Origin of the sequence: Hymenobacter sp. 15J16-1T3B, from assembly GCF_020711235.1 — a bacterium.
Taxonomy (GTDB): domain Bacteria; phylum Bacteroidota; class Bacteroidia; order Cytophagales; family Hymenobacteraceae; genus Solirubrum.
This window is the reverse complement of sequence record NZ_JAJFAV010000007.1, coordinates 285,727-328,851: the sequence shown is the minus strand read 5'-3', so window position 1 is coordinate 328,851 and position 43,125 is coordinate 285,727. Positions and strand designations below refer to the sequence as shown.

The following is a 43,125-nucleotide window of genomic DNA, read 5'->3' as shown; positions in this document are numbered from 1 at the left end:
CTAATCTGCACGGCGGCAGCGGTGATAGTGGCACTCATGGCGTGGTAAGAAGGAAAAGGGTGAAGCTGCGGGAAAGCGCGCGCGGGCAGTTACCCGCCCGCACGCCGGCAAATGAGCCGGTAAAGCCGCCGGGCCCTACTCGTCGCGGTGGGTCAGCAGCTTGTGGGTAATCAGCCAGCGGCCGTCGACCAGGTGAAAGGAGAGCAGGTCGTAGTAGTGGAAGGCGTACATGTGCACGCGCACCTGGGCCACCGCAATGGAGTTGATGACCTCGATGTGCTGGATTTCCGTCGCGAAGGGCTGGCCCGACGCGGCCGGGCTCACGCGCTGGGCCACGCCGTCGAGGTACTCGGCCAGGATCTTGGCGTAGGGCCGGCCGTTGATGTCGCCGAACAGTTGGGTGCTGGGGTGGAATACCTGCGCGAGCAGGGCCACGTCGCCGGTGCGGAGGCCGGGGAAGTAGTAGTCGTTCAGCGCTTGCGCAATGGCCGCGCGGGCCTCGGTCGGCGTCTGCATGGGTTGGGCTGATTGGGCTTGGGTGCCCGACTGGGGCCGGGCGCCCAAGCGTAGGGAAATCAGGCGGGCCTAGCTCAGGTGGTGCCCCGCGCCCATGCCGCCGTCGACGTTGATGATGGCGCCGGTCACGAAGCGGTTGGTGGCCAGCGTGTAGGCCATCTGGGCTACTTCGTCCACTTCGCCGATGCGGCCGAGCAGGTGCAGGCCGGCCGCGGCGTCGGCTTGGTCGCCGTGCATGGGCGTGCGGATGATGCCGCAGGCAATGGTGTTGACGCGGATGTTGGCCGGGCCAAACTCGGCGGCCAGCTGCAGGGTCAGCGCGTGGATGGCGCCCTTGCTGGCCATGGGCGCCGTGGAGGGGCTGCCGCCCAGCGCGTGGCCCACCAGCGGCGAGCCGATGTTAATCACGGCGCCGTCGCGCTGCCGGATCATCTGCGGCAGCACGGCCTGGGTAGTGAAGAACGTGCCCTTGAGGTTGGTGCGCAGGAAGCGGTCCAGGTAGGCTTCGTCGACTTCCAGAAACGGCTTGTTCTCGTAGATGCCGGCGTTGTTGATCAGCACATCGACCGAGCCGAAGCGCTCCAGCGCCGTCTGCACCAGCCGTTCGCCGGTGGCCTTGTCGCTCACGTCGCCCGCGACGGTGGCCAGGCGCGGGCCGCCGCCCAGCTCGCGGGCGGCCTCTTCCAGCTTGGTGGCTGTGGCGGAGTTGATGACCACGTTGGCGCCGCGGTCGAGGAAGTAAGCAGCTATGGCTTTGCCAATGCCCGACGAAGCGCCGGTGACAATGGCGGTTAGGGTGTTCATGGCCGACCTCGCGTTAGTGTTTTTCGGCCGTGATGCCGCGGGCCCGCAACGCGGAGGTTTGCTCGCCGGCGTAGCCCCAATCGTCCAGCTCCACTTCCTGAATGACCACGTGGATCAGGTGCGGGTCCTTATTGAGCACCGATTCCAGCAGCTCCGTGACGCCCTTAATCAGGGCTTGCTTTTGCTCCCGCGTCACGCCCTCGCGGGTCGTTTCGATTTTCACGTACGGCATGGTCGTAGGGTTTAGGCGTGCACGGCGGGTACGGCCACCGCTTCGGCGGTGAGGCTGACGGCCAGCTCGAAGTTGTTGTAGATCAAGGTGTCGCCCAGGTTCTGGAAGAAGTTGCCCGAGCGGAACTTCATCCCGTATTTGGTCCGGTCCACCGTGATGTTGCCGACGGCCGCGACTTTGCTGCCGACGCGCACCACCTGGGCCTCAAAGCCAACGGGGTGGGTAATGCCTTTGATGGTCAAGTCCCCCTCGATGTGGGAGGCTTCGTTGGGGCCGGACTGCACGCTGCGAATCTCGAAGTAGGCCTCCGGGTATTGCTCCGAGCTGAAGAAATCATCCGACGCCAGGTGGCCGGCAAACTGGGCGTTGGTGGCCGGGTCGGTCACGTCCAGGATGACGATGGAGCGGGTATCGATGACGAAGCGTCCCGCGGCCAGTTGGTCGTCGTGAAAGACCAATGAGCCGGCCTTGATGTCGATGGTGCCGTTGTGAGCCCCGGTTACTTTGCGGCCCGTCCAATTGATGTGACTCTGGGCGCTGTTGACGACGAAATGTTGAGTTTTCATTTGTGCTTCTTTTGAATGAACAACTCAAAGTTCAGGGGCTTGCCTTGTCGGATAGTGTGATGTACATCACATTCGCAGTCAAGTCATTAAGGATGTGACTTACATCACTTTTCACGACAGGACCTGGTCAGCGGTATGATGACCGAGTCGTTACCTGAGGCGGGTGAAGCACCGAGCAGGCTTTGGGCACTCAGACACGCAAAAGCGCCGGGCGACAGAGTAGCTAGCCCAGATGTTTGGCGACAACAGCTGTGCCAGAAGGCCTCCATGCACCAGAATAGAGGGCCAGCGGCTGCTAATGCGTTTCAACAACCTTGGCGGGCAGCAAAAGCGTGCTACAGTGGCTCCAAGAAGATGTAGCCTCAACTTATTCCCTCCAATAAAATGGAGGCCCGGTACCGCCGATGCTTTGTGCCAACGAAACCTTTGCTTTCTAGCTGCAAGGGTAGATGAGCTTCTCTAAATAAGTGTGGCTTGAAATAGGTGTATTTATTGTAAAATAAATTACATTTATCTAGGAGCTTTGCCCAACTGCCAATCCGTTGGCCTACATGATGCGGATTTGAATGTATCTGCCGCCGAATGGCAGAATGGAAAGGGCACCTCGATGATTGGGTTTCGAGCTGGTACATTCTCCTGATTTTATCTGCTTGCATGCGCTCCGAATGCACGCCACCAGCCATTGTGCCCTGGAAAGCTTACCCAAATGACGTTGGCACAACCAACGGCTGCTGACACTCCCGAGCCACACCAACACCATTGCAACCTTCCCCAACATGTTCACCAGCAACTGGTCCTTACAACCTACTGCGCAACAACGGGTGCTGATTATCGAGCGAGATGTTGCCACAGCGCAGGATTTGCAGCAAATCCTGGAAAAGGCGGGGGGCTATGTCGTCACCCAACTCCATCCCGCGGAAGTATCTGCGTTAGAGCTCTTACTTCAGGAGCGCCCCGACGTGGTACTACTCGATTTGGATCTGAATGGCCCCCGCAAGGGCAACGAGTTGGGGCGACAACTCACCGAGGCGCACATCCCTGTGGTGTACCTAGCAGCTACAGCCGACTCTAGCGAGCGGGATGCCAACAAGTTTAGTCATGCCTATGACTGTCTGACCAAGCCGGTGCGCGAAATAGACGTGCTGGTCGCCCTCAAAATTGCGCAGTACCGCCACCTCCACGGGGAGGAGGAGCGCATCCGCAACGAGCAGGCGCTGCAAATCCGCTTGATCAATGCTTTTTCGTCGGGCGAGGGGTGGTCGAAGCGCTTGTTGGATATAGCGCGTGAGTTCCAGTCGTTCATCCCCTTCGACTACATCATCATGGGGCTTGAGAAAGAGCAGGCGTTGAATGCCTTTCGCTCGTGCAGCTTTTTCCGGGTGGGGCTGGATGAATACCAGACCATCTGGGCCGACGATTTTTTCCGAATGAACAACATCACGCTGCAGCAATATCAACTTATCCGCGCCCAGGCTCCGGCCAACCATTTGGCCTTTTACAACGGGAACGAGTTTAAAGAGCTGTGCCGGACCAATCCGCTAAAACGGTTGATAGCCAAAACCTTTCGGTTGAAATCCAATATGATGCTGCCCTTGCAGACGGCGCATAACGGGGACTTTAACATCTCGTTTTTCAGCCGGCAGGCCAACGGGTTCCAACTGCAGCATTTGCGCCTGGCGCAGCAGCTGCAGCCGTCCCTGACCATTACCGTTGACCGCCTGATGGCGTTTGACCGCATCGAGCAGTTGAGCGAGCAATTGCGTCAGGAAAACAGCTATCTGCTGGAAGAGGTAAAGACCAGTGCCAACTTCGAAGAAATCATCGGCGAAAGTCCGCTGCTGACCAAGGTGTTTGAAGCCCTGAACCAAGTTTCCCCAACCGATTACACCGTGTTGATCCTTGGGGAAACGGGCACCGGCAAAGAACTTATTGCCCGGGCCGTGCATAACCGCTCCAAGCGGCGCACCAAAGCCCTGATCAAAGTGAATTGCGCCGCCTTGCCGCCCCAGCTGATCGAATCGGAGTTGTTCGGCCACGAAAAGGGCAGCTTCACCGGCGCCACGGAAAAACGCATCGGCAAGTTCGAGCTGGCCCACAACGGCACCATCTTCCTCGACGAAATCGGGGAAATGCCGCTGGAGCTGCAAACCAAGTTGCTACGCGTGCTGCAGGAAAAAGAAATTGAGCGCATCGGCGGCAGCGGTACCATTCCCTGCGACGTGCGCATCATCGCGGCCACCAACCGCAACCTGCAGCAGGAAGTAAGCGAAGGCCGGTTCCGGGCCGACTTGTACTACCGCCTGAACGTCTTTCCCATTCACTTGCCCCCGCTGCGCGAGCGGAAAGAAGACCTGCCGGCGCTTATCACCTTTTTCCTGCACAGAATAGCCAAGAAGCTCGGCAAGAAGCTGGCGGGCATTTCCGATGCGTCGCTGCAGCAAATGCAAACCTATCACTGGCCGGGCAACATCCGGGAGCTGGAGCACCTGCTGGAACGGGCGGCCATCATGGCCCCAGGCCCGGTCGTGTCGTTGGTGGAACCGTTGGCAGCGGAGCCCGCGCCAAACGGGCTTTCCGCCGTGGTGACCATTGTCAAGCCGCACAAGCAAGCCGAGCGGGAAAACGTAATGGCCGCGCTGCAGCAAGCCAACTACCGTATTCGCGGCCAAAAAGGAGCGGCCGAACTGCTCAACATCAAGCCGACCACGTTGGAAGCGAAGATTGCCCGATTGGGAATTAGCAGACAGCCATAAACTGGCCGGTGGCTTGGCTGGAAGCCTGGGGTGGTGGGCGGGCTCCAATTTGCGCCCGCCACGCCGAAATAGCGGGGACTTTAGTCGGAGAGCTAGACGACGGGCATAAAAGGGGGGAGGAAATTCCGCCTATCAACCAAGCCCGGGTTGGGGCTATTCTTTCAGGCTACTGAAAAGAGTGTTGAGGGATTCCGCCAGGGTGGGGTGAGCGAATGTGCCGTCCCGCAGGGCGGTGTAAGGCAGTTTGCCCATCATGGCAATCTGAAGCATGGCCATTATTTCGCCGCCTTGCGTGGCCAGCACGGTGGCGCCCAGGATCTGGTTGGTGCTGCGGTCGATAACCGCTTTCATCAAGCCCTTGTCCTGGTCCGTTTCCAGGGCCCGGGCCACGTAGGTCATGGGAATGGAGGCAATTTTTACCGAATACCCCAGGTCCGTGGCTTCCTTTTCATGCAAGCCCACGTGGGCGAGTTGCGGGTCGGTGAAGGCGGTGTAGGGAATCATGCGGCCCGTCGTGGTAGCCTCCGCAGTGCCCAGCAGCTGCGCCAGCACGATGCGGTAATCGTCGTAGGAAATGTGGGTGAACTGCGGGCCGCCCTTCACGTCGCCCAGGGCGTAGATGCCCGGCTGGGTCGTCGCCAACCGTTCATCGACCCGGATGTAGCCGTGCTCATCCGTCTGCACGTTGGCCGCCGACAAGTTCAGGACCGCCGTATCCGGCGCTACGCCTACAGCGACCAGCAGGTGGGTTCCCGTCACCTGCTGGGTCGTGTCGGCGGTTTTCAGGTGCAGCGTGATGTGGCCGGCCGAATCGCGGCTCACTTGCTCCACGTGGGTATCCAAGTGAAAAACAATGCCTTCCGCCGCTAGAATGTTGCGCAGTTCCCCGGCAATTTCCGGGTCTTCGCGGCGCAGGAGTTGCGAGCCGCGCTCCACGATGGTCACCTCGCTGCCCAAGCGGCGAAACAGCTGCCCGAATTCTAAGGCCACGTACCCGCCGCCCAGAATAAGCAGGTGCGGCGGCAGCTCGTCCAGCTCCATCACGGTGGTCGACGTAAGCCACGGCACCGAATCCAGGCCGGGCAGGGGCGGCGTTTGCGGGCGCACCCCGGTGTTGATGAATATTCGGTCGGCCGTGATGGAACGGGTTAGCCCGTCGGCGGCTCGTACGCTCAAAGAACGGGGGGAAGTAAACGACGCCTCGCCCCGCAGCAGCGTCAGGTTTTCGGCCTGGGCAAAGCGGTTGGCAATGCTCTGCCGAAAGGTTTCGACGATGGCACGTTTGCGGGCCTTTACCTCCTGCCAGTGCACCCGCACGTGGTCGAGGCCAATGCCGTACACGCTGGCGCGCCGGGCGGAATAGGCTGCCTCGGCCGACGCAATCAGGGTTTTGGTGGGGGTACAGCCGTAATTGATGCAGGTGCCACCCAGGTAGGCCTTTTCAACGATGGCGGTTTTCCAGCCGTGCTTGGCCAGGGCCAGGGCCAGCGGCTGCCCGGCCTGGCCTACACCGATGATAGCGGCGTCGTACTGCTCCAGTGCTTCCATGGGCGTAATAATAAGGCGGCAGCACCTACTTGCTTCCGACGCCTAGGATTGCTCGCTAAGCGCGTGGACGTACGACTCGCCGTAGGGATGAAACAGCTCCTTGCGGTTTTGCTCCCAGGCGGCTTTGAGGGCGGGCGTGGTAATGTCCCAATCCGGCCGGCATTTCTTGGTTACGGTCCGCAGGTCTTGGCGCAACTCTTCCACCGTGGGGCGGCCGAAAAACCAGTAGCCGTTGTAAATCTTGTAGATGATCAGCCCGGGCTCCAGCACAATCACGTGCGGAATCATGGGGTTGTGCGCCGGATCGGTGTACTCAGCAATGTCAAGATCCTGCTGCACCAGGCGTCTGGCGTCGGAGAGGAAGGGCCAGTGAGCGCCCATGCCGGTGCGGAACTCGTTCGTCTCGACAATGGTGTCGGTGCTGATGGTGACCATGCGACAATAGCCCACCTCCAACTCGCGGTGCAGCTGCACCAGCCCTTCGTGTTGGCGGCGGTCCTTGGGGCAGTAGCCGCCGCGGCTGAGCACGAGCACCAGCGGGTCGGTTCCTTGCAATTCGGAGAGCGTGCGCCGGGTGGCCGTGTGGTCAGTCAGCTTGTAATCGGGGAACCTCGCCCCGGGTATCAGGTCCGCTCGCATGGTACCGTTGCGTTACACTTTCAGGAGTACTTCTTCCATGTGGTGATTCGCGGCGGCGGCGGCGGCTTCCGGGCTGCTTCCTTGCTCCCGCGCGCTCAGGTAGGGCGCGTACCAGTCCCACCACTGATGCTCACCGTGCGCCTTGCCATGCACGTCGTGTTGCTCCGCCGTCTCGCGGAGCAGCGCGGTCAGGGTGGCTACGTCAGCGGTTTGCAGGACCGGCGCCCATTCCCGGCCGGGCAGCCGCGTCTTGACCTCCTGAAGCAGCCAGCCGTTGCCGTCCGGGTCTTGGAAGGAGGCAAAGGTGTAGTAGGGGTGCCCCTGCGGGTCGCGGCCGCTCACGCGCGGCGGGTTGATGGCGTTGTTGAAGGGGCCGCCGGCGTAGTGAAAGACCTCGCTCACGGCCACGCCCCGGGCGACCAACTCCGCACGGGCGGCGTCGATGTCGGCCACGGCGAGTACTAAGCTGTCTACCGCACCGGGCTTGGTGGCGGTAACGTTCTTGCCAAAAATTACGGAAGCTCCCGAGTGGTAGGGCGTCACCTGCACGACGCGGAAGTCCTCGCCCTTCACAAAGTCGGCGTCAAGCCGCCAGCCTAGCTTGGTGTAGAACGCCTTCGCCCGGTCGACGTCGGCCACGCCGATTACCACGACTTCGAGCTTCATGTCAACCGCTTCTGCGGCTGCGCTTTTTGCTGTGTCCATAACATCTCTTCGGTTAAGGTTTTAACAAGCTCTTCAACTGCCTGATGGAGGACGCTCCACGGCTGCAGGCGCTGCTGAAAGGACGAGCAGGTTAGCCGAAGGTGAAGGCGAAAACCTTCACCCCGGCATCTAAAAACTCCACCCCGAATTGGTGGTCCGAGCCTGTTTCGGGTTGTCGAATTAGCTGGTACAGCCTGGGGTAAGTCACGGTGCCGTTTCCCTGGTCATCCACGTCGAGGCCATGACCGGAGCCGGGCGGCTGCCCGTCAAGGCTCACCCGGAACCGCGCCGGCGTGTCGGGCACGGCCGTGCCCATCACGAGGTGCAAATCCCGCGCGTGGAAGCGGAACGAAATGCCTCCGTGGGGCGCATTGAGCTGCGCCGCTCCTGGTTCCATCGTCCACGTACCCGACAGCGCCCAGTGGTTGGGCGCCAGCTGAGCGGGGGCGGTGTAGGGATACGGCTCCCCCAGGTGTTTGCCTTCCGGGGAGGCAAAGCGCTTGGCGTGGCTGTGCCCCACGTAGGTTTCCCAGGACTGCAAGTTGCCCCAATCGGCGGCGGCTTCTATGCCTCGGGCAACCACGGGCAGGGGCTGCTCGACGCTACTGTTGCGCCCCGTCTCCTGGAGAAGCTCCTGGATTTTCGGGCCCAGGCTGTGGTAATTGCCCTCCCCGAATTGCTGGTGGCGAATCCGACCTTGGCCATCCAGCAAATACACTGCGGGCCAATACTGATTATCGAAGGCTCGCCAGATGCCAAAGTCATTATCTATGGCCACGGGGAAATCGACGCCCAACTCCTGAATGGCCCGCTGCACATTACCTAAGTCGTGCTCAAAGGAAAATTCCGGCGCGTGCACGCCCACCAGGACCAATCCTTGCGCCTGGTATTGCCGGTGCCAAGCCCGCAGGTAAGGCAGGGTGCGCAGCCAGTTGATGCAGGTGTAGGTCCAGAAGTCAATCAGGACGACTTTTCCGCGCAAACCGGCTGCAGTCAGCGGGGGCGAATTGAGCCATTCAGAGGCGTTGTCCAGCGCCGTGAGTGCTCCATCCGCGGCCGGCGTGGCCGGGGCAGGAGCGGAAAACAGCGCCAGCAGGTCGGGGAAGCGGAGCTTAGCCGCTGCTACCTTCGGCGCCGCCCCGCTCAGAAAGGGTCTTCGATCATAGTGGAGGTTCATGCCCTTCGTTGTTTGCATTGTCAACGCGCGGCGCCGCCGGGCCATGCTGAGTGCGGGCCAGCCAGCAGCCTCTTATGAAGCTCCATTCCGGCAAGCTGGCTACGCGTGCCCCGACTGATTGCCCGCCGTATTCAGCTGGCTGGCTTGGTGCTGACGGTCGAGCGCAGGCACATGCTTGGCTATTCCCCGTCGATGCGCAGGCTTTGCTCCATGGCGTAGCATTGGTCCCAGATGAAGACGTCATAACCGGCCAGCCTTTTGGACCATTTGGGCGCCAGCGTGTTCATGCACTGGATGACGACCCTGTCGATGTAGTTGTCAAACACCGCCCAAGGATTGGCTTTGTCGTCGGGGGTGAGTCCTTCCCCGGGCTTAGTGGATTGCAAGGCCTGGCGTGCGGCCGCCTTCAGGTCATTCATAAACTCCAGCTGCGTGGCTACATCCGCGTGGGTCCCGATACGCTCGACGTGGCCGGATACCAGCTTGTCCCACTTCATGCCGTTGATTTCCGCGACTTGCGCGAAGTACCCGGGAATATCCTTGGCCAGGGCAAAGCGCCGCCAGGGCATCCAGCCCGGGAAAATAACGTCGACGACCATCAGGGTTTTTTGGGCCGGGGCGTAGACAAATATATTCCCGGGCTCGTGCGCAATGCCGTGGTACGAAAGCTCCAGGGTCTGGCTGCCCGCCTTCAAGGTGTACTTGTCCTTGAACGTCACCGTCGGCACGGGCCGGTTTGGGTCGTTGGCGCGGGCCAGCAAACGCTTGGTCTCTTCGTGGGCAATGATGGTGGCGGATGTAGCGAGGCTCAGGCTCTTGGTGCCGCCGATGTGGTCAATATGATCGTGCGTATACACCACATGCGTTATCGGTTTTTGGGTGACCTCGCCAATGGCTTTCAGAATATGCTGGGCGTAAGGCGGAGGCGCGTCGATTACGACTACCCCCGTTTCGTATTCCAGGAACATGGATTGGTAAGCGTTGTCCGTAACGAGGTACAGGCCCGGGCCGAGCTTCTCCAGTCGGTACCCTTTCGCCGGATCAATGGCCGGGCCCTTGGCCGACTCGCTTACCTCCATGTATTTCCCAATCCGCACCCCGATGGGAGCAATTTCCGGACTGTTCGGATAAGGCTCCCCGGGGGCGCCCGGCTTGGTTGGTTGCGCGCCCGCAATGAGGGAAAGGAGTACCAGGCCACTCCCCAGCAGGCCCTTGGCAAGCGCGTTTACGTTCCGTTTCATCGAATGAAGGAGAAGAGCTGACACTTTGCACACCGGGTCGGTTGTCAAATCGGAATACTCCAGCGCACTTGTGAAGCGGGGAGCACGCAAAGCTCCGCGGAGTCATAGCAAGGCCTGCTGGCAGCACCAGATGATCGGGCAAGAGCGGCGCGGCCGCTCAGGCACTATTTGCGCTGGGGCTTGAAGGCCGCCCGCAACTCGGTCGCGAATAGCTCCGGGTACTCCCACATGGCGAAGTGGCCGCCTTTGTCCACTTCGTGGAAGTAGTTGAGGGTCGGGAAAGCACGGCGGGCCCAGGCTTCCTGGGTGCGCACAATCTCGTCGGGAAACACCGTAATGGCTACCGGAACCTTAATCTCGCTGCTTTTCTGATCGTTCGCACTGATCAAGCTTTTGCCGCGATGCTCCCAGTAAATCCGCGCCGCTGAGGCGGCCGTGTTGGTCAGCCAGTACAACGAAAAGTTGTCCAGCACTTCGTCCCGGGTAGGCGTCTGCTTGGGGTCCTGGCCGAACGTCCATTTGGTGAACCCGCTGTGGATGAGCATCCACCCGGCCAGGCCCGCGGGGGAATCGGATAGGCTGTACCCAATGGCCTGCGGGCGGGCGCCCATCATCACGGCGTAAGACAAGCCACCAGTCTGCAGGTACATGCCCAAATCCTTGATTGCGGCGCGTTCCTTCTCGGAGAAAGTGGCCAAGGCCGTTGCATTGCCGCCCAAGGCCGCGCCTACTTCGGGCGTGACGGCTGCGGGCAGGTTGGTGTGGATGGCCAACAGCCCGGCCGGTGCTTGCCGGCCCATGGCCTCTACCACCCCCGCGCCCCAGTCGCCGCCCTGTGCGGCGTAGCGGTTGTAGCCCAGACGCTTCATGAGCACGTCGTAGGCCAGGCCGATGCGTTCCACGCTCCAGCCTGGTTCCGTGGGCCGTGCAGAAAAGCCGAAGCCCGGCAGGGAGGGAATCACTACGTCGAAGGCCTCCTCTGCCTTGCCCCCGTGCTTGGTCGGGTCCGTCAGCGGCTCGATGAGCTTGATCTGCTCGAACACCGAGCCGGGCCAGCCGTGGACGATGAGCAGCGGCATGGCGTTCGGATGCTTGGAACGCACGTGGATGAAGTGCATGTCGACCCCATCAATGCTGGTAATAAACTGCGGGAAGGCGTTGAGCTTGGCCTCGCCCTTGCGCCAGTCGTAGCCGCTGCCCCAGTAACGGACCAGCTCCTGAAGATTGGCTAGCTGCGCGCCTTGCGAGGCGTCGGCCACGGTTTCCTTGTCTGGCCAGCGCGTGTTCTGCAGCCGCCGGCGCAGGTCCTGCACCTCGGCTTCGGGTATCTGGACCTTGAATGGGCGAATGGATTTGTCTCCGGCCGTGGCCGGAACCGTTCCGCTGGCAATTGCCGGCTCGACTACTGAATGTTCCATGGTTGGGTTAGGGGCTTGGTGTGAGGCGACAGGTTTGGGTTGTGCAGGGTGAGCAGCAGCGTAGCGGCGTGTTCTGGAGGTGGTTCCGCCCGATGGGGAAGCAGGGGCATTGGCAACTTTTCGGCTTTGGCCAAAGGCAGCAGGAGCTTCCAGAAGCAAAAGCATCCCCAGGACGGCTAGTGGTAAGGCAGGGGTGATGGTGGTGAATTTCATAATCGGAACAATTGATTTTCATGGCCTATGGCCGCTGCAGGCAAGGATTGGCATGACGCGCTACGCTCTCGCCTCCCTTATTCGCGCAGCCGGCCGAGCAAACGGAATGACAAAAGGTGGCCCGTCAGCAGTAACGAGTGGGGAAGGGCAGGCCTGCGGGCCGCCCGTTATTCGGCGTGCCCATGGCCCCCCGTTGCGCCTTCCGGAATGGTAAAAGCGACGATTTTCGATTGCCCCGGAAAGTGCTCGTGATTGGCGTTGACCAGGGAAATCTTGACTTTGTGCGGGCCGGGAGGCAAGCCCGCCATGTCTATCGTGTTGACGTTGCTGGGGTCGGCCCACCACCAAGGCAGGTCGTCTACTTGCAGGTGCAGGTGACCGAGCCGCGGGGAGACTTTAAGGGCGTCTTTCCCAAATACCGGCGCGATGTGCACGTTCTCCACCCGCCACTGAATCCACACGACGCCTTGATCCAGCAAATCGGGAAGCGGCGGGTCCCCGATGAGCTTGGGCGCCGGCTCGTTCTCAATGCCGACGTAGGGCGACGCGCCGCGAATCTCCTTGGCGCTTTTCTCCGAGTTCATTGCTGCAGAGGCAGGAGTAGATGAGGCCTCGCTGCGCGTCGCGGTGGTATCGCAGGCAGTGACCACCCCGGCGATAAGCGGCAACGTAACGAGCATTTGGACCAGCGTTTTCATAGGCTTTGGAGGGGAATGCCTGATCGGGCATGGTGCCTTTGGGTCTGCGGAATGTCTGCTGGTCCGCTTGGAAGCGGTGCCAAAGCCGTGACCTGACAGAGGGAGGCCACGCGGAACTCGGGCTGGTTTCAAGCGGCGCAGCACCGCCCCGGCCGACTTAGCAGGACCAGACCAAGCTGCGTCAGGCACGGCCAGCCTTCGGTTCCGGGAGAGGAAACCAGCTGGAGAAGAAAGCTCAAGCGAAGGTCAAAAGAGCCACCATTGAGGACCGAACTCACCCGTCGAAAAGCGGAAGACCCAGGTCTTGAAACTTCGCCAGTCAGGGTATGCCGCTGCTGGACTCGGCAATTTGCCCAGTCCGTGCAGCTCATATGGGAAAAGTGCGTTGCTGCTCCCGTTGGGACGTAGCAGCCGGAGGGTTTTGCCGGACGTTGTGAAATAACGGTGCCACAACCGTTCAACAGCGTATAGAAGCTTCAAAACGGGAAGCAGGGGCTCAAATTAGCTGTAGGTAATCTGATTCATTTAGGAAAAAGCATGCTTGCGGTCTGGTAATAATCCAACTGATTGGAGGTTTGACCGATGGGTCTCCATTTTTTTGGAGGGGTACTGCACATACCAGATAGCCCCGAGACGCGGCCGACGGTGAATACCTCCGGAGTGGCTCGGTGTCAATACCTATCGTGGCCGTTTTTGCGGTTGGGGGCAAGCCATGGGCAGCCGGCATGGCTGGGGTACTGGTAAGCACCAGCCGCAGAAGACCCGCGAAGGGGCGAGTGGGCGTTTTCATGGGCCGCACGCCCTTAGGACAGGGCGGCGTGGAGAGCAGCCCGCTCCAGGCTGGCCGCCAACTGCGGCGTTTTGGCTTGGTGGTGCGCCACATAGGCCTGCTGGCGTTGCTGCCGGAACTGCTCGAAATCAATACCCTGTTGCGCTAGGTTGTGAATCATGGCGTCCGTTGCGTGGACGACGACTTGGCTGGTCAGTTCGCATTGTCCCGCTCCAACGGCGTTGACGCTGAGTTCCCAGCGCACGTGCACCCGCTGCCTGCCCGTGGCGCCGAAGACGTCGGAAAAAGAGGTAAGCACCAAATGGTGCGGTTCCGACAGCTTCTCCTGGTAGCGCTGCACCACGGCGCTGTGCCCGATTAACTCCACGTTGACGACCACCCGCTGGCCATTGGCCCCAGTGGTCTGGCCGACGGCTATATGAGCCGGCGAGCAACGCATGTAGTCGGCTTCCGACTGGGAGAATAGCCAGGCCGGCAGGTCTACTGAGTCAATAGGAGCATTGATAACGGCCTGAAAGCTCGCGTCAACAATGGGTGTATGCGGTTTCATGTAGAGGTTGAGCGGCGGAGAAGAGCATGATTATGAATTCAAAACCGAAATGAAAGCCAGGGCGCGCAATGGCCTGATCAATGAGCCTGGAGTGGGCGAAAGCGAGGAAAGGCTAGGCGCAGAGCAGGTGGCTAGCCAACCCGCCCAGTGCCGACGTTTCATGGCACGGGCAAAGGTGGATTAACAGCACCGGAGCCGAAAAAGCATGAGGATGAACCTCTTATTCGGCCGATGAACCGCCGTTTCGGGCAGATAAGCCAAACGCCGCAGTTCACGCCGCAACAAGAGGCCGCAGTTCGACTTTAGGCGGTAGAGCCGAAACAGGTATTGCGGGCCATCAAAGCTCCGGCCGGTGACTGCGCCTGTGCGCAACCACCGGCCGAAGTAATCTATGGGCAGGCCCAATCAAACGGCTGGCTGGGCCGCCCGGTCCGTGCTGACCGCCACGCTTTCCCAGGCTGCCACCTCGGCTTGCAGAGTGGCTATTTTGCCTCGCAGCGAAGCCACAGCGTCCTTGCCCACGGGCAGGTGCACCGGCGGTTCCGGGCTGTCGACCAGCTGGCGCACTACCGCGGCCAGCTTGGCCGGGTCGCCGGGCTGGTTGCCGTGGATGTGGCCGGCGGCGGCGCGGGTGCCGCCCACTGTCGCGGCGTAGGCTTCGAGCACGGTGGCGCTTTGGACGTAGGAGTCGGCGGCCAGAAAGTCGGTGCTGAACAGGCCCGGCGCCAGCGCCGTCACCCGAATACCAAGGGCGCTTACTTCCAGGGCCAGGCCCTCTGTAATGCCTTCCACCGCAAACTTGCTGGCCCCGTACAGGCCGAAGCCCGGCACGCTGGCTTGGTAGCCAAACAAGGAAGAAACGTTGATGATGTGGCCGCTGCGGCGCTGGCGCATGTGCGGCAGCACGGCTTGGGTGACGCGGATCAGCCCGAACACGTTGGTGTCAAACTGCCGGTGCATCTCCGCCTCGCTGGCTTCTTCAAAAGCGCCGAGGAAGCCGTAGCCAGCGTTGTTCACCAGCACGTCGATTTGGCCGAAGCGGGCCAGAGCAGCCTGCACGGCTTCCGTTACCTGCGCGGGGTTGGTCACGTCCAGCAGGGTCACCAGTAGGTTGGAGTGGTGCTCCAGCGAGGTTGTGAGCTGCTCGGCCTGCTTGCGCACGGTGGCTACCACATAGTCGCCCGCCGCCAGCGCGGCCTTCACGATTTCCAGGCCCAGGCCCCGCGAGGCACCGGTAACAAACCAAACTTTTTGCGTTTTCATGGGAAAATGGGGAAAGAAAAAAGGAGGGCCAAGCGACCCAAAAAGGAAAATGAGGGTCCGGTCGAAGCTGTCGGGCTTCGGGGAAACGGTAGTAGTAAGTCTGGGAGGCGCCGCACTACGCCGGCGTTCGGGTGGGCTGGTTTCGGGCTTTAGGAACAGCATCCTGCCGGCCACGCACCCTGCGTCATTAAATCGGCCTCGTCCAACCGGACAGCCCAAAGGTCATTCCCGCGCACGGTTACTCTGCGTGACCTGGGTCACATTCGCTAGGCAGCGGAGTTGTGACGTCGCGGGCCGCTTTTCAAGCCTCGTGGCGGCTCTGGTAGAGGCGACTGAGCGTCTCGCGCGAAACGCCGAGGTAGGCCGCAATCAGGTTTTTGGGGACGAATTGGTAGAGCAGCGGGTACTGCTTGAGCAATTCCTCGTAGCGCTGCCGCACGTCAGTGCTCATGAAGGAAAGCAGGCGCTTGTGAGCCGCCACGTAGCCCCAGTTGGTGCGCCAGCGGAAAAACCGCTCCACGTCGTGCAGCTCGTGGCAAAGCTTTTCGCGGTTTTCGGCGCTCAGGCGCAGCAGCTCCACGTCGGTTACGCAGTCCACACCCACAGTGGCGCGCTGCCCGGAGTACAGGGCCTGGTAATCGGAAGCCCACCAAGTGGGCATGGCGAACTGCAGGATGAACATTTTCAGCTCGTTGGTCAAGTGAAAGGTTTTCAGGCAACCCTGCACCACAAAAAACTCGCTGGTGACCACGTCGCCCTCGGCAATCAGGGCTTGTCCCTTCTTGTAGGATAGCGGCTCGAAATGCGCGTAGACGTGCTCGAACTGCTCGTCGGTAAGAGCGACGGTCTTGGCAATATGCTGGCGGAGAAGATGCTTGGCGTCCATGGCGTCCGATGGTTGGCAGCCTCCAATGCGCTGACCGCTGCTGCCGTAAGTTAAAACATCTGGTACCACCTATATTATACTGGCCCCTGTTGGGTTAGTGGTCGGAGAGAGGAACGGAGCTGGGCGCCGGACGGGGCGTGCGCAGCACGAGCAGCAGCAGGGGCATGGCCGCCAAAAAACACCCACCCACCAGCAAAAACGCGTCGTTGTAGCTCTGAATACCGGCCTGCAAGTTCACGCGGCCGTCGAGCAGCTGGTAGGCCCGCTGCACGGCGTTGACCGGCGCCTCGCCCAGCCGGGCCGCTACTAGCTGAGTGGTACCGTTGAGTCGCTCGGCCACGGCCAGGTCGCCGGCCGTCAGGTGGGTTACCAGCGCTTGGCGGTGCACGGCAAACTGAGTCGCCAAGTAGGTATTGACGAGGGCAATGCCGAAAGAGCCGCCGAGCTGGCGCATCATGTTATTTAGGGCCGCTCCCTGGGCAATGTCCTGCACCGGCAGGCCCGACACGGCCAGGGCCGTCAGCGGCACGGTGAGCAGAGCAATGCCCACGCCGCGCAAAATCAGCGGCAGGTAAAAATCGTGGGTGCCCGCCGCGCCGGTCAGCAGCGACATGCGCCAGCTGAAAGTCACGAACAGCAAGAAGCCCAGCCCCACGATGAGCGGCACCGGCACCCCGCGTTGCAGGGCCCGGGCCGTGAGCAACAGCACGATGATGGCCGCTACCGCGCCCGGCACCAGCAGCAGGCCCGTGTCGAGCACCGGAAAGTGCAGCAGGCGCTGGGCAAACACCGGCGTCAGGTACACCGAGGTAAACAGGCCCAGGCCCGTAACAAAGGTCAGCACGGCGGCTACCGCAAGCGAGCGGCTTTTCAGCACCCGCAAATTGACGATGGGCTGTGCCGTACGCAGCTCCCACCAAACGAAGCCGACCAGGCCCAGCGCCGCGGCTACGCTCAGCTGCAGAATGTAAGGCGTCTCGAACCAGTCTTCTTCCTGCCCGCGCTCGAGCACCACTTGCAACGAGCCCACGCCTAATACCAGCAGCCCGAGGCCTAGCCAGTCCATCTGCGTGCGCGCCGGGGTGGCGGCCGCGGCTGGCTCCGGCACGAGCAAAAACGACGCAATGGCGACGATAATGCCGATGGGTACGTTGACGAGGAAGATCCAGTGCCAGCTGGTCACGTCGAGAATATAGCCGCCCAGCGTTGGGCCGATGGTGGGCCCGGTAAACACCCCGATGCCGAACAACGCCGCGGCAATGCCCCGCTTGGCCGGCGGAAAGGCCTCAAACACGATGGCCTGTGACGTGGACAGCAACGCACCCCCGCCCAGACCCTGCACGAAGCGGAAGGCCACCAGGACCCAGATATTGGTGGCCGTGCCGCAGAACGCCGAAGCCAACGTGAACAGCACCACCGAGCCAATGAAATAGCGCCGCCGACCCAACCGCGTGGCCAAATAGCTAGTGATGGGAATCACGATGATGTTGGCAATGGCGTAGGCCGTAATCACCCAAGAGGTGTCGGCCAGCGTGGCGCCCAGGTTGCCACTCAAATGCGAGAGAGCCACGTTGACGATGCTCGTGTCGATGAGCTCCATCACGGCCGCGCAAATAACCGTCGCGCAAAGCAAGAAAAGCCGGAGAGAAGACATGATGCGGATTGTTATTATACTGTTCGGTATATTTTTGAGCAAAAAAAGTCAGACCGTCAGGTCTGTGTCGATTAAATGCTCAATGTGGGCCAGGCTGTTGAGCAAGGTTGTCGGGTTGGCCGTGGCGCGGGCCACCGTCATGCTGCCCTCGACCAGAGCAATGAATAGGGTGGCGTAGCGCGGCGCGTCTACTGCAGCGGGGATTTCGCCAATCTGCTGACCTTCCTGAATCAAGCCGACAATGGATTCTTGCCAACGGCGCACGCTCTGCTGTACCCTCTGCTGCAAAGCGGCCGGTGGGGCGTCGTCCACTTCTACCGCGGCATTGAGTACGGGGCAGCCACCCATACACTGCAGCTTCGGATAGGTCTGGCGGTAGAAACGGGGCAGGGCCCGCAGCCGCTCGAGCACAGACACCGAGCTATCGAGCCCGGGCTGCAGGCCTTGCTGGACAAGCTGCAAGTTGTAATCAAAGGCCGCCAGGGCTACTTCCTCCTTGTTTTCAAAATTGCCGTAAATGGCACCTTTGGTTAGCCCGGTGGAGGTGGTCAAGTCGCTGAGCGTGGTGCCAGCATAGCCTTGTTTGTTGAAAATGGGGGCCGTTTGCTCGATGATGAACTGGCGGGTGCGCTCGGCTTTGGTCACGGTTCTGAGTTTGAAATATACCGATTGGTATAAATACACATATGGTAGTCCATATGTTTAAACGCGCTGCAGATTGTAGGCTTTAACCTGGGCAATGGCAGCAGCCGTGCCAGGGATTTTTGACGTCCGCAGGTTCCTTAGCGAGTGGCTTGACCGGATGCCAGCGCCAGGCTGGCCGCGCCGACAACGCGACGGGAATCTATTTCCTGCACCAGCACGACGACCCGCAGGTTATTGACTTGCCAGTTTTCTTCTAGGTCCAGCGGCGCGGTAGTGGCAAACGTACCGTCTGCGCCCACCATGCCCAGGGTACGCCAAGTGCGCACCAGCGGAGCATGCTGCAACAAGCGCCCGGCGTTTTCGCCCCGGCCCACGTGGCTCGATAGGCCCGCTTCGGTGAGGGCCAGCGCGACGCGGGTGCTGGTGGTGCCGGAGGGTAAGTGGCTTACCTGCACGCGTAAGGCGCTGCCAGCGGCCCGAGCCAGCGTTACCGTGGCGCGCGGGGCTTGGGCGGCTTGGGTAATAGCGCTTAACAGCGAACGGCGCTGGCTGCCCACCAATTGGTAGCGGCCGTTCACTACGGCCTGCGGCGTATAGTTGCCTTCGGCAAAATGCTCGGCGTACCAGCGCTGCCGGGCCGTGAATTGCGGCGAGGAAAACGGGTCGCGCCAGCCCAGGCGGTTCCAGTAGTCGACGTGCTGCCCGAGGGCAATGATTTCGACGCCCGCTACGGCCTGGGCTGCGCCCAACTCGCGCAGAGCTTCATCGGCGGCCGGACAGGACGAGCAACCTTCGGAAGTAAACAGCTCCACGACCACGGGGACGCGCGGGGTACCGGCCGTGGGTACCGCCCACGTGGCTGCCGGACGCGAAACCGGTGGCGCGTAGGCGACTTGGGTGCACAACAGGGCGGCCGAGGCGGCGGGAATCACCGGCAGGGCCAGAAACAGATTATTCATGACGGACATCAGTAAAGGAGCGACGGTCCGGGACCAGCGGCGCCTCAACCCGTCCGGTCGGACCAACGGCCGACCGGGCGGGTTGAGGCCGCGGGGTTAGACCAGGTTGAGGGCGACGGGCACGTTGCCGCGGATGGCTTTGGAGTACGGGCAGATCTGGTGCGCGTCCTCGATTAGGGTCCGTGCCAGCTCCGAATCCAGGCCCGGCAGGCTCACGTTCAGGCGGGCTTGCAGGGAGTAGGCGCCGTCTTCCAGGCACAGGTCGATTTCAGCATCGATGCTCGGAACGCCGGGCAGCTTTACGTCGCGGTTGGCCGCGGCTTTGCCGAGGGCTCCCTCGAAGCAGGCCGACCAGCCGGCGGCAAACAGCTGCTCAGGGTTGGTGCCTTGGCCGGTAGTGCCGGGCGTGGAGAGCTGCACATCGAGGCGGCCGTCGGAGCTGCGGGCCGTGCCGGTGCGGCCACCTACGGTGTGGGTTTTGGCCGTGTACACGGCTTTTTTGAACGTGGGCGAGGTCAACACAGATTGTGACATGGAGCCAAACGGAAAAAGTGAATGGGTTGAATGACAGGTCTGCGTCGCCGCCCCGGGTACCGTGGGGTACTAGTGCTTAAGGTCGATGAATTCAGAGCGGCGGTGCAGAACTGATTCAAAGGTCCGCAAGCGCCTCGGGGGCCGAAAAAGAAAGCGGATGAGCACGGCCTTTGACGGATGAATCCTGGGACTTGGCTGATGAACTACTGAGGTGATGCGCCGCCCGGTGTCACCTGCTTTCCGCGGAGCGCGGCAGCTTCAGGGGAAGCATGACGCCAGGGCGCAGAAAAGCACCACCTGCCTCGCGCTTGGCAGCCTCCCTTGTCTGCGGGTACGCAGGGTAGGCACGCGGTATTCGTGCCGTACTAGCCGGCCCTTGCCTTGAATCAGATGAGCAGCAATAAGCCCCCGACGCACGCTGCAGCAGAGCACGTCGGGGGCTTGGAAAGAGTGGGGTAGGGGCGTTGAGCAGCCTGATGAGGCTTATTTACCCATCCACTGCTTGAATTCGGAGAGGCGCACTTGGCTGACGAATACCTCGTGGCGGGCCGGCGGGCGCAGTTCCAGCCGGTACTTGCCGGCGGAGTACACGTGCACGTTGTCCAGGGCCTGCATGCGCACCAGGTACTGGCGGTTGACGCGAAAGAAATCGTGCGGGTTCAGCATTTCCCCGAGCTTGTCCAGGGTGAAGTCGACGGGTAGCAGCTGGCCTTTGTGGGTGACAAGAAAAGTGACTTTGTCTTCGGAGAAGAAGTACGCCACGTCGGCCACTTCCACGCTGCGCAGTTTGGCCCCGGCGCTGATCATAAACCGCTCCTTGTAGGCCGGAGCGGCCGGCGTCAGCAGGCGCCGCAACGTGCCCAGGTCGGGGGCGGCGAAGTGCTGCTGTAGCTGCTGGTACTTGCTCAGGGCCGCGGCCAACTCCTCGTCGTCGATGGGCTTGAGCAGGTACGCAATGCCGTTGACCCGAAAGGCATCGAGCAGGTACTGGTCGTAAGCGGTGGTGAAGACCACCGGCGCGCGCAGCGGCACTTGCTCCAGGATGCGAAAGCTCAGATCATCTTCGAGGTGAATGTCGAGAAAAAGCAAATCAGGGGCCGGGTGGGCCTGCAGCCAGGCCACGGCTTTGGCTACCGACGGCAACTGGGCCAGCACGGTGATGCGCGGGTCGTAGGCGCGCAGCTGGGCGGCGAGGCGTTCGGCCGACAAGGCCTCGTCTTCGACGATGAGAACGTTCATAGCAGGGGGATGCGCACGGTGAAATCCTGGCTGGTTTCTTCCACCACCACGGGGCGGTCGGTGAGGTAGTGGTAGCGGTTGCGGATGTTGGACAGCCCCACGTGGGTCGACGCGGCCGCCGGGCTGGGGCGGGCCTGCACGTTGTTGCGCACCAGCAGCTCGTCGTCGGTGGCCACCAGCAGCACCCGCAGCGGCAGCTCGGCCGACATCTGGTTGTGCTTCACCACGTTTTCCAGCAGCAACTGCAAGGTAAGCGGCGCAATCCGGCGCTGCGCGGCCACAGCTTCGGGCACCTGCACCAGCACCTGTAGCTTGTCGCGAAAGCGAATGTGCAGCAGGAAGATATACGACTGAATGAAGTCCAGCTCGGTTTGCAGCGGCACCAGTTGCTGCTCCTGCTGCTCCAGGGTGTAGCGGTACACCCGGGCCAGCTGCCCGATGAAGCGAATGGAGAGCTTCGGGTCGGTGTCGACCAAGGAGGTCAGGATGTTGAGGCTATTGAAGAGGAAGTGCGGATTGACCTGGCTTTTCAAGGCTGCCAGTTGGGCTTGCACCTGCTCGTTTTTCAGTTGCTCGGTTTGCTGGTGGTACTCCTGCACCTGCCCGGAGGCGCGGCGGTTGGCCAGCAAGTAGAAAACGGCCAGCATCAGCATAACGAAGAAGCCGTTGATGGCCCGGCGCAGCACGTTGCGCGCTTCCGGGTTGCCATCCGGGTACATCTGACTGGGAAAGCCCAGCGCCATCAGGCCGTTGTTGACGCTGCGGAGCAGCTGCAGGTGAATCACGGCCAGCAGCACGGCCAGCACCACCGAGACCAGAAAGGTGATGAGCTGCGCCGGCCAGGCCATTTCCAGCACCGAATCCTCCCCAAACCGGCGGAACAAATAGTGTTGCACGCGCTCGGCCACGCGCAGCCACAGGTAGAACAGTGGCAGCATGATGGCGCAGGACTCAGCCGTAAAGGGCAGCACCCGCACAAAGCCCGGCAGGGTATGGTCCCAATTGGGAAAGCCCAGGTAGAGCAGGATAGGGTAATAAATCACCAGCAGGCTCAGGGCCACCCGCCAGCACTGCTGATTGGTAAGTTGCCGGATGGGACTTGAGTTAATCCGCCTCATGATCGTGTAGCCTAGCTGGTATGGGTGCTAGACTACCTGACATGAAGGTATTCCTTCATCAGTTATAGCCCCAGAAAAAGGTGATGAGCACGGCGTTTGTAGCGCTGAACACCGTTGTTTGGACAACTGCCATGGAAATCGGCTGCGCCCGTGTCTCTACCTGCAACCATATCCTGGAGCTCCAGCTAGACCGGAAAGGTGATTTCGCCTTCGGGAAAGAAATGCGCCGCGTCGGCTGCTTCCACGCGGCGCAGCTTGGTGGCCCTCTTTGGTCGGCGAGGTTTCGGCAGCCCGGGGCAGCAGGCGCCGCGGTGTGGCTAGGTTGGGAGCGGTAAAGTGCTGCTGCAACTGCTGGTACCTGCCCCGGGCGGCTGCCCGCTCGTCCCCTGTCGACGGGCTTGCGCAGCTAGGCAACTCACTGCGACTATATCCCATTTCACGGGTGCCACGTCCCGCTTCATAGGAATCCGATTTCGGCCGCCAAGGCCGCTCAGGACTTTTGTTCCACACCGGCCAAGTAGGCCGGGGCCGGACCATCGCTCAAGCTCCTGAATCATGAATCTGCGTTTTTGCCTGTTGCCGCTGCTGCTCTGCTGCCGCACCGCCCTGGCCCAACAACCTATTACGCTGACGGGCACGGTGCTCGACCCGCAGCACGCGGCCTTGCCGTTTGCCAACGTATCGGTGGAACAAGCCACCGACTCCGCTTTCGTGACGGGCATGGCCACCGATATGAACGGGGTGTTTCGCCTGCCGGTCCCGGCTCCGGGCACGTACCGGATCAAGATCAACGCCTTAGGCTACCGCGCCTGGACATCCCCGGTGCTGACGGCCGACCAAGCCCAAGTGGTTCGGACGCTGGGCAATATCACGCTCCAGACCAGCCCGCAGCTGTTGCAGGGCGTCACCGTCCGGGCCCAGAAACCGTTGCTGGAGCAGCACCCTGATCGGCTCGTGGTGAACGTGGACGGCTCGGCGCTAACGGCCGGCAACACGGCCTTCGACGTGCTAAGCAAGGCGCCCGGGGTGTTCGTGGACCAGGACGGCAACATCCAGCTCAACGGCAAAAGCGGCGTGCAAATCCTGCTCGACGGCAAGCGGGTGTACCTCTCGCGCCGGGAGCTGCAAACCTTGCTGCAGAACCTGCCCGCCGCCCAGCTGCGCACGCTGGAATTGATGAGCAACCCCTCGGCCCGCTTCGACGCGGAAGGGGCGGCGGGCGTCATCAACCTCACCCTGAAGAAAAACGCCGCGCTGGGGCTCAGCGGCAGCACCTACGCCGGGACCCACTACAACGGCGCGGCCGGGTACAGTGCCGGCAGCACCGTGAACCTCAAGCAGGGGCCGTGGAGCTCGTTCGGCAGCCTGGACCTGGCCCGGCGGCCGACCCGGCAGTCTACTCGCATGCAGCGCACCTTCGGCTCGGCTAGCGCCGACCTGGCCTTGGAGCAGCAGGGTGAGCAGACGGGCTTCCGGACAGCCCCGACCCTGCGCCTAGGTACCGACTACGACTTCACGGCGCGGCACAGCGTCGGTGCTACCGCGCACCTGGTGCTGGCCGACGAAGCCACTGACTTCGCCTCGGAAACCCGGCTGGGCACCGGCATCACGGCCGGCCCGCAGCGCGTGCTGGCCCGCAACCGCCAAGCCAACCGCCTGCGCAGCGGCACCGTTGACCTGCACTACCTGGGCCAGCTCGATACGCTGGGCACCACCCTGGCGGCCGAGGTCGACTACGCCACCCTGCGCGACCTAACCCACAGCGACTACCAAAACCGGTACGTAGACCTCCCGGCGGGAGCAGCGGAGCCGGTGCAGCGTTTCAGCAGCCACAACCCCGTGCGCTACGGCATCTTCGCCGTCAAAACCGACTACACGCGCCCTCTGGGGGCCAAGACGAAGCTAGAGCTGGGCGCCAAGCACAGCCAAGTACGCTCCGACAACGACCTGGCTTTCTACCAGGAAACTGGACTGGAAGCGGCCCGGCTGGATGTGACGCGCAGCAACCGCTTTTTGTACCAAGAAGCCATTTACGCCGGCTACGCCAACTTGGCCACCAGCCTGGGCGAGCGGTGGCAGCTGCAGGCCGGCCTGCGCGCCGAGCAGACCCGCAGCCGGGGCACGTCGCCGACGCTGCACCAAATCACCAGCCGGCGCTACCTGAACCTGTTTCCCAGCGTGTTCGTGCAGCAGCGGGTCAGCAAAGATTACCAAATCGGCTACCAGTACAGCCGCCGCATTACGCGCCCGCAGTACGAGCACCTGAACCCCTTCGTGTTTTTCGTCGACCCGTACACCGTGGCGCAGGGCAACCCGCAACTGCGGCCCCAGTACACGAACGCCTGGCAGCTGAGCCAGACGCTGAAATCCACCTATAACCTGACGCTGGGCTACGCCCGCACGGCCGACTACATGGCCGAAGTGCCCACCCAGCGCCTCGTGGACACCCTGACGGTGTTGCAGCAGCGCAACGTGCGCCGCTTCGACCAACTGAGCGGCACCCTGGTAGCGCCCCTGCGCCTGGCGGCCCGCTGGCAGGTCAGCAACGTGCTCAGCGTGTCCTACCAAAACTTCCGCACCGAGCTGCAGGGCCAGTCCGTGCGCAACACCCGCCTGCACTACTTTCTGCAGAGCACCCACCGCGTGGAGCTGCCGGCCGGGCTCAGGCTGGAAGTCAGCGGCGTGTACCTCGGCCCTCAGGCCTACGGCATCTACCAGGTGCAGCGGCTGTGGTGGGTGGACGCCGGGCTGAAGCGCAGCTTTCTCGACGATAAGCTGGACGTGAGCCTGAACGTAGCAGATATGTTCCGCTCGCGCCACCTGCGCGGCGCCTTCCAGGCCGAAGCCAACCGCACCGCCTTCGACGTGTACCGCGGCACGCAGAGCGTAGGCCTGCAAGTGCGCTACTCCTTCCGCCGGGGCGCTACGTTCAACGCCAAACCCCGTAACACTAGCTTGGAGGAGCTGAACCGCGCCAGCGAGTAAGGCCCGATACCGCTCGCGGGCGGGGGCTAGGGCTTCCCGGACCCCCGTCCGCATTCCGCTACTTGCCATGCTAAGACGCCTTACAATTGCCGGCCTGACGGCGGTGGCTTGGTTTTACACCGTCGTCTTCATCAAGCTGGGCACGCTGTGGTTTTTCGACCTGCGCGGCATGGTGGAACTGCCCTTCATCTTTTGCTTTCTGCTCGCCTGTTTCTGGGTACACGAACAAATTGCCCGGGTCGCGGCCACTAAAACGTTGGGGGGCTTGCCCGGCTGGAGCCGGAAGTTGCTGGAGGGCGCGGCCGTAGCCGCCACGGGCATCGTGCTGAGCGTACTCTTCGTGTTCCTGCCCCAATACCTGCTGATTCCCACCGCCGAGTTTCCCCCGCAAGCGGTGCGGCTGGTCTTGGTGGTAACGGCGGTGGCCTCGTTGTTCTTTTACTACTTCGTGGAAGGTGAACGGGTGCGCAAAAAGCTGCAGCAGGCGTACTGGCAAGCCGATCAGCTGCAGAAGGAAAGCTACCAGGCGCAGCTGGCCGCGCTCAAAAGCCAAGTCAACCCGCACTTCCTGTTCAACAGCCTGAACGTGCTCGGCTCGTTGATTTACAAAAACCAGGACCAGGCGGCGGCGTTTCTGCAACGGCTCTCGGGGGTGTACCGGGCGGTGCTGGAGCACAGCGACCAAGCCACAGTGCCACTCCGGGCCGAGCTGGGGGTGGCCGAGGCGTACATCTACCTGATGAAAACTCGCTTCGGCGACACGCTCGACATTGCGGTGCGCGTGCCCGTGCAATACCACGCCTGCCGCGTGCCGCCGGCGGTGCTGCAGCTGCTGCTCGAAAACGCGTTCAAGCACAACCGCGCCACGAAAAGTCAGCCCTTGCGGGTGCGGCTCTTCGTGGCAGATGACTGGCTGGTGGTCGAAAACAACCGCCAGCTCCGGCTGGAGCCGGAACCCGGCACCGGCCACGGCCTGCCGAACGTGGTGCGGCGTTACCAGCACCTGACCGACCGGCCCGTGACCGTGCTGGCCACCGACGACACTTTTACCGTGCGGCTGCCCCTGCTGCCCGCTGCTCCCGACGCATGAACGTACTCCTGATCGAAGACGAACAGCTGGCCGCCGAAGCCCTGGCCGGCATCATCCGCCGCCTGCGGCCGCAGGCGCACATTGTCGCGACCGTAGAGTCGGTGGAAGAAGCCGTGGAGTGGCTGCGGCTGCACCAGTCGCCCGACCTGCTTTTCTGCGACATACACCTCGCCGACGGCAACAGCTTCGCCATTTTTCGGCAGGTGGAGGTGACGTGCCCGGTGATTTTCACCACGGCCTACAACCAGTACGCCATCGAAGCCTTTCGGGTCAACAGCATCGATTACCTGCTCAAGCCCATTGCGGCGGAGGATGTGGCCCAGGCCCTGAAAAAGCACGAAGCCCTGCAGCAGCAGCACCTGGCCCAGGGCTTGGGCAACCTGCGGCAGCTCGTGCAGTCGACTGCCAGCCCGGCGACTCGAACGCGCTTCATGGTCAAACACGGACAAGCCATGAAGGCGGTGGCGGTGGACGATGTGGCATACTTCTACGCCGAAGAAGGCGTGGTTTTTTTGGTCACGCACGCCGGCCCGCGCTTCATCATCAACCTTACCCTCGACCAATTAGAGCAGGAGCTGGACGCCAAGCAATTCTTCCGGGCCAACCGTCAGCTAATCGTTCATATCGCCGCGGTGCAGGAGGTACGCCCTTACTTCAAAGGGCGCCTGTCGTTGGTGCTGAAGCCCGCTTCGGCGGCCGAGCAGATAGTGAGCAGCAGCCGCGCCAACGCCTTCAAGCAATGGCTGGATATGTAAGGCGCACAAGCTAACGAGTGCCCAATCTGGGCTGCGGTAGGCCAGACCTTCCAGGCAAGAATAGCGGGGGCTTGTGCGGGGTAGGGCGTGGGCCGACTCGGTAACTTGCCGCCGGTAAGCCTGCCCCGCCAACCCGCTGGGGCGTTGCGGCGCTAAACAAACCGGCCTTCTCCCAATTCTTCTCGCTGATGAACTACTTTCTGATCCTGCCCGTGGCAGCGTGCTGCCTGCTGGCCAGCTGTCAAACCCGAACTGCTGCCGACCAGCCGCCGGTGGTACAAAACGCCCCCGCGCCCACCACGGCCAGCGCCGCCACAGAGGCCGATGCCCGTGCTGCGCTGGCTCGTTACCTGCGCCAGCAGCCCCAGGCCAACTTGTACGTCGTGGATTCGGCGCGCTTGGTGGAAGTCGACGCGCTGTGGCAGGCGCTGGTGCCGCGCACCGACTGGGCCAAGCGCATGCCCAACCGTGCGGCCTTCGAAATCGACAAGCTCACGGGCGAAGTGCGGCCGCTGCCGGTGCGCTAGCTCGTCGGGCCGGTGTCGGTGCGGGCCTCCACGGCGGTCTGCACGCTGGCCTTCACCGCCGAAAGCAGGTCCAGCCCGGTCGCCGTTTCGATGGCGTCGACGGTGGTGCGGTAGGGGCCCCAGGCGCTGCCGATGGCGTTGTCGTTGGGCGTATCGACGGCAATGACGCGGGTATTGGCGTCCACGCGGGCGGCGTCGTTGTTGCCAACGGGCAGCACCACCACCACTTTCCAGAAGCGGGCCGGCACCGTTACGCGGCCTTGGTCAGTGCTGCTGGCCGGGCCGTTGCTACCGGTGCCGCCGGTGCCGTAGGAGCCGCAGACGATGTACAACTCGTTGCCCTGCCCGACGAGCGTGCGGCAGTAGTCCTCCAGGGCGGCCCAGGTGCGCTGGTTGTTGTTGGGCGCCTGCGGGGCCATGTTGCTCATCAGAAAGGTGGCCGAGTTGTCGGCTACGGACTTGGTGCGGTCCGCCGAGGGGCAGTGGTGGCCGCGGTCAAAGCCCGAGCCCTGGTAGCTGCTGGCCGTGGGCTGGTACCAGCCGGCGGGCAGGCTGGCATCGGCGCGGAAGTCGTCCTGCCGGGATGCGGCGCCCAGCCAGTCGGCGCTCAGGTGCCACGATACCCAGTTCGGAATGCCCCGGTCGCGGTGGTAGCTGAGCGCGTACTGCGGCTTATCGAGCAGGTAGTTGCGGGTGTTGCCCGCTTCGGCGGTAGTGCCGCTGGGGTTGCCCAGGGTCAGATGTTCGCTTAAGGGCGGGGAAGTTGGCGTGGGGTCGTCGTTACCGCAAGCGCTGAGCAGCAGTAGCGGCAGGCCAAGAGCGGCCAGGCGGGGAAAGGCAATAGGCATGGCTGGTAGTCGGAGCAGTGTGCCGCAAAGGTCGGCACCAGCTCCGTAATGACGCCTAGGACACCAATATAGTCATAGTGCTACGTAGTTTTTGGTGCTTGTAAGTATATATACGTAGTTAATGCACCGGGTATTGAAACTTTATATGTCGTATTGGGGTATCTTTGCCAACTCCATTGTCTCGCCGTCTACCGCCCACGCATGTCTGATCTGCTCTTCGACGTCAACCTGCAACAACTGCCGGATGATTTCCTGACTGGTGCGTGGCACGTAACCGACCGGGTGCTCAACCAAACCGACCCCAGCAGTGCGCTGGCCCAAGCCACCCAATTGCGGTTGGAACCCGGGCATTTGCAGGTGCAGACGCCCGGTGCGTTAACCCAAGACGGGCAGTGGTCGGTGCAGCGCGACGCGCTGCTGCAGCGCCCTTATTTGGACATCCAGCTGGCCGAGGAGCGCACCCGCGCCTTGGTTACCCGCTTGCGCCGGTCGGCCGACGGCCTCACCAGCCAGCTTAACCTCTACTTTCTTTCGGGCATGGAAGTGCTGCTCACCCAACCCTGAGCCGCTTCCGAGCCGAGCGTATCCCGATGCTACACCCCGACGCTTCCCCAACCATGAGCTACGACCGATTGCAGGCCGCCGTCGAGGCGGCGGGCGTCGGAACCTGGGATTTTAACCCCATCAGCGGCGAACTGCAGTGGTCGGCCCGCTGCAAGGAGCTGTTCGGCCTGCCCCCGACCGAACCCGTGGATTACGCGCGTTTCCTGGCCGGCCTGCACCCCGACGACCGCGCCCACACCGACGCGGTGGTGCAGCAGGCGTTGGATCCGCGCGGCTCGGGCGAGTACGACATCGAGTACCGCACCGTGGCGCCCGACGGGCTGGTGCGCTGGCTGCGCGCCACCGGCCGCGCCTACTTCGACGAGACGCGCACCCAGGCCGTGCGCTTCGTGGGCACCATCAGCGACATCAGCCAGGCCAAGCGCCGCGACGACGAGTACCGCTTCGTGGTGGAGCAGATTCCGCAGATGGTGTGGCTCACCGACCCGGCCGGCTACCACATCTTCTTCAACCAGCGCTGGATCGATTACACGGGCTACACCGTGGAGCAGAGCCAGGGCACCGAAATGTGGAACAACCTGCTGCACCCCGACGACCAGGCCCGCGCCCGGCAGGTGTGGAGCCACTCGCTGGCCACCGGCGACGACTACGAAATCGAGTACCGCTTCAAGGGGCGCGACGGGCAGTACCGCTGGTTTTTGGGACTGGCCAAGCCCATTCGCGACGAGCAAGGCCAGATCGTGCAGTGGTTTGGCACCTGCACCGACATCACCGAGCAAAAAGCACTGCAGGAGCGCATTGAGCGTGCCTACGCCGACCTGGAAGCCAAAGTGACGTTCCGGACCTTGGACCTGGAGCACCAAGTACTACAGCTAAAGCAGCAGCTGGGCCAGGCCTAAACGCCGACCAGCAGGGCGGGTAAGATGCCGGCGCCTCCTGCGGGGCGCCGGTTTCGTGTTGTAGCTTGCCGCCGAGCCCCGCCCCGCCATGAACGATTCCGACGCCTCAACCCCGACTGCGCAGGCCACGGCCGCGGCGCGCCAGCAGGAACGCCGGTTTCTGGAAGGTCCCCGGGCGCGCACCAACGAGCTGAAGTTTCTGCTGCTGGTGCTCTGGGAGTTTTTCCGCGGCATCCGCACCCTGCACTTCGTCGGGCCGTGCGTGTCGGTGTTTGGCTCGGCGCGGGTGGCGGCGGGCACGCCCTTCTACGAGCAGGCCCGGGCCCTGGGCGCGGGGCTGAGCCGGCTGGGCTTCACCATCCTGACGGGCGGCGGGCCGGGCCTGATGGAAGCCGCCAACCGCGGCGCCCGCGAAGCCGGCGGCTTGTCGGTGGGTCTGAACATCCTGCTGCCCCAGGAGCAGGCGCCCAACCCCTACCTCGACAAGTGGCTGACCTGTCGTTACTTTTTCGTGCGCAAGGTGCTGCTGGTCAAGTACTCCTACGCCTTCGTCATCATGCCCGGCGGCATCGGCACCATGGACGAATTCTTCGAGGCGCTGACGCTGATTCAGACCGGCAAAATCCAGGACTTCCCGGTGGTGGTTGTGGGCCGGGAGTACTGGGCGCCGCTGGCCGCACTGCTCGAGCAAATGGCCCAGCACCACACCATTTCGGCCCGCGACCTGAACCTGCTGACCTACACCGACTCGGTGGACGAGGCCCTGGCCCACATCGAGCGGCACGCGGTGGAGAAGTACAAGCTGCGCACCCGCGCCAAGCCCCGGCGGCGCTGGTGGCTCGGTGAGTGAGGCCGCTTGCAGCCCCGGCGCGGCCGGCGGTGTCAGTAGCGCAACGAACCCTGCCGGCCCGCGCCGGTTTGTCCCGTATGATCAAGCTCGTCCGGCCCTTGGTGCTTTTGCTGCTGGCCGCGGCCCCCGCCGCCCGCGCCCAGCAGGTGCGCGTGGTGAAGCTGCCCGCCCTGCAGCAACTATTGCAACGCCCCACCGACACCACCTACGTGGTGAACTTCTGGGCCACTTGGTGCAAGCCCTGCATCGAGGAGCTGCCGCACTTCGAGCAGCTGCGCGCCAAGTACGCCCGCCAGAAGGTGCAGGTGCTGCTGGTGAGCCTGGATTTTCCGTCCAAGCTTGACGCCAAAGTGCGGCCGTTCGTGCAAAAACAAGGGCTGAAGTCGCGGGTATGGCTGCTGAATGAGGCGGACCAAAACGCGTACATTGACGGCATTGACCGGCAGTGGTCGGGGGCCTTGCCCTTTACGCTGGTGCTCAACAACGCCCGGCAGCGGCGGCAACGCTTCGAGCAGCCGCTCACCCTGGCCGAGCTGGAAAAAGCCGTGCTGGCCGCCCAGGCCCCGTAGAGTTTTCGATGTTCACCTTTTTCTCTCGCAACGCATGAAAAAGTCCCTGTCTGTTTTGTTTGCGCTGCTGGCCGTGGTCCTCACCGTCGGCACCGCGTTCCGTTTCGCCCCGGCCGAGGGCGGCTACCAGGTTGGCGACAAAGTCGCGGACTTCAAGCTCAAGAACGTCGACGGCAAGCTGGTGTCGTTGGGCGGCAACGCGGCCGTGAAGGGTTACATCGTGGTGTTTACCTGCAACACCTGCCCCTACGCCAGGGCCTACGAGGACCGCGTCATTGCCCTGAACCAGAAGTACGCCGCCAAAGGCTACCCGGTGCTGGCCATCAACCCCAACGACCCGCAGGTGGCCCCCGGCGACTCCTACGCCGACATGCAGAAGCGCGCCAAGGACAAGCACTACGCCTTCCCGTACCTGATGGACGAAACGCAGGACGTGGCCCGCACCTTCGGCGCCACTCGCACCCCGCACGTGTACGTGCTGCAGCGCACCGGCCAAGACTTCAAAGTGGCCTACATCGGTGCCATCGACAACAACACGGAGGACGCCAAAGCCGCTACCCAGCGCTACGTGGAAGATGCCATGGGCCAGCTGCTGGCCGGCCAAGCCGTGCAGACCAGCTCGACCAAAGCCATCGGCTGCACCATCAAGTGGAAGAAAAAGGCGTAGCAGCCTTTGTTACCAACCTCTTCAGGCCGCACCCGACATCAACAACGACGGCACCACTGGTCATTGCGAGCAGGCACGACGAAGCAATCCTTCCGCGGCAGAATCGGTGCAATAACTACTTGCTAAAAACGCCACCGCCCGAAACCAGAGTTGCTGGTTTCGGGCGGTGGCGTTTTTAGCAAGGATTGCGTCGGCGGTGCTATTACGAGGAAGGATTGCTTCGCTTCGCTCGCAATGACCAGTAGTGCCGCGGTCGTAGCTATTGCCGTCCCGCGCCTTTTCCCTCGAAGCAAGCTTCCTATTTCACCACCAGGCTGCCGCGCAGCATGCCCATGCCGCAGGTAAACTCGAAGCGGCCGGGCTGCTGGGGCAGCAGCTCGATGAGCGTGGTCTGGAAAGCGGGTAGCGCGCGGCGCAGATTGAAATCGGGGAACACGACCTCCTCGGAACAGTCGGCGTCTTCGTCGCGGTAGAAGCTGAGTTGCACCGGCCGGCCGTGCTGTACTTCGATGACGGCCGGCGAGTAGCCGCCCTTCACCGTCACGGCCACCTCCTGCACGCCGCCCGCTGCGGACACGGCGCTGACGGCAGCTTCGGGGGCAGCAAAGAAGAAATACCAGACGACCAGCCCGGCCAGGGCCAGTCCGCCGGCGGTAACGAAGATTTCGGCAAGGTCCATAGAACAGCGCGAAGGCTTGGTTCGCGTGGTTGGTGAGCGAAAGGAGACAACGGCGCCGGGCGTTAGCGCGGCCGGAAGCGGCGCAGGCGCAGCGAATTGGTGAGCACCGAGACCGAACTGAGGGCCATGGCCGCCGCTGCCAGCATGGGCGAGAGGGTGAGGCCGAAGAAGGGGTAGAGCAGGCCCGCCGCCACCGGAATGCCCAGGGTGTTGTAGACGAAGGCGAAAAACAGGTTTTGTCGGATAACGCCCAGGGTGCGGCGCGACAACTCGATGGCCGTGACCACGCCCTGCAAATCGGAACGCATGAGGGTGATGCCGGCCGCTTCCATGGCCACGTCGGTGCCCGAGCCGATGGCCAGGCCCAGGTCGGCCTGGGCCAGCGCGGGCGCGTCGTTGATACCGTCGCCGACCATGGCCACCACCCGGCCTTCAGCCTGCAGCTCCTGCACTTTGCCGGCCTTGTCCTGGGGCAGCACCTCGGCGTAATAGCGCCGGATGCCGACCTGCGCGGCCACGCGGGCGGCCGTGGGCTGGTTGTCGCCGGTGAGCATGACCACCTCCAGGCCCAGCTGCTGCAGCCGCCGCACCGCCTCCGCCGACGACTCGCGCAGCGTATCGGCCACGGCCAGCAGCGCCACGGCCCGCCCGTCGGCGGCGGCGTAGAGCAGCGTGTTGGCTTCGGCCAGCAGCGCTTCGGCGTGGTTGCTCAGCGCTGGGCCCAGCTCGATGCCGTGCTCCTGCAGCAGGCGCCGGTTGCCGATGAGCACGCGCGCCCCGCTGACGGTAGCGCCGGCCCCGCGGCCCTCGTAGGCCCGAAACTCGGTTACGGCGGGAAGGGCGGGCGCACCGACCTGGGCTGCGGCGTAGCGCACCACCGCTGCCGCCAGCGGGTGCTCGGATTGCCGTTCCACGGCCGCCAATTGGGCCAGCAGCGCGGCGGCATCCGCCACGTCCGGCGCCGGCACAAAGGCCGTTACGGCCGGCTCGCCGCGGGTGAGGGTGCCGGTTTTGTCGAGCAGTACGGTGGTGACCTGGTGGGCTTTTTCCAGGGCTTCGGCGTTGCGCACCAGTACGCCGTACTCGGCGCCCTTGCCGGTGCCCACCATAATGGCCGTGGGCGTGGCCAAGCCCAGCGCGCAGGGGCAGGCAATGATGAGCACGGCCACGAAGTTGGTCAGGGCCAACGGCAGGCGCGTGCCCTCGGGGGCGAGGTCAAACCAGAGCACGAAGGTGAGCAGGGCAATGACGACCACCGTGGGCACAAAAATGGCGCTGACGCGGTCGGCGAGGCGCTGCACAGGGGCGCGGGAGCCCTGCGCGTCCTCCACCAAGCGGATGATGTGGGCCAGCATGGTGTCGGCGCCCACCTGCGTGACGCGGAAGCGGAAGGCGCCGGTTTTGTTGAGCGTGGCGCCGTACACCGGCGCGCCGGCCTGCTTTTCCACCGGCAGACTCTCGCCCGTGAGCATGCTCTCGTCGACGGCGGAATGGCCGTCGAGCACCACACCGTCGGTGGCAATTTTCTCGCCCGGGCGCACCAGCACCACGTCGCCGGGCTGCACCTGCTCGATAGGCACGTCGGTTGCCGAGCCGTCGGGGCGGAGCAGGCGGGCGGTGCGGGCCTGCAGGCCGATGAGCTGGCGGATGGCGGCCGAGGTGCGCGTCTTAGCGCGCTGCTCGAGCACTTTGCCCAGCAGGATGAGCGTGATGATGGTGGCCGTGGTGTCGTAGTACACTTCGGCGGTGAGGCCGCGGGCAGCAAACAGCCCCGGGGCCACCGTGGCGGCAAGGCTGTAGAGAAAGGCCGCGCCGGTGCCTACGGCCACCAGGGTGTCCATGTTGGCGGCGCGGTGGCGGAAGGCGTTCCAGGCCGAGGTGTAAAACTCCCGGCCGCTGTAGAGCAGCACCGGCGAGGTAAGCAGCAGCAAGACGTAGTTGGCCGCCGCCATCGGCACGCGCTGCATCGCCGCGGGCAGCATCAGCAGCATGGAAGCGGGCATGATGACGAGCGTGAGGCCCAGCGCCACCTGAAAGCGGCGCTTGAGGCGGGCGTAGGCGGCGGCTTTCTGCGCGTCCAGTTCGGCCGTGCGCTCGGCGGCCGACTGGGTGGGCGCGGGCGGAGCGGCCACCGCGTAGCCGGCGTTGACGACGGCCGCCGCGAGGCCGGCGCGGTCAATTTGGGCGGGCTCGTAGTCGACGGTAGCTTTTTCGGTGGCCAGGTTCACCACGGCGCGCTGCACACCGGGCGTGCGCGTCAGGGCTTTTTCCACGAAGCGGGCGCAGGAGGCGCAGGTCATGCCCTCGATGTCGAGGGTAGCGGTTTGGGTGGGCGGAGCGAGGGTGTGCGGTTCCATAATCGAAGGGAGAAACCGGCCCGGTGGGGTCGGGCAACGAAGACGGCGAGGCGGCGAAAGACCACGGGGCCGACATCACAAAGTACGGCAGGCGCGGGGCCGGCGGCGGTACGAAATCAGGCCCGGCCGCGTACGGGATTTGGGCGCTGACGGCGCGCAGGTGCAGAATTTGGGGTGGCGCCGTACGCAATTCGGGCAAGGGGCGGGGCTGAGGCGCCGGGCCGTACCTTTGCCCCCGTGGGAATCAACCGCCCCGCCGCATTGTCTCTGCCGATATGAACAAGCTTTTCGCCCTGCTGGTTGCCGCCAGCCTCCTGACCGCCTGCAACAGCAAGCCCACCAACGAAGCCGAAACGCCGGCTGCGCCCACCGCCGCCACCGCCGATTCGGCCAAAATTCAGCAGCCCACCGACGAAGTGGCCCGCCCCGAAACCGAGGGTGGCACCGGCGACCAAACCAACCTCGGCACCACCACCTACGTGTGCCCCATGGGCTGCGAGGGCAGCCAGAGCACCAAGCCCGGCAAGTGCCCGGTGTGCGAAATGGACCTGGAAAAGAAAAGCTAAGCCGCAATCCTGTACGGGCCGTGGGAACATCTTGTACCAACCCGCGGGGCTGAAATGGGGTAAAGAAGCGGACCGTCTTTCTCCCGCTTCATCAACCCCACGCCCATGAACCAGTCCAATCAACCGCTGCTGCAGGCCCTGAACGCCTGCGTGGCCGCCTGCGAAAACTGCGCCTCCGCCTGCCTGCAGGAAGACGACGTAAGCATGATGGCCCGCTGCATCTCGCTCGACCGCGACTGCAGCGACATCTGCGCCCTGACGGCCCGCCTCGTGGCCCGCGGCTCGGAGCACGCCGCGCACCTGCTGCGCGAGTGCGCCGAAATCTGTCGCCTGTGCGCCGCGGAGTGCGGCCAGCACCAGCACGAGCACTGCCAGCAGTGCGCCGAAGCCTGCCGCCGCTGCGAGGAAGCCTGCCGCGCGGGCATGGCCGCGTAAGCGCACCGGTCCCGAATGCGAAGCGGCCCGTTTCCAACGCTGGAAACGGGCCGCTTCGCATTCGGAACGGCTGCTAAAGGAGCAGTTAGTTGAACGACACCTGGTACTGGGCCACCACGGCACTTCGGTCGCTGGTGCGGTTGTAGTGGCCGGTGCCGTCCGGGGTGAAAATGGGCCGGTTTTGGTAGGCCACGGTGAGTTTGGAGGTGTGGCCCGCCAGCAGCCAGTTCAGGCCCACGTCGACGTAGTTCATTGGGTCGTTGAGGCGCTTGTAGCGGGCGTGCTGCACGCTTACATAGGGCAGGAAGGTGGTTGAGCCCAGCAGGTTGTCGGGCAATTTGTAGCCCAGCTGTCCGTAGAGCACGTTGCCGGTGCCGTAGGCCGGCCAGCCGTTGCCGCCGTTGTTGAGCGTGGCAGTGCCCGGGGCGATGCCGTTGGTCGGGCTCAGCGGGGCCGTGTTGCGGGTGTAATTCGGGCCGTAGTCGAGGTGGTAGAAGGCCGCGTAGGCGCTCAGGGCCTGCCCCTTGTCCGCGGGGCCTACGGGCGCATCGTAGTAGGCATCAACGGCAAACTGCTTCAGGGCTACCTGCACCGTGTCGGGGCCAGTGGCGAAACCGCCAATCGGGCCGGGGCGGTACCACAGAGCCTTGGGCTGCATGATAAAGCCCGCGCCGAGGTTGAACACGCGCTTTTTGCCCAAGTACGTGCCCGCCGCGTAGGGCGTCAGGTTGCTTTCCTGATCCAGAAACTGCCACTGGAAGTAACCCTGAAATTGGGCCCGCGGCGCCAGGCTGGAAAACGCGGCTACGCCCACCGGCGGCGTGTTCGGGGCCACGATGAGCGGCTTACTCACGGCCACGCGGTAGTCCAGCTTGCCGAGCTTGCCCTTGGCGTACACGCTCAGCTTGCGCCCGAACTGGTCGTTCACGTCGTTGGTGGTTTCGGCCACCAGCGGCAAATCCAGGCCCAGAATGGAAGCCGTAGACGAAGCCGTGAAGCGCGACAGGCCGTTCCAGGCGCCCAGGCCGGTGCCGAGCGACAGGCGGGTTTTGGCCACTGCGTACTCGCCCACCGCGTCGTGCAGAAAGAAAAACTGCTTGCGCTCCGAGAGGTAGCCGAAGTTATTGATACCGATTTGCGAGTAGATGAACACGCGGTCGGTGAGCTGCCCGTAGAACTGGATGCGGAAGCGCCGGATGGCCGCGTCGAGCGTGTGCGGCTCGTTGCGCCCGTTGACGCGCGACCCGGGGTTGCTCTGGTTGTAGTGCAGCCAAGCCTGGTTGAGCAGTGTCAGCTTCACGTAGCGGCTGCCGTCCTCGCTGAGCGGGAGTTTGCCGTCCTTGAGCGGAACAAACGCGGGCGTGGTGGCCTGCGGGGGCACCGGCGCGGCCTGCGCCGCCTGGGTGTCGGTGTTGGGTGGGGGAGTGGTCTGGGCCTGCGCGCTCAGCGAGCCGGCCAGGACAATCAGCGCGGTGGGGCGCCACCAATTCTGCCGCATGCAAAACGGGGTAAGAGAACAAAAAAGCCGACGCGGCTACCGGTCGGCGGGAAAGCGGCTGCAAGGTACGCCCGTCCGGCCCGACCTCTGGCACACCTGGGCGCTTTTAGCCCGCGCCGCCGCCAAAAATGTTGTAACAGCCCGCCGCGAATCCTGTACGGCCGGGGCGGCACCGCGCGGCTAGTTTTGCCGTTACCAGAATAACGACCCCAGCTGCTCCGTCGCGGGCGGCCTTCACTTCTAAGTTGCTTTCCCGATGAAAACCCTGCGTTTTACCACCACCATTAACTGCCAGAACTGCGTGCGCGCCGTCACGCCGGTGCTCAACGAGCTGGCCGGCACCGGCCACTGGCAGGTCGACACGGCCTCACCCCAAAAAGTCCTCACGGTAGAATCCGACTCGCTCACGCCCCAGCAGGTTGTGGCCGCCGTCGAAGAAGAAGGATTCGAGATAAAGGAGGCGTAACAGCCCGGAGCGCGTGCGGGGCATATCCTGCGCGCTAAAAGCGGAGGATGAGGCCCCGAGTAGCTGCGCAAGCGCGGCAATCCTCCCGCTCGCGCCCCTACGGCCCCACTGGCAAACACTCAAACCAGCCCCGCCCGAAACTGACGTTTGCAGTTTCGGGCGGGGCTGGTTTTCGGGTAGCAAGTATTGCAGCGGCGGTGTTACGGGAGGAAGGATTGCCGCGCTTCGCTCGCAATGACGGCGGATGCTGCCGTTGGGCTCATTGCTTTGGGAAGCCTAGCGGTACTCCGGCCGGCGAGGGCGCCAGCTGCCGGCGTCGTCGGCGGCCGGGCGGCGCGTTTTGTCCCACCAGATGTAAGCGCCGAAGAGCAGCAGCCCCACACCCGATACCCACAGCAGGCCGGTTTTGAGCCGCTGCCCGTCCTGCCCGAGGTAGGCCAGCAACCCGATCAGCGGCATGATGGCCACGGCCGTCACGCTGATGAATTTCCAGTAGCCCATGCGCGCCACGCCGGCCACGAAGCTGATGGCGTCGTTCGAAACGATGGGCGTGAGCCGGGCCAGGGCCACCGCCCCGGCGCCGTAGCGCGTCACGAAGTCGGCAACTTTGTGCTCGGCCTTCTGGCCCAGCAGGCGAATGATAAACGACTCGCCCAGGCTGCGCCCGATCCAGTAACCCAGGGAGCTGGCCGTGAGCACGCCCACCCAGGCCAGCAAGGAGCCCCACCACGGCCCGTAGGCCAGCACGGCCACCAGAATGAGCAGGGCGTTGTTGATGACAAACAAAAACATCTGGGCCACCATGGCCAGCACCAGCACCACCGGCCCCCACAAGCCGAATTGCTCCACCCACTCGGCCACTTGCTGCTGCTCGCCGCTGCGCAACGCTGCCCAGCCGGCCTGCACCTGCTGCTGAAAGGCGGGCCAGCCGAAATAGGCGGCCACCAGCGCGGCCACGATGCCTAGGGAAATGTAGAGCGGTAGGTGAGTGGTCTTGGAGCGGGGGGCCATCGGCAGGGGAAGAGAATGGTACTGCCCGGTGGTACGGCAACGTGCCGGGGCGGTTTGCCGTTTGCGGCTGAGGTTGCCGCCGCGGCCGCCCGTCCCGCCTATGTTGCTTCGCCTGTTGCTGGTGCTGCTGCTCGCCGCCCCACTGCCCTCCGCCGCCTATTCCGTCCTCACCCACCAAGCCAACGTCGATACCTGCTGGCGGCGCTGCCTGCGCCCGCTGCTGGAGCAGCGCTTTCCCGGCGCCACCCGCGAGCAGTGGATTGAAGCCAAAAGCTACGCCTACGGCGGAGCCATTGTGCAGGACATGGGCTACTACCCGCTTGGCTCCAAGCTCTTCACCGACCTGACCCACTACGTGCGCTCCGGCGACTTCGTGCGCAACCTGCTCACGGAGGCCCAGGACCGCAACGAGTACGCCTTTGCCCTCGGCGCCATGGCCCACTACGTGGCCGATATCAAGGGGCACTCGGAGGGCACCAACCGGGCCATGCCCTCGGTGTACCCCGAGCTGGGCCAGAAGTTTGGGCCCTCGGTCACCTACTTCGAGGCGCCCATTCAGCACACCCAGTTGGAGTTTGCCTTCGACGTGGTGCAGCTGGCCGCCGGCCGCTACCGCTCCGACACCTACCACGACTTCATCGGGTTTCACGTGAGCAAACCAGTGCTGGAGCGGGCCTTTCAGAAAACCTACGGCTTGGAGCTCAAGCAGATTGTGGTGAACCTCGACGCGAGCGTGGCCACCTTCCGCTTCGCCGTGAGCCAGCTGATTCCTACCGCCGCCCGCGCCGCTTGGCACGCCGAGCGCGACAACATCCGCAAGCTCGACCCGCGCGCCCGCCGCCGCGACTACCTCTACCAGCACAACGAGCGGAAGTTTCGCCGGGAATACGGCACCGGCTACGACAAGCCCGGGTTTGGCGCCCGCGTCATGGCCAAGCTCATCAAGATTCTGCCCAAAATCGGGCCGCTACGGCCGTTCGCCTTCAAGCTGCCCACGCCCGAGGCCCAGAAGCTGTTCAAGCAGAGCTTCAGCGACGTAATGACCGACTACTGCCGCCTGCTGACCGAAACGCGGCAGGCCCAAGCCGTAACGCCCGCGGCCCTGCCCAACTTCGACTTCGACACCGGCAAGCCCACCAAAGTGGGCGAATACGGCTTGGCCGACGAAACCTACGGCGAATGGGTGCGCAAGCTGGAGAAAGACAAATTTGCCAGCGTGACGGCCCCGGTACAGGCCAACATCCTGGCCTTTTTCGACAACGGCAACAAGCTGCCGCAAGCCGAGGACGAAAAGGAGAAAAAGACCCTGAAGGAAACCCAGGAGGCGTTGCAGCAGCTGCGGGCCCTGACGCCCCCGCCGGCCGTGCCCGCCGCCCCGGCCAAGCCCTAAACTAAACTGCCCCAGCCAACGCAAAGGCCCGGCTTCCGCTGAAGGAAACCGGGCCTTTGCGTTGGCTGGCCGATAACAGACCCCAGCGGCTGTCCTTGGCAACTACGGCCTGGGCGGCCCCGGAACTAGCGCTGAGCCTGCGCAGCCGGGGCCACGGCCTGCTGCAGCCGGGCCACCTGCTCCTGCAGCGTGAGCAGGGCCGCGTGGTCGGCGTCGGCTTGGGCGGCGCGGCCGCGCAGCTGCTCGATCTGGCGCTGCTGCTCGCGCAGGGCCTCCAGTAGCACAGGCGTCAGCTGGGCGTAGTTCACCGACTTGTAGCCTTGCGCATCGGTGTGCACCAGCTCCGGGTAAATCTGCTCTACTTCTTGGGCCAGCAGGCCGATTTGCTCCTGGCCGGCCGTGCCGCCGTGCTGCACGCCCAGCGCGTTCCACTGGTAGCGCACCCCGCGCAAGCGCAGCACCGAAGCCAGCGCCCCGTCGAGCGGGCGCACCTGCTGCTTGAAGCGCGCGTCGGAGACCAGCGTGACGCCGTTGGCCCGCACGGAGCCGTAGACCACGGCCGAGCCATCGGGGTTTAGCGTGAGGGCGTCGCGCAAATTGCCCTGGTAGGTGGTGCGCAGCACTAGCGCCAAGCTAGTGCTGCTGGTCGGGTTCGGAATGCGGGCCTGCAGGTAGGCAGCGGGCGTACCGCTGTTGTAGGGCGCCAGGAACAAGTGTCCGGGCAGGTACACCGACTGACCTTCGCCCACGTTCGGGTCGTTGATCAGGTACGTGTCGCCGGGAGCAGGCACGTCGAGGGGGCCGCGCGGGGTGCCCGTGCCCACGCCTAGGCGGGCGCCGTCCTGGGTGAGCACGCTCAGGGCCAGAATGTTGCCGGTGCCGGGCTGAGTGCTGCCATCGGCCGAGCCGGAGGTGTTCAGGTATACTTCCAGGGCGTTGCTGGTGGTTCCCTGGGCGTGGCGGGTGCGCAGGAAGTGGCGGTAGCCGCCGTTGCGCCAGGCCAAGCTCAGGGCCACCGGGTCGTTGCTGCCGTCGGCGTTGGCACCGCCCTGCACCTCCAGCCGGGCGGCCGGGGCGTACGAGCCCACGCCCACCCGGTTGCTCGTGCTGGCGTTGAGCAGCAGCGGGCCGGCCGTGTTTTCCAGCACCGTGCTGGTGCCGCCGGCCGAGGCGGGGTGCACGACGAGGTTGGAGCCATTGTGCTCCAGCTTCAGCGAGTTGGCCGTGCTGCTGCCGTTCAGGCCCACATACAGGCCGTTTTCGGCCGGGCTGGCCGTGCCCACCGTGGCGCGGTAGCCCGTGATGAGCGTGCCCGTGCCCAGGCCCACCCGGCCGTCGGAGAGCAGGCGTAGCCCTTCGCGGTAGTTCTGGCCGGCGGCGCCATAGGAGTCGGCGGCGCCGCTGCCCACCTGCAGGGAGAGGCCCGATTCGGCCCCGCCGGCCCGCATCACGGCCAGCGAGCCGTCGTGCTGCCAGTAGAGGTGGTCCCAGGCGTTGGTGTTTCGCAGCCCCAGCGTACCGGAGGCCACGTCCAGGCCCAAGGCGGGGATTCTGGTGCCCACGCCCACCTTGCTGGTCAACGTGGTCGGGTACAGGTTGGTGCCGTCCTGCGTCCACTGCGGGTCCTGAAAGAGCACCCGCCCGTCAGCCTGCTGGGTCAGCACCTGGCCGGCTTGGCCCGCCGTGGGCGTGAGCGTGTAGGAGGTGCCGGGCTGGGTAAACCCCAGTTTGGGTCGAAAGAAGCTGGTGATGCCGCTGGTGGCAGCACACTGGCCACTGCTCCCGGCGCTGGACATGCGGCTGTCATTTATAATGTCCACGGAGACAAAGTCGTCGGAGCTGGCGGTGGCCTTTTCGAAGCAGGACTGCACCACCAGGTTGCTGCTGCCGTCCCACACGAAGGTGCCGGCGTTGAACACCAGCTGCAGCACCTGCCCGGTAGCGGGCACGGTCACGTTGCCGGTATACACCGTGGTGAGGCCGCTGCTGAAGGTGCCCGTCACGTTGGTGGCAGTGCTCTGGCCCAGGGCCAGGGTGAAGTTGGTGTAGGTGTCGGAGGAGTTCTTACTGGAAATGAAGTAGCTCAGCGAGGTAATGGCTCCGGCCCGTAGCCCCCAGCTTTGCAGCGTGGCCGCTGGGTAAATAGTTTCGGTGCGAGCCGAGTTAGAACCGCCGCGAAACGGGGCGTTGCTGCTGGAGCCGGTCGAGCCGGGCGGTACGTTAACAGCGGCCTGCACCGGGCCGGGGCCCACCTGCAGGCCGCTGGCCGGGTCGTAACTCACGCCGTTCGAGTCGGTCAGGCGCAGCCACTTCGGGGCGCCGCTGCTGCCGCTGTTGTACCAAAAGCCCGGCTGGGTGCCGCCCGTTTGGTACACAATGAGGCCGGCGGCGGGCGCGGCAATGGCGGCGGCATTAGCCACGCGCGGCAGCAGGGCTCCTTTGTCGGAGGCCACGACGTCGAGGGCGGCGGAGGCATCGGGGGCCGTGGTGCCGATGCCCACGTTTTGGGCCAGGGCCGGGGCGGCGCTTAGCAGGGAGGCCACAAAGGCCAGCAGCAGGTAAAAAGAGGGGTAGCGTTGGGCCATAGTGCGGAGCGGGTTGGAGCAATAGTGGTGGGAAGCAGCGGTAAAAGTAACGGCGGCCCGCGCAGCTGCCAAGGCCCTGCCGCCCGCCGGGGTGGGGGGGCAGGACCCGGGTGCGCTTCCGGTTCCGCTCTGCTGCCCCGGCCGGCCGAAAATGTTGACCCTGGGCGTGAAGCCCTTGCTGGTGCCGAGGGGGGGCGGTGCCTCGACGCAGGCAACGGAACCGAAACGGCCCGCAT

Annotated in this window: 40 protein-coding genes; 14 read left to right on the top strand and 26 right to left on the bottom strand. The window is 63.8% G+C overall.

The genetic code is table 11. From position 1 onward, the window contains the following. Positions 1 to 135 precede the first annotated feature (135 nt). From LJ737_RS14440 to LJ737_RS14425, 4 genes are all read right to left on the bottom strand, one after another. Positions 136 to 516: a nuclear transport factor 2 family protein gene (locus tag LJ737_RS14440; protein WP_227766895.1), complete on the bottom strand. Its 381-nt coding sequence runs from the start codon at positions 514 to 516 to the stop codon at positions 136 to 138. 69 nt (positions 517 to 585) lie between these two features. Next, positions 586 to 1,320, bottom strand: coding sequence for an SDR family NAD(P)-dependent oxidoreductase (locus LJ737_RS14435; protein ID WP_227766893.1), 735 nt, complete (start codon positions 1,318 to 1,320; stop codon positions 586 to 588). 13 nt (positions 1,321 to 1,333) lie between these two features. Further along, the gene (locus LJ737_RS14430; protein ID WP_227766892.1) at positions 1,334 to 1,552 is read right to left on the bottom strand and encodes a tautomerase family protein; all 219 of its coding nucleotides are present in this window, start codon (positions 1,550 to 1,552) and stop codon (positions 1,334 to 1,336) included. Between the two features lie 11 nt (positions 1,553 to 1,563). Further along, on the bottom strand, positions 1,564 to 2,118 hold the full coding sequence (locus LJ737_RS14425) for a YceI family protein (protein ID WP_227766890.1): 555 nt from the start codon (positions 2,116 to 2,118) through the stop codon (positions 1,564 to 1,566). A gap of 776 nt (positions 2,119 to 2,894) precedes the next feature. Between LJ737_RS14425 and LJ737_RS14420 the strand changes: the two genes are divergently transcribed. Next, positions 2,895 to 4,871: a sigma-54 dependent transcriptional regulator gene (locus LJ737_RS14420; protein ID WP_227766888.1), complete on the top strand. Its 1,977-nt coding sequence runs from the start codon at positions 2,895 to 2,897 to the stop codon at positions 4,869 to 4,871. Between the two features lie 153 nt (positions 4,872 to 5,024). On the opposite strand, the gene LJ737_RS14415 is transcribed toward LJ737_RS14420, so the two are convergent. The 16 genes from LJ737_RS14415 to LJ737_RS14340 all read right to left on the bottom strand — a co-directional run bounded on the left by LJ737_RS14415 (position 5,025) and on the right by LJ737_RS14340 (position 22,148). After that, positions 5,025 to 6,419, bottom strand: coding sequence for a mercuric reductase (locus LJ737_RS14415; RefSeq protein ID WP_227766886.1), 1,395 nt, complete (start codon positions 6,417 to 6,419; stop codon positions 5,025 to 5,027). 42 nt (positions 6,420 to 6,461) lie between these two features. Continuing rightward, the gene (locus LJ737_RS14410; protein ID WP_227766884.1) at positions 6,462 to 7,058 is read right to left on the bottom strand and encodes a redoxin domain-containing protein; all 597 of its coding nucleotides are present in this window, start codon (positions 7,056 to 7,058) and stop codon (positions 6,462 to 6,464) included. 12 nt (positions 7,059 to 7,070) lie between these two features. Next, positions 7,071 to 7,724, bottom strand: coding sequence for a VOC family protein (locus LJ737_RS14405; RefSeq protein ID WP_227766882.1), 654 nt, complete (start codon positions 7,722 to 7,724; stop codon positions 7,071 to 7,073). Between the two features lie 130 nt (positions 7,725 to 7,854). After that, a complete protein-coding gene (locus tag LJ737_RS14400; protein WP_227766879.1) occupies positions 7,855 to 8,940 on the bottom strand; it encodes a redoxin domain-containing protein in 1,086 nt (361 codons plus the stop codon). 179 nt (positions 8,941 to 9,119) lie between these two features. Then, positions 9,120 to 10,181 (bottom strand): MBL fold metallo-hydrolase, encoded by a 1,062-nt coding sequence (locus LJ737_RS14395; RefSeq protein WP_227766877.1) that lies wholly within the window; start codon positions 10,179 to 10,181, stop codon positions 9,120 to 9,122. A 164-nt stretch (positions 10,182 to 10,345) separates the two neighbouring features. After that, positions 10,346 to 11,599 (bottom strand): epoxide hydrolase family protein, encoded by a 1,254-nt coding sequence (locus tag LJ737_RS14390; protein ID WP_227766876.1) that lies wholly within the window; start codon positions 11,597 to 11,599, stop codon positions 10,346 to 10,348. Positions 11,600 to 11,979: 380 nt separating this feature from the next. Further along, positions 11,980 to 12,510 (bottom strand): DUF6130 family protein, encoded by a 531-nt coding sequence (locus LJ737_RS14385; RefSeq protein WP_227766874.1) that lies wholly within the window; start codon positions 12,508 to 12,510, stop codon positions 11,980 to 11,982. Between the two features lie 803 nt (positions 12,511 to 13,313). After that, a complete protein-coding gene (locus LJ737_RS14380) occupies positions 13,314 to 13,850 on the bottom strand; it encodes a hypothetical protein (protein ID WP_227766872.1) in 537 nt (178 codons plus the stop codon). A gap of 405 nt (positions 13,851 to 14,255) precedes the next feature. Beyond that, positions 14,256 to 15,113, bottom strand: coding sequence for an oxidoreductase (locus tag LJ737_RS14375; RefSeq protein ID WP_227766869.1), 858 nt, complete (start codon positions 15,111 to 15,113; stop codon positions 14,256 to 14,258). Positions 15,114 to 15,414: 301 nt separating this feature from the next. Next, positions 15,415 to 15,999 carry a Crp/Fnr family transcriptional regulator gene (locus LJ737_RS14370; RefSeq protein WP_227766867.1) on the bottom strand — a complete coding sequence of 195 codons (585 nt, stop codon included), beginning with the start codon at positions 15,997 to 15,999 and terminating at the stop codon, positions 15,415 to 15,417. Positions 16,000 to 16,093: 94 nt separating this feature from the next. Then, entirely contained in the window at positions 16,094 to 17,653 is a 1,560-nt protein-coding gene (locus LJ737_RS14365) for a DHA2 family efflux MFS transporter permease subunit (RefSeq protein ID WP_227766865.1), read from the bottom strand. Positions 17,654 to 17,701: 48 nt separating this feature from the next. Further along, on the bottom strand, positions 17,702 to 18,298 hold the full coding sequence (locus tag LJ737_RS14360) for a TetR/AcrR family transcriptional regulator (RefSeq protein ID WP_227766863.1): 597 nt from the start codon (positions 18,296 to 18,298) through the stop codon (positions 17,702 to 17,704). Positions 18,299 to 18,435: 137 nt separating this feature from the next. After that, entirely contained in the window at positions 18,436 to 19,257 is an 822-nt protein-coding gene (locus LJ737_RS14355; protein WP_227766861.1) for a DUF1223 domain-containing protein, read from the bottom strand. Between the two features lie 96 nt (positions 19,258 to 19,353). Next, the gene (locus tag LJ737_RS14350; RefSeq protein ID WP_227766860.1) at positions 19,354 to 19,791 is read right to left on the bottom strand and encodes an organic hydroperoxide resistance protein; all 438 of its coding nucleotides are present in this window, start codon (positions 19,789 to 19,791) and stop codon (positions 19,354 to 19,356) included. Positions 19,792 to 20,274: 483 nt separating this feature from the next. Further along, a complete protein-coding gene (locus LJ737_RS14345) occupies positions 20,275 to 21,030 on the bottom strand; it encodes a LytR/AlgR family response regulator transcription factor (protein ID WP_227766858.1) in 756 nt (251 codons plus the stop codon). Continuing rightward, the gene (locus LJ737_RS14340) at positions 21,027 to 22,148 is read right to left on the bottom strand and encodes a sensor histidine kinase (protein WP_227766855.1); all 1,122 of its coding nucleotides are present in this window, start codon (positions 22,146 to 22,148) and stop codon (positions 21,027 to 21,029) included. The genes LJ737_RS14345 and LJ737_RS14340 overlap by 4 nt, the downstream gene beginning before the upstream one ends. Before the next feature lie 555 nt (positions 22,149 to 22,703). On the opposite strand from LJ737_RS14340, the gene LJ737_RS14335 reads away from it, so the two are divergent. The 4 genes from LJ737_RS14335 to LJ737_RS14320 all read left to right on the top strand — a co-directional run bounded on the left by LJ737_RS14335 (position 22,704) and on the right by LJ737_RS14320 (position 27,505). Then, a complete protein-coding gene (locus tag LJ737_RS14335) occupies positions 22,704 to 25,133 on the top strand; it encodes an outer membrane beta-barrel family protein (RefSeq protein WP_227766854.1) in 2,430 nt (809 codons plus the stop codon). A 67-nt stretch (positions 25,134 to 25,200) separates the two neighbouring features. Continuing rightward, entirely contained in the window at positions 25,201 to 26,223 is a 1,023-nt protein-coding gene (locus LJ737_RS14330; RefSeq protein WP_227766852.1) for a sensor histidine kinase, read from the top strand. After that, positions 26,220 to 26,978: a LytR/AlgR family response regulator transcription factor gene (locus tag LJ737_RS14325; RefSeq protein ID WP_227766850.1), complete on the top strand. Its 759-nt coding sequence runs from the start codon at positions 26,220 to 26,222 to the stop codon at positions 26,976 to 26,978. Before LJ737_RS14330 ends, LJ737_RS14325 begins: the two co-directional genes overlap by 4 nt. A gap of 188 nt (positions 26,979 to 27,166) precedes the next feature. After that, the gene (locus LJ737_RS14320; protein WP_227766849.1) at positions 27,167 to 27,505 is read left to right on the top strand and encodes a hypothetical protein; all 339 of its coding nucleotides are present in this window, start codon (positions 27,167 to 27,169) and stop codon (positions 27,503 to 27,505) included. Here the strand turns inward: LJ737_RS14320 and LJ737_RS14315 are convergent. Next, on the bottom strand, positions 27,502 to 28,353 hold the full coding sequence (locus tag LJ737_RS14315; protein WP_227766847.1) for a DNA/RNA non-specific endonuclease: 852 nt from the start codon (positions 28,351 to 28,353) through the stop codon (positions 27,502 to 27,504). The genes LJ737_RS14320 and LJ737_RS14315 overlap by 4 nt on opposite strands. Positions 28,354 to 28,554: 201 nt before the next feature. Between LJ737_RS14315 and LJ737_RS14310 the strand changes: the two genes are divergently transcribed. The 5 genes from LJ737_RS14310 (at position 28,555) to LJ737_RS14290 (ending at position 31,902) form a co-directional block, all read left to right on the top strand. Beyond that, positions 28,555 to 28,917: a hypothetical protein gene (locus LJ737_RS14310; protein ID WP_227766846.1), complete on the top strand. Its 363-nt coding sequence runs from the start codon at positions 28,555 to 28,557 to the stop codon at positions 28,915 to 28,917. Positions 28,918 to 28,970: 53 nt separating this feature from the next. Then, positions 28,971 to 29,816 carry a PAS domain-containing protein gene (locus tag LJ737_RS14305; RefSeq protein ID WP_227766844.1) on the top strand — a complete coding sequence of 282 codons (846 nt, stop codon included), beginning with the start codon at positions 28,971 to 28,973 and terminating at the stop codon, positions 29,814 to 29,816. A gap of 88 nt (positions 29,817 to 29,904) precedes the next feature. Then, the gene (locus LJ737_RS14300) at positions 29,905 to 30,666 is read left to right on the top strand and encodes an LOG family protein (protein WP_227766843.1); all 762 of its coding nucleotides are present in this window, start codon (positions 29,905 to 29,907) and stop codon (positions 30,664 to 30,666) included. Between the two features lie 77 nt (positions 30,667 to 30,743). Beyond that, complete coding sequence (locus LJ737_RS14295) at positions 30,744 to 31,235, top strand: TlpA disulfide reductase family protein (RefSeq protein WP_227766841.1); 492 nt, start codon at positions 30,744 to 30,746, stop codon at positions 31,233 to 31,235. Between the two features lie 34 nt (positions 31,236 to 31,269). Then, complete coding sequence (locus LJ737_RS14290) at positions 31,270 to 31,902, top strand: thioredoxin family protein (RefSeq protein ID WP_227766839.1); 633 nt, start codon at positions 31,270 to 31,272, stop codon at positions 31,900 to 31,902. A gap of 298 nt (positions 31,903 to 32,200) precedes the next feature. On the opposite strand, the gene LJ737_RS14285 is transcribed toward LJ737_RS14290, so the two are convergent. Together LJ737_RS14285 and LJ737_RS14280 are read right to left on the bottom strand one after the other, a co-directional pair. After that, entirely contained in the window at positions 32,201 to 32,581 is a 381-nt protein-coding gene (locus tag LJ737_RS14285; protein WP_227766837.1) for a cupredoxin domain-containing protein, read from the bottom strand. Between the two features lie 62 nt (positions 32,582 to 32,643). Next, positions 32,644 to 34,938 (bottom strand): heavy metal translocating P-type ATPase, encoded by a 2,295-nt coding sequence (locus LJ737_RS14280; protein ID WP_227766835.1) that lies wholly within the window; start codon positions 34,936 to 34,938, stop codon positions 32,644 to 32,646. A gap of 275 nt (positions 34,939 to 35,213) precedes the next feature. Here LJ737_RS14280 and LJ737_RS14275 point away from each other — a divergent pair, with 275 nt between their 5' ends. Both LJ737_RS14275 and LJ737_RS14270 read left to right on the top strand, forming a co-directional pair. Then, complete coding sequence (locus LJ737_RS14275; RefSeq protein ID WP_227766833.1) at positions 35,214 to 35,504, top strand: heavy metal-binding domain-containing protein; 291 nt, start codon at positions 35,214 to 35,216, stop codon at positions 35,502 to 35,504. A gap of 105 nt (positions 35,505 to 35,609) precedes the next feature. Beyond that, the gene (locus LJ737_RS14270; RefSeq protein WP_227766832.1) at positions 35,610 to 35,939 is read left to right on the top strand and encodes a four-helix bundle copper-binding protein; all 330 of its coding nucleotides are present in this window, start codon (positions 35,610 to 35,612) and stop codon (positions 35,937 to 35,939) included. 85 nt (positions 35,940 to 36,024) lie between these two features. Here LJ737_RS14270 and LJ737_RS14265 read toward each other — a convergent pair whose 3' ends face one another. Then, positions 36,025 to 37,437: a hypothetical protein gene (locus tag LJ737_RS14265; protein ID WP_227766831.1), complete on the bottom strand. Its 1,413-nt coding sequence runs from the start codon at positions 37,435 to 37,437 to the stop codon at positions 36,025 to 36,027. A 256-nt stretch (positions 37,438 to 37,693) separates the two neighbouring features. Between LJ737_RS14265 and LJ737_RS14260 the strand changes: the two genes are divergently transcribed. Further along, a complete protein-coding gene (locus LJ737_RS14260) occupies positions 37,694 to 37,903 on the top strand; it encodes a heavy-metal-associated domain-containing protein (protein ID WP_227766830.1) in 210 nt (69 codons plus the stop codon). 276 nt (positions 37,904 to 38,179) lie between these two features. On the opposite strand, the gene LJ737_RS14255 is transcribed toward LJ737_RS14260, so the two are convergent. Continuing rightward, on the bottom strand, positions 38,180 to 38,914 hold the full coding sequence (locus LJ737_RS14255; RefSeq protein ID WP_227766829.1) for a TVP38/TMEM64 family protein: 735 nt from the start codon (positions 38,912 to 38,914) through the stop codon (positions 38,180 to 38,182). 100 nt (positions 38,915 to 39,014) lie between these two features. Here LJ737_RS14255 and LJ737_RS14250 point away from each other — a divergent pair, with 100 nt between their 5' ends. Beyond that, positions 39,015 to 40,304, top strand: coding sequence for a zinc dependent phospholipase C family protein (locus LJ737_RS14250; RefSeq protein WP_227766828.1), 1,290 nt, complete (start codon positions 39,015 to 39,017; stop codon positions 40,302 to 40,304). 125 nt (positions 40,305 to 40,429) lie between these two features. On the opposite strand, the gene LJ737_RS14245 is transcribed toward LJ737_RS14250, so the two are convergent. Next, positions 40,430 to 42,889, bottom strand: coding sequence for a phage tail-like protein (locus tag LJ737_RS14245; RefSeq protein ID WP_227766827.1), 2,460 nt, complete (start codon positions 42,887 to 42,889; stop codon positions 40,430 to 40,432). Positions 42,890 to 43,125 lie beyond the last annotated feature (236 nt).

Bases quoted from the DNA above. Each gene is read 5' to 3' on its own strand.
- LJ737_RS14440 (WP_227766895.1), bottom strand. From the start codon at position 516: ATGCAGACGCCGACCGAGGCCCGCGCGGCCATTGCGCAAGCGCTGAAC.
- LJ737_RS14435 (WP_227766893.1), bottom strand. From the start codon at position 1,320: ATGAACACCCTAACCGCCATTGTCACCGGCGCTTCGTCGGGCATTGGC.
- LJ737_RS14430 (WP_227766892.1), bottom strand. From the start codon at position 1,552: ATGCCGTACGTGAAAATCGAAACGACCCGCGAGGGCGTGACGCGGGAG.
- LJ737_RS14425 (WP_227766890.1), bottom strand. From the start codon at position 2,118: ATGAAAACTCAACATTTCGTCGTCAACAGCGCCCAGAGTCACATCAAT.
- LJ737_RS14420 (WP_227766888.1), top strand. From the start codon at position 2,895: ATGTTCACCAGCAACTGGTCCTTACAACCTACTGCGCAACAACGGGTG.
- LJ737_RS14415 (WP_227766886.1), bottom strand. From the start codon at position 6,419: ATGGAAGCACTGGAGCAGTACGACGCCGCTATCATCGGTGTAGGCCAG.
- LJ737_RS14410 (WP_227766884.1), bottom strand. From the start codon at position 7,058: ATGCGAGCGGACCTGATACCCGGGGCGAGGTTCCCCGATTACAAGCTG.
- LJ737_RS14405 (WP_227766882.1), bottom strand. From the start codon at position 7,724: ATGAAGCTCGAAGTCGTGGTAATCGGCGTGGCCGACGTCGACCGGGCG.
- LJ737_RS14400 (WP_227766879.1), bottom strand. From the start codon at position 8,940: ATGAACCTCCACTATGATCGAAGACCCTTTCTGAGCGGGGCGGCGCCG.
- LJ737_RS14395 (WP_227766877.1), bottom strand. From the start codon at position 10,181: ATGAAACGGAACGTAAACGCGCTTGCCAAGGGCCTGCTGGGGAGTGGC.
- LJ737_RS14390 (WP_227766876.1), bottom strand. From the start codon at position 11,599: ATGGAACATTCAGTAGTCGAGCCGGCAATTGCCAGCGGAACGGTTCCG.
- LJ737_RS14385 (WP_227766874.1), bottom strand. From the start codon at position 12,510: ATGAAAACGCTGGTCCAAATGCTCGTTACGTTGCCGCTTATCGCCGGG.
- LJ737_RS14380 (WP_227766872.1), bottom strand. From the start codon at position 13,850: ATGAAACCGCATACACCCATTGTTGACGCGAGCTTTCAGGCCGTTATC.
- LJ737_RS14375 (WP_227766869.1), bottom strand. From the start codon at position 15,113: ATGAAAACGCAAAAAGTTTGGTTTGTTACCGGTGCCTCGCGGGGCCTG.
- LJ737_RS14370 (WP_227766867.1), bottom strand. From the start codon at position 15,999: ATGGACGCCAAGCATCTTCTCCGCCAGCATATTGCCAAGACCGTCGCT.
- LJ737_RS14365 (WP_227766865.1), bottom strand. From the start codon at position 17,653: ATGTCTTCTCTCCGGCTTTTCTTGCTTTGCGCGACGGTTATTTGCGCG.
- LJ737_RS14355 (WP_227766861.1), bottom strand. From the start codon at position 19,257: ATGAATAATCTGTTTCTGGCCCTGCCGGTGATTCCCGCCGCCTCGGCC.
- LJ737_RS14350 (WP_227766860.1), bottom strand. From the start codon at position 19,791: ATGTCACAATCTGTGTTGACCTCGCCCACGTTCAAAAAAGCCGTGTAC.
- LJ737_RS14345 (WP_227766858.1), bottom strand. From the start codon at position 21,030: ATGAACGTTCTCATCGTCGAAGACGAGGCCTTGTCGGCCGAACGCCTC.
- LJ737_RS14340 (WP_227766855.1), bottom strand. From the start codon at position 22,148: ATGAGGCGGATTAACTCAAGTCCCATCCGGCAACTTACCAATCAGCAG.
- LJ737_RS14335 (WP_227766854.1), top strand. From the start codon at position 22,704: ATGAATCTGCGTTTTTGCCTGTTGCCGCTGCTGCTCTGCTGCCGCACC.
- LJ737_RS14330 (WP_227766852.1), top strand. From the start codon at position 25,201: ATGCTAAGACGCCTTACAATTGCCGGCCTGACGGCGGTGGCTTGGTTT.
- LJ737_RS14325 (WP_227766850.1), top strand. From the start codon at position 26,220: ATGAACGTACTCCTGATCGAAGACGAACAGCTGGCCGCCGAAGCCCTG.
- LJ737_RS14320 (WP_227766849.1), top strand. From the start codon at position 27,167: ATGAACTACTTTCTGATCCTGCCCGTGGCAGCGTGCTGCCTGCTGGCC.
- LJ737_RS14315 (WP_227766847.1), bottom strand. From the start codon at position 28,353: ATGCCTATTGCCTTTCCCCGCCTGGCCGCTCTTGGCCTGCCGCTACTG.
- LJ737_RS14310 (WP_227766846.1), top strand. From the start codon at position 28,555: ATGTCTGATCTGCTCTTCGACGTCAACCTGCAACAACTGCCGGATGAT.
- LJ737_RS14305 (WP_227766844.1), top strand. From the start codon at position 28,971: ATGAGCTACGACCGATTGCAGGCCGCCGTCGAGGCGGCGGGCGTCGGA.
- LJ737_RS14300 (WP_227766843.1), top strand. From the start codon at position 29,905: ATGAACGATTCCGACGCCTCAACCCCGACTGCGCAGGCCACGGCCGCG.
- LJ737_RS14295 (WP_227766841.1), top strand. From the start codon at position 30,744: ATGATCAAGCTCGTCCGGCCCTTGGTGCTTTTGCTGCTGGCCGCGGCC.
- LJ737_RS14290 (WP_227766839.1), top strand. From the start codon at position 31,270: ATGAAAAAGTCCCTGTCTGTTTTGTTTGCGCTGCTGGCCGTGGTCCTC.
- LJ737_RS14285 (WP_227766837.1), bottom strand. From the start codon at position 32,581: ATGGACCTTGCCGAAATCTTCGTTACCGCCGGCGGACTGGCCCTGGCC.
- LJ737_RS14280 (WP_227766835.1), bottom strand. From the start codon at position 34,938: ATGGAACCGCACACCCTCGCTCCGCCCACCCAAACCGCTACCCTCGAC.
- LJ737_RS14275 (WP_227766833.1), top strand. From the start codon at position 35,214: ATGAACAAGCTTTTCGCCCTGCTGGTTGCCGCCAGCCTCCTGACCGCC.
- LJ737_RS14270 (WP_227766832.1), top strand. From the start codon at position 35,610: ATGAACCAGTCCAATCAACCGCTGCTGCAGGCCCTGAACGCCTGCGTG.
- LJ737_RS14265 (WP_227766831.1), bottom strand. From the start codon at position 37,437: ATGCGGCAGAATTGGTGGCGCCCCACCGCGCTGATTGTCCTGGCCGGC.
- LJ737_RS14260 (WP_227766830.1), top strand. From the start codon at position 37,694: ATGAAAACCCTGCGTTTTACCACCACCATTAACTGCCAGAACTGCGTG.
- LJ737_RS14255 (WP_227766829.1), bottom strand. From the start codon at position 38,914: ATGGCCCCCCGCTCCAAGACCACTCACCTACCGCTCTACATTTCCCTA.
- LJ737_RS14250 (WP_227766828.1), top strand. From the start codon at position 39,015: ATGTTGCTTCGCCTGTTGCTGGTGCTGCTGCTCGCCGCCCCACTGCCC.
- LJ737_RS14245 (WP_227766827.1), bottom strand. From the start codon at position 42,889: ATGGCCCAACGCTACCCCTCTTTTTACCTGCTGCTGGCCTTTGTGGCC.